The following is a 53,115-nucleotide window of genomic DNA, read 5'->3' as shown; positions in this document are numbered from 1 at the left end:
TTCCTTTCGGCAGAGGTACGCGCGGCGCGCACAGGTCAGGGGCGGCGCGCGGAGAACTCCCGCGCCACCCAATCGTCGATCAGCGTCTTTTCGTGGCGCAGCTTGTCGCCAGGATAGCGGTCCCCGCGCATCTGGAATGCCAAGCCCGGCAGCGTGCGACTGCCTTCGGCCAGGGTGCGGCCGTCTGGCGAGAGGCGCTTGAACTCCAGCGCGATGCGCGGCGGGTGCACGTCGCGCACCACGCGCACCGCCTGGGCGGTGGCACCCGCCGCGGGCTCGAATGCACCGGCGCGGCGCACGTCGGTGATGTGCACCTCCGCGCGCTCGCCCTCCGGCAAGGCTGCGGCCACGCGCTCGGCCAGGTGCTCGCACAGCGCATCCATCCAGGCACGCCGGGCCGCGGCGGGCTCGTGCGGGGTTTGCTCGCGCGCCTCGGCAAAGCCGGCCGGATCCGCGTAGGTGACACTGACCATGCCGGCCGGCACCCCGTGCGCGCGCGGCGTGGTTTCCGCGTGCCGGGCGGGCAAGGCGCAGCCGGCGACCAGGGCCAGCGCCATGACGGCCAGCATCCAGCGAGCGGCGGGCAACGCGGGGAGAACAGAAAGAATGGGAATGCGCATGAAAGCTCCTGTACGGTGGGCCGTGCGTACGGCCCCGGCATGATGGCGGCCCGGCGGGAGGAATGCCGCGGCATTGTGCCCCGCGTTCATGTCAGACAGAGGCGGGCCGTGCCCAGAATTCGGGCTGCGCGTAATGGTGCTTCAGGTACTCGATCCACAGCCGAACGCGCAGCGGCAGGTGCTTGCGTTGGGGAAAGACGACATAGATGCCGTTGGGCGGCGCGGCGAACTCCTCCAGCACCGCCACCAGGCGGCCGGCCGCGATCTCGGACTCCACCTCCCAGGTACTGCGCCAGGCGATGCCCCAGCCGCCCAGGCACCAGTCGTGCAGTACCTGGCCGTCGGAGCAATCGAGGGGCCCGCCGGGCTTGAAGTGCACGACCTCAGTGGCACCACCACCGCCGGCCACCGGCACGCGAAACGCCCAGCCGCGCGTCTGCGAGGCATCGCTGGAGAGGGTCAGGCAGTCGTGCTGCGCCAACTCGCCCGGGTGGGTGGGGGTGCCGCGCCGCTGCAGGTACTGGGGCGTGGCCACGCACAGGCGACGGTTGTCCGCCATGCGCACGCTGACCAGGGACGAGTCGGGCAGGTCGCCCACGCGCACGGCGCAGTCGTAGCCCTCGCCCGCCAGGTCCACCACGCGGTCGCTCAGGTTCAGCGAGAGGGTCACCTCGGGGTGCAGGTCATGAAAGCGCGGCACCAGGGGCGCCACATGGCGCCGGCCAAAGCCCGCGGGCGCAGTGACGCGCAGATGCCCCGTGGCCTTCACGCCGCCGGCGGATACGCTGGCCTCGGCGTTGGCCACATCGGACAGCAGGCGCTGGCAGTCCTCCAGAAAGGCGCTGCCCTCGTGCGTGAGCGAGATGCGCCGCGTGGTGCGCACCAGCAGCTTCACGCCCAGGTGCTCCTCCAGCGCGTCCAGGCGCCGCCCCATGATGGCCGGGGCCACGCCCTCGGCCTTGGCGGCGGCGGTGAGACTGCCCCGCGTGGCCACCGACACGAATGACTCGAACGCTTTGAGTTTGTCCATGAATACAAGCCAAATCAGGCTTCAAGCCTTATACAGCAAGCGCAAGCAGCTATCAATTTCATGAAAGCATGCACCGCATTCCCCATGCAGAGTGTGCCAATCTTTGCAAAAAAGTCATTGGTTAAGAGATATGTGCGCGATTTATTAATGGAAATATTTCCAATACAGTGGCATGCAAGGCTCCGCCATGGGCCACGGCTTTTCAATTACCGCTAGGGGGTTTCTCATGACCGCACGTACCCACGTCCACGGCCTGCAGGTGGCCAACGAACTGCACGCCTTCATCAACGAGCAGGTGCTGCCGGGCACCGGCGTCGAGCCGGCCGCCTTCTGGAAGGGCTTCGATGCCCTCGTGGCCGACCTGGCGCCCAAGAACGCGGCCCTGCTGGCCGAACGCGACCGCCTGCAAAAGGAACTGGACACCTGGCACAAGGCCAACCCGGGCCCCATCCAGGACATGGCAGGCTACCGCGCCTTCCTGAGCCAGATCGGCTACCTGGTCGAGCCCCCCAAGGGCGCGCAGGCCACCACCACCAACGTGGATGCCGAGCTGGCCATCCAGGCCGGCCCGCAGCTGGTGGTGCCCATCCTGAACGCACGCTACGCCCTGAACGCCGCCAACGCGCGCTGGGGCTCGCTGTATGACGCGCTGTACGGCACCGACGTGATCGGCGAAGAAGGCGGCGCAGAAAAGGGCAAGGGCTACAACCCCGTGCGCGGCGCCAAGGTCATCGCATTCGCACGCGACTTTCTGGACCAGGCGGCCCCGCTGGCCAGCGGCTCGCACAAGGACGCCACGGCCTACAGGGTAGAGGGCGGCACGCTGGCCGTCACGCTCCAGGGCGGTGCCACCACCGGCCTGAAGAACGCGGCCCAGTTCGTGGGCTACCAGGGCAATGCTGCCGAGCCATCGTCCGTGCTGCTGGTGAACAACGGCCTGCACATCGACATCCGCGTGGACCGCAACACCCCCATCGGCAAGGGCGACGCCGCCGGCGTGGCCGACGTGGTGGTGGAAGCTGCGCTGTCCACCATCCTGGACCTGGAAGACTCCGTGGCCGCCGTGGACGCCGAGGACAAGGTGCTGGGCTACAGCAACTGGCTGGGCATCCTCAAGGGCACGCTGACCGACACCTTCGACAAGGGCGGCAAGCAGGTCACGCGCGGCCTGAACCCCGACCGCGAATACACCGGCGCCGACGGCAAGCCCGTGAAGCTGCACGGCCGCTCGCTGATGTTCGTGCGCAACGTGGGCCATCTGATGACCAACCCTGCCATCCTGTGGGGTGCCGAGGGCAAGGAGATCCCCGAGGGCATCCTGGACGCCATGGTCACCACGGCCATCGCCATCCATGACCTCAAGGGTGGCGCGGGTGGCATCCGCAACAGCCGCACCGGCAGCGTCTACATCGTCAAGCCCAAGATGCACGGCCCGGCCGAAGTGGCGTTTGCCAACGAGCTGTTCGGCCGCGTGGAGCAGGTGCTGGGCCTGCCCGCCAACACCGTGAAGCTGGGCATCATGGACGAAGAGCGCCGCACCAGCGTGAACCTGAAGGCCTGCATTGCCGCCGCTCCGGCGCGCGTGGCCTTCATCAACACCGGCTTCCTGGACCGCACCGGCGACGAGATGCACACCGCCATGCAGGCCGGCCCCATGATCCGCAAGGGCGACATGAAGAGCAGCGCCTGGATCCAGGCCTACGAGCGCAACAACGTGCTGGTGGGCCTGTCCATGGGCCTGTCCGGCCGCGCGCAGATCGGCAAGGGCATGTGGGCCGCACCCGACCTGATGAAGGCCATGCTGGAGCAGAAGATCGCCCATCCCAAGGCCGGCGCCAACACCGCCTGGGTGCCCAACCCCACGGGCGCCACGCTGCATGCGCTGCACTACCACCAGGTCAACGTGGCCGCCGTGCAGGCCGAGCTGCTCAAGGTGGACGCCGACGCCGAGCGCGACAACCTGCTGACCGGCTTGCTCACCGTGCCCGTGAGCAGCAACCCGCACTGGAGCGAGACCGAAAAGCAGCAGGAGCTGGACAACAACATCCAGGGCATCCTGGGCTACGTGGTGCGCTGGATCGACCAGGGCGTGGGCTGCTCCAAGGTGCCGGACATCAACGACATCGGCTTGATGGAAGACCGCGCCACGCTGCGCATCTCCAGCCAGCACGTGGCCAACTGGCTGCTGCACGGCGTGGTGACCGAAGGGCAGGTACGCGCCACGTTCGAGCGCATGGCCGCCAAGGTGGACCAGCAAAACAGCGGCGACCCGCTGTACCAGCGCATGCACGGCCGCTTTGCCGAGTCCATGGCCTACCAGGCCGCCTGCGATCTGGTGTTCAAGGGCGTAGAGCAGCCCAGCGGCTACACCGAGCCGCTGCTGCACGCCTGGCGCCAGAAGGTGAAGGCCGCGCAGAAGAAGGCTTGATTGCTATTCAAACAATAGCTGCTAGCGCTTGATGGACGGGCGCCAGGGGCCATTTTGACCACAACGGCACCCGCGGGTGCCGTTGTGCTTTCGTACACTCTCCCCCATGCCCACCGCCGCTCCCACCACCATGCACTGCCCGCTGTGCGGCCAATCCAACGGTTGCGCCGTGGCCGCCGGGTTGCCGGCGCAGCAATGCTGGTGCATGCACGAGAGCGTTTCGCGCGACGCGCTGGCGCGCCTGCCCGCCGAGGCGCGCGGCCGCGCGTGCATCTGCCCGCTGTGTGCCCGCGAACAGCCCGCTGCGCCGCAGGCCCCGGCACCCGTCGTTCCCAACCCCTAAACCCCAACCGGAATCCCAACACCATGCCCACGTACCACATCGAGATGATGGAAGGCCGCACCGTCGAGCAAAAGCGCAAGCTGGTCGAGGAGATCACGCGCGTGTCCGTCGAAATCCTGGGGGGCTCCCCCGAATCGGTGGACATCCTGATCACGGACGTGGAGCGCGAGAACTGGGCCACGGGCGGCAAGCTCTGGCTGGACCGGCAGTAAGCCGCCCTCCAACGCACCACAGGCCGATCGCCCATGTGCCAGCTCCTTGGCATGAATGCCAACACGCCCACCGACGTGACCTTCAGCTTCACGGGGTTTGCGCAACGCGCCGGCAACACGGCCGACCACACGGACGGCTGGGGCATCGCCTTCTTCGAGGGGCGCGGGCTGCGCCACTTCGTGGACCATGAGCGTGCCACCGATTCACCCGTGGCGGAGCTGATCCGCCGCTACCCCATCAAGAGCCGCAACGTCATCGCCCACATCCGCAAGGCGACCCAGGGCGTGGTGAGCCTGGAAAACTGCCACCCCTTCGTGCGCGAGCTGTGGGGGCGCTACTGGGTGTTTGCGCACAACGGCGACCTCAAGGACTTCCGTCCGCGCCTGCACGCGCACTTCCACCCGGTCGGCACCACCGACAGCGAGCATGTGTTCTGCTGGCTGATGCAAGAGCTGAGCAAGTCCCACGCCGGCATGCCGAGCATCGAGGAGCTGACGCTGACGCTGCGCGAGCTGGCGGCGCGCATTGCGCCCCACGGCACCTTCAACTTCCTGCTGTCCAACGGGCAGGCGCTGTGGGCGCACGCGTCCACCCACCTGTACTACATCGAACGCCGCCACCCGTTCTCGCAAGCCCAGCTGTGCGATGAAGACCTGCGCGTGGACTTCTCCGCGCACACCACGCCCAACGACAAGGTGGCCGTGGTCGTCACGGCGCCGCTGACCTCCAACGAGCAATGGACTGCCTTCCAGTCGGGGGAGATGCGGGTGTTCGTGGACGGCCAGTGCCAGGCCGCCTGAGCGCCCCGGCCGGCGGAGCCGCCCCGCAGTGGCGGTAGGAGACGGCTGACCCACCCCTCCTGCACGGGCCGACAGCCCCTTCGCAGTGCCGTTTCGATACTGGCCCTTTTTTCAAGGGGGACAGCCATGCCAAAGATCTGCACCGCCAGGCTGGTGACCGCAGCCTGCGGGCTGGTGCTCGCCGCAGCGGCCCATGCCGATGCCAGCACGAAAGACCGCGAATTCCTGACGCAGGCCGCTACCGGCGGGCTCTACGAGGTCCAAGCCGGCAAGCTTGCCCAGAACCGCGCTACGGCCAACGAAGTGAAATCGTTTGGCGCCATGCTGGTGAAGGACCACACTGCCGCCAACGACGAACTCCGGGCCTTGGCAGCGCGCAAGGGCGTCGCGCTGCCCACCACCCTCCCTGGCGACAAGCAAAAGCAACTGGACCAGCTCGCCAAAGCCCAGAAATTCGACCAGGAATTCCTCTCGCAGGTGGGCCTTAACGACCACCGCCACGATATCGCGCTGTTCGAGGCGGCCGGCAAAGACGCAGACGATCCGGAGATCCAGACCTTCGCCCTCAAGGCGCTGCCGAAACTCAAGGCACACAAGGACCACGCCGAAGACCTGGCGGTTTCCATCAAGCGATGAAGGCCCGGCCCATGGGTGGCCGCATCGCCACCCGCGGGAGGGAGGCGATGACTGACTCCGGCGGCCGGTGGCCTGCCCAACCTGGCCCGGCCTCACCGCACGCGGGCAGCAGCACGCGCGGGTAGCAGCGCGCTAGGGCGTCAACACCACCTTGCGGCACTCCTCTTCCTTCTTCTCGAAGATTTCATAGCCGCGCGCGGCATCCGCAAGCTTCATGCGGTGGGAAATGATGACCTCCGGCCGCATGCGGCCGTTGGCGATGTGTTCCAGCAACTGGGGCATGTACTTTTGCGCGTGCGTCTGCCCCATGCGGAAGGTCAGCCCCTTCTCGAACGCATCGCCGAAGAGGAAGCCGTGGATGAAACCCGCATAGACCCCCGGCACGCTGAAGACGCCGCCCCGGCGCGTCGCGGCGATGCACTGGCGCAGCGCCTTGCCGCTGGAACCCTCCAGCCGCACGGCGGTGAGCGCCGTCTCCAGCGCGCTGCCCTTGGCCTCGAAACCCACGGCGTCGATCGTGGCATCCACGCCGTGCCCGCCCGTGGCCGAGAGAATGGTTTCGGCCGAGTCCTCGTCCTTGTCGAAGTTGATGGGCACCACGCCGTACGTGGCCTGGGCAAACTGCAACCGGTACTCGTTGTGGTCCACCATGAAGATCTGCTCCGCGCCCAGGAAGCGCGCCGCCAGGGCGCTCATCAGCCCCACCGGTCCCGCGCCGAAGATCGCCACAGAAGAGCCCGGACCGATCTGTGCATTGACCGCCGCCTGGGGTTCAGATTTCCATGCCTTCGGGTTCGCCGGCCTCGATCAATGCGCTGTTCAACAGCGTGACGTCCGTTGCCAACGCGTTGCGGCGACCATCGCCGCCGATGCGGAAATGGGCCATGGGACTGTTGACGAACTGGAGCGCGGAGCCAAAGCAGGGGGAAGGCAGGATCAGCGTTCCCACCGCCGCGTTGTCGACCAGTTGGAACGTCGGCAGCATGACGCGGTTGGACTCTGAAAACCCGATCTTCAGAAACGTGCGGAAGGACCCAGCGCGCATCCCCGTCAGCTCGATGAAGCCGGTGGCCATGGGCACGGTGAAGCCTTCCGCACTGAAGGTGTCGATGCCGGAAAGCAAGGCCGCCCGCACATGCTTGACCTTCGTGACGACGTAACTGTCCCAATCCGGTTGAAAGGTCTGGGCTTTTTGCAGATTCGTTCCCCAGGGATGGGGAGTTGATGTGGTCATGGGTAGTCCTATGGGTGCGGACCAGATGCGGTATCCACCAGAGTTCGATCACGTTTGAAACGTCTCATCCTGCGGACATGCCCTCGTACGGGATGTAGGAGCACGCTTATATGGCTGACAGCTTGGGGCTCAAGCGCGCGTGCCGATCCGCGCGGGGCACCGGCTGGATCGAAGGCCCTGCCTACTGCGGGCCTCCGATCCCGTGCCAGACTCAACGGTCGTTCTTGTGGCTCTGGCTGCCGGCGCGCGCCTGCTGCTCGCTGCTGCCGCCCCGGGTATTGCCCGAGCCGGAAGAGGCGTTGTTGCCCCCACCGCCATGGCTCTTGGCTCCCGCGGCGCGGGCTTCCTGCGATGTGAACTCGTGGGCGTTGCCCGAAGCGTGCGCTGCACGCCCCCCCTCTGCGGCGATCTCGCGCTGGCGGTCGGGGTCCATTGAGGCAAATCCGCGCCCCGAGCCCGACTGCCCTTGGTTGTTGTCCCGGCTCCCCTGGCTCTGATTGCGGTTGCCTTGGTTCTGGTTGCCCTGATTGGTGTTTGCCATTTCCATCTCCGGTAAGTTGAACAAGTCACACGGAAACTGCCGTGTGAAGTTCACTGTCGGGGGACTGCAAAGGGCCAACCGTAGGTTAGGGACTACCCGTCCGTAGGCGCGGCTTGACGAATGGACGGTGGGAACAAAAAAACCCTTGGGAACAAGGGCTGGGGAATGTGGCGCGGCTGGCGGGGATCGAACCCACGACCCTTGGCTTCGGAGGCCAATACTCTATCCACTGAGCTACAGCCGCTGGGAAAGTCCGCCCGATGGCGAACAAGCGGCGGATTATCGCACGTGGCTGTGGCTACAGACGAAAACCCAACCCCCGCAGATAGGCGTCGATGGCGCCTCGGCTGACGGTCACCAGATCGAAGCGTCCATGGGTCAGCAACCAGGACTGCAGCAGGCCATCGAACAGCGCCTGTACACCCATCGCGGCGGTGTGTGGCTCCATCGGCAATTGCAGGTTCTGGTCTTCTGCCGCCGAACGCAATTCACCCTCGATCAGCGCGCAAAAATCTGCACAGCCTTCGATATGGTTGTCGCGCACCGCCGCGAGGTCGTTGACGTATTCGACCCGGTACAACGCGATCTCGAACACCCGGCGCGTGCGCTCGTCCTGGACGATGGTGCGCTGGACGAAGTCCACCATGGAGCGCAGCCGCTCCAACGGGGGCAGAGTGGCCATGCTGGCGCTCTTGCTGCCCACCTGCTCCAGCGGGTGGGTCACCCGGTCCATCATGGCATTGAACAAGGCCACTTTGTCCTTGAAATGCCAGTAGATCGCGCCGCGCGTGGCGCCCGCAGCCTGGGCAATGTCGCTCAGCGAGGCGCGCGACACGCCTTTTTCGTAGAACACACGCTCGGCAGCATCCAAAAGGCTGTTGCGCGTAGCATCTGCATCTTCCTTGGTACGTCGTGCCATGGATGGGAACCTCCAAAACGTGGATACGGCAACGGCCGCGCTTTCCAAGTAATTATACATTCATGGATGTATGTATAATCATTCCCCTTTGCGCGTCTGTCATTTACCCGTGTCAGCATCACCCGCCGGTCTCAAACAACATCTAACGCATACCGCCGTCAAAGGATTTCCATGCCTCGCCTGAACAACGCAACAGCCCGTGCTATCCGCCCCTTCCAGCGCACCCCTGTCCCCGCAGCCCTCGCGGTTGCGCTGGCAGCGGCCCTTGCGCTCGGCGCCTGCAGCCAGAAAAGCGACGCCCCCACCGCGGGCGCATCACCCCGCGCACCGGAGGTGGGCGTGGTCACCGTGCAGCCAGGTGACATCGGGCTGGTCACCGAATTGCCCGGCCGGCTGGAAGCGTCGCGCGTTGCCGAAGTGCGCGCTCGGGCCGCGGGCATTCTGCAAAAGCGCCTCTTCAGGGAAGGCAGCGATGTGAAGGCCGGCCAGCAACTGTTCCTGATCGACAGCGCGCCCTACCAGGCCAGTGTGGCCCAGGCTGAAGCCAGCGTGGCCCAGGCCGAGGCGAGCCTGGCGCAAAGCCGGGCGCTGGCCGAGCGCTATCGCCCGCTGGTGGCCGTCAACGCCATCAGCAAGCAGGAATACGACAATGCGGTCGCCGCGCAGAAGACCGCCGAAGCCAATGTTGCCGCCGCCAAGGCCGCGCTGACCACGTCGCGCATCAACCTGGGCTATGCGACGGTCACCGCTCCGATTTCGGGCCGCATTGGCCGCGCCCTCGTCACGGAAGGCGCGCTGGTGGGCCAGGGCACACCCACCGAGCTGGCGGTGATCCAGCAGATCGACCCGCTGTATATCAACTTCACGCAGTCCGCCTCGGAGGCCCTCAAGCTGAAGGCCGCCATGGCCAGCGGCAAGTACAAGCAGTCCGGTGCCAATGCGGCCAACGTGCGCGTGGTGCTGGAAGACGGCAGCGTGTATCCGCAGACCGGCCGCCTGCTGTTCACCGACCTCACCGTGGACGCCACCAGCGGCCAGGTGACCCTGCGTGCCGAAGTCCCCAACCCCGAGCGCGCCCTGCTGCCCGGCCTGTACGTGCGCGTGCGTCTGGAGCAGGCCCAGGTGGACAACGGCATTCTGCTGCCCCAGCAGGCCGTCACCCGCTCCGGCAAGGCCGACACGGTGATGGTGGTGGGCCCCGACAACCACGTCACACCGCGCGTGGTCAAGCTCGGCCCGGCCCAAGGTTCTAACTGGGTGGTGCTCGACGGCCTGAAGTCGGGCGAACAGGTCATGGTGGACGGCTTCCAGAAGCTGCCCCGCGGCAAGCCGGGCGACCCGATCGTCGTCCAACCCGTGCCGTGGCAACCGCAAGGTGCCGCCAAGGCCCCAGCGGCGCCAGCGTCCGCCGCCAGCCAGCCCGCCGCAACGCCGGCCCAACAATAAGAACCAGGAGCGCGGCACATGGCCAAGTTCTTCATCGAGCGCCCCATTTTCGCGTGGGTGATCGCTATCTTCATCATGGTGGTCGGCGCGGTCTCGATCACCCAGCTACCCATTGCGCAGTACCCGGCGGTGGCGCCTCCGACCATCCAGGTATCGGTGGCCTATCCCGGCGCCACCGCCCAGACCCTGGAGGACAGCGTGCTCGCCGTCATCGAACGCGAGATGAACGGCGCCACCGGTCTGGCCTACATGGAAACCACCAGCCAGGCGAACGGCACGGGCTCGATCGTGCTGAGCTTCGAGCCAGGCACGAACGACGACCTGGCCCAGGTGGACGTGCAAAACCGCCTGTCGCGCGCCACCCCGCGCCTGCCAGCCGCGGTGACGCAGCAGGGCGTGCGCGTGGAAAAGTCGCGCTCCAACTTCCTGCTGTTCTCCATCCTCACGTCTGACAACCCCAACGTGAGCATCGAGGCACTCAACGACTATGCCGCGCGCAACGTGGTGCCTGAACTGCAGCGCCTGCCGGGTGTGGGCGGTGTGACGCAGTTCGGCTCCGAGCGTGCCATGCGCATCTGGATCGACCCGGTCAAGCTCAAGGGATTCAATCTCTCGCTCGACCAGGTCAATGCCGCGATCCGCGCCCAGAACGTGCAGGTGTCTGCCGGCAACCTGGGCGACCTGCCCGCCGCGGAAGGCCAGACCACCTCGGCCACCATCGTCGTCAAGGGGCAGCTGTCCACCGTGGAGCAGTTCGGCGACATCGTGCTGCGCGCCAACACCGACGGCTCCACCGTCCGCATGAAGGATGTGGCGCGCATCGAACTGGGCGCACAAAGCTACAGCACCAGCGCGCGGCTGAACGGGTCGCCCTCGGTGGGCATGGGCGTGCAGCTCACCTCCACCGCCAACGCACTGGCCACGGCCGAAGCCGTGAAGACCAAGCTGGCCGACCTGCAGAAGTACTTTCCCGAAGGCGTGAAGTACGCGATTCCCTACGACACCTCCACCTTCATCTCGGTGTCCATCGAGAAAGTGGTCCACACGCTGCTGGAAGCCGTGGCGCTGGTGTTCCTGGTGATGTTCCTGTTCCTGCAGAACTTCCGCTACACCATCATCCCCACCATCGTGGTGCCGGTGGCGCTGCTGGGCACCTTCGGCGCCCTGCTGGCCATGGGCTTCTCGATCAACGTGTTGACCATGTTCGGCATGGTGCTGGTGATCGGCATCGTGGTGGACGACGCCATCGTGGTGGTGGAGAACGTGGAGCGCATCATGGCCGAGGAGGGGCTGCCGCCGCTGCAGGCCACCCGCAAGGCCATGGGCCAGATTTCCGGCGCCATCGTGGGCGTGACCGTGGTGCTGATCTCGGTGTTCGTGCCGCTGGCGTTCTTCGCGGGCTCCACCGGCAACATCTACCGCCAGTTCGCAGTCACCATGGGCACGTCGATTGCGTTCTCGGCCTTCCTGGCACTGTCGCTGACGCCCGCGCTGTGCGGCACGCTGCTCAAGCCCGTCGCGGAAGACCACCACGAGAAGAAAGGCTTCTTCGGCTGGTTCAACCGTGTCTTCAAGAGCACCACGCACCGCTATGAGTCGGGCCTGTCCCGCCTCGTGCGGCGCGGCGGCCGCATGCTGATCATCTACGCTGCGCTGATCGGTGCCGTGGGCATCGTGTACATGCGCCTGCCCACCTCCTTCCTGCCCAATGAAGACCAGGGCTACCTGATCGCTAACGTGCAACTGCCCGCCGGGGCATCGCTGGAGCGCACGCAGAGCGCACTGAGCGCGGTGGAGGACTTCGCCCTGAAGCAGACCGAGGTGAATGACATCGTCACCGTGGCGGGCTTCTCGTTCTCCGGCCAGGGGCAGAACGCGGGCCTGGCGTTCATCACCCTCAAGGACTGGAGCGAGCGCCCCGGCGCCGCGCACTCCGCCGACGCCGTGGCCGGCCGCGCCATGGGCGCGCTGTCGGGCTTCCGCGATGCCTTCATCTTCGCGCTCAGCCCACCGCCGATTCCCGAGCTGGGCACGGCCTCGGGCTTCACGTTCCGACTGCAGGACCGCGGGTCCAAGGGCCACGACGCCCTGGTGGCGGCACGCAACCAGCTGCTGGGCATGGCGTCGCAGAGCAAGGTGCTCGCTGGCGTGCGCCCCGACGGCATGGAAGACGCACCCCAGATGCAGATCAACATCGACCGCGACAAGGCCAATGCCCTGGGCGTGTCGTTCGACAGCATCAGCAGCGCCCTGGGCACCGCGCTCGGCTCGTCTTATGTGAACGACTTCCCCAACCAGGGCCGGTTGCAGCGCGTGGTGGTGCAGGCCGATGCCTCGGCACGCATGCAGCCCGAGTCGGTGCTGGACCTGCCCGTGCTCAACAACAAGGGGCAGGTGGTGCCGCTGTCTACTTTCGCGTCCACGCAATGGATCAGCGGTGCCATGCAGACCGTGCGCTACAACGGCTATCCGGCGATGAAGATCGCCGGCAATGCGGCACCGGGCTTCAGTACCGGCGACGCCATGCAGGAGATGGAGCGCCTGTCCGCGCAGCTGCCCGAGGGCTTCGGCTTCGAATGGACGGGCCAGTCGCGCGAGGAAAAGCTCGCGGGCTCGCAGGCCATGGTGCTCTACGCGTTCTCGCTGCTGGCGGTGTTCCTCTGCCTGGCAGCGCTGTATGAGAGCTGGTCCATCCCGTTCTCGGTCCTGCTGGTGGTGCCGCTCGGCGTGCTGGGCGTGGTACTGGCAACGCTGCTGCGCGGCATGTCCAACGACGTGTACTTCCAGATCGGCCTGGTGACCATCATCGGCCTGTCGGCGAAGAACGCCATCCTGATCATCGAGTTTGCCAAGGACCTGCAGGCCTCGGGCAAGAGCGTGATCGAGGCAGCCCTGGAGGCGGCCCACCTGCGCTTTCGCCCCATCATCATGACGTCGCTGGCCTTCACGCTGGGCGTGGTGCCGCTGTTCCTCGCATCGGGCGCCAGCTCGGCGAGCCAGCGCGCCATCGGCACCGGGGTGATCGGCGGGATGATCACCGGCACGCTGCTGGCCGTGGTCTTCGTGCCCGTGTTCTTCGTGGTGGTGCGCAGCTTCTTCAAGGGCAGCCGCCGCCAGCAGGAGCATGACGCCCAGCAGGCACTCCAACACCGCGGCGAGGCCTGAGCCCCGCCGGCAGGAGAACAACCTATGCAATCGCACACCCTGAACCGCGCGCGCCCTGCGCGCGCCCTCTCCCCCCTGCTAGCCGCGGCGCTGGTGGCGGGCTGCAGCTTCATCCCCACCTACGAACGTCCTGCGGCCCCCGTGCCGCAGGCCTATCCGCTGGCGGGGGCCGAATCCACGACCTCCGCGCGGGCCGCGGCGGACATCGACTGGAAGGAATACTTCACCGACCCCCGCCTGCAGCGGCTGATCGGCATGGCCCTGGGCAACAACCGCGATCTGCGCGTGGCCATGCTCAATGTCGAGCAGGCGCGCGCGCAATTCCAGATCCAGCGCGCCAACCAGTTCCCCACGGTCAACGCCATCGCCAGCGGCACGCGCCAGCCCAGCGCGACCACGGGCAGCTACGCCAATCAGTTCCAGGTGGGTTTGGGCATCTCGGCCTGGGAGATCGACTTCTTCGGGCGCGTGGCGGCCCTCAAGGAGCAGGCCCTGGCCCAGTACCTGGCCACGGACGAGGCGCGCAAGTCGGCACAGATCAGCCTGGTGGCGGCCGTGGCCTCGGGCTGGCTCACACTGATGGCCGACGAGGAGCTGCTCGACATCTCGCGTCGCACGCTGGAAACGCGCGATGAGTCGGTCAAGCTCACACGCCTGCGCCTGGAGAACGGCGTGAGCTCCGAGCTCGACAACCGCCAGGCCGAGAGCCTGGCCCAGGCCGCGCGCGCCACCTATGCGCAGCAGCAGCGCCAGCGCATGCTCGATGAAAACGCGCTGGTCCTGCTGCTGGGCCAGCCGCTGCCCGACGACATCCGTGCCAGCCTGCCCTCCTCGCGCCTGGCCGACGCCACGCCCATGCAGGCGCTGCCCGCGGGCCTGCCTTCCGACCTGCTGGTGCGCCGCCCGGACGTGCGCATGGCCGAGCAGCAGTTGATCGGCGCCAACGCCAACATCGGCGCGGCGCGCGCGGCGTTTTTCCCGCGCATCTCGCTCACCGCCCAGTTCGGCACCGTGAGCGATGAGCTGTCGGGGCTGTTCAAGAGCGGCTCGTGGGCGTTCTCTCTGGCGCCGCAACTGGCCCTGCCGATCTTCGATGCCGGCCGCAACCAGGCGGGGTTGGAGTCCGCGCGCGCGGGCCGCGAAATCGCCGTGGCCCAGTATGAGAAATCCATCCAGACCGCGTTCCGCGAGGTGTCCGACGCCCTGGCCGGCCAGGCCACGCTGCAGGAGCAGGTCGACGCCCAGCGTGCCCAGGCGCAGGCGGATGCCAAACGCTTCGAGCTGTCGGACCTGCGCTATCGCAACGGCGTGGCCAGCTACCTGGACCTGCTGGATGCGCAGCGCTCGCTGTTCGCCACCGAGCAGTCGCTGGTGGTGACACGCCTGCAGCAACTGCAGAACCAAGTGACGCTCTACAAGGTGCTGGGCGGTGGCTGGACCGCTCCCGCCGAAGAGACGCCACGCTCCTGACATAGGTCACGACGCGCGCCTGCCCGTTTTTTCCCCAACGGGCGGGCGTGGAGCGCGCTCCTATAATCGAAAACTCTTTTCCCTTCAGCCCCCAGTACAACAGAATCACCAGAGGATCCCATGAGCGACACCCACGACGAAGCGCATACCGGACCGATCAAGAACCCCAAGCAACTCCTGGTCACCGTCATTTTTGCGTTTGTGCTCCCGGTGTTCGCCATCATCGGCCTGGTGCTGTTCGTCACTGCCGACAAGAAGCCGGCGGCCGGCTCCGCCAACCCCGAACTGGCCGTGGCCCAGCGCATCCAGAAGATTGGCAACGTCGAGGTGCGCGACGCCAACCGCCCGCTGCGCACAGGCGAAGCCGTCTTCCAGGGGCAGTGTGCCGCCTGCCACGCCACCGGTGCCGCGGGCGCACCCAAGCTGGGCGACGCCGCCGCCTGGGCGCCGCGCATTGCCACGGGCTTCGAAGCCCTGGTGCAATCGGCCCTCAAGGGCAAGGGCGCCATGGCACCGCAAGGTGGCGGCGACTTCGACGACACCGAGATCGCGCGCGGCGTGGCCTACATGGCCAATGCCGCCGGCGCCAAGTTCGAGGAGCCCAACCGTCCCGGCGCCGAAGGCGGCGCGGCCGCTGCGAGCGCACCAGCCTCCAACTAAGACACTTTTCGCCTCGTCACAAGCCGGCCGCGTGCCGGCTTGTTGTTTTCTGGACGGGGGTTTTCTGCAGTGCGGCGCGTTACGCAGGCAGTGGGCCCGCAGCCGCCTGCGGGCTCGGCACAAAGCCGTAGGCACCGGGCAGGTCGGCCGCCAGCACCTCGCGTGGCGTCCAGCGGCCCTGATCGATCTGGCGCGCCAACGCCTCCACATCCAGGCTGTGCACCAGGCCCAGGCCGGCGGTGCAGGCCAGGTACACGCGGCCGGCCTCGTCCACCAGGCACTCATTCACCCGACCGGCCGGCCGGCCGGTGTGCGCCACGGGCTCGCCGTCGGCGCCCAGACGCCAGATCAGCGGTGTGGCCTCCAGTTCCACATAGACACGCTGCGGTCCGTTCTGGAAGAACCAGCGGCCTTCACCATCCGCCTCATAGTTGCGGTGGATGAATTCGATCAGCTTGGCATGCTCCAGCCGCGTTCCGCGCGCCACGGCGAAGCCGCCCTGTAACTGCACGGCGTCATCGCGCAGGTACCAGTGGCCGCGCGCATCCAGCCCCAGCCAGCCGTAGCAGGCCGGCACGTTGGGCCATTTGGCGATGGCCTGCTTGACGATGTCATCCATGACCGCGATTGTGCGCCTCGTCCGCGCCCCCGCAGGCATTCACCCCAGCGCCGCATGGTCGGCCAGCCAGGCGGCCACGGCTTCGGGCAGGGCACGCACATGGCCGGGCCAGCCGCCCTGCGCAAAGCCGACGTGGCCGCCATGCGCCGGCTGCCAGAGCGTGACCGCGGGTGCCACATCACCGTCGCGCGGCAGGCTGGCGCCGGGCACGAAGGGATCGTTGCGCGCATTGACCAGCAGCGCCGGCACGCGCACCGCAGGCAGCAGCGGCTTGGCCGACGCGCGGCGCCAATAGTCGTCTGCATCACGAAAGCCGTGCAGCGGCGCGGTGAAGAGGTCGTCAAAAGCGTGCAGGTCGCGCGCGGCCAGCAGGGCCGCGCGGTCGAACAGGCCGGGGTACTGCGCCAGCTTGGCCAGCGCCTTGGGCACCATGGTGCGCAGGAACATGCGCGTGTACACCTGCCGGTTGAAGCCCCGCCCGATGGCGTGACCGCCGGCCGCCAGGTCCAGCGGAGCGCACACGCTGGCGATGGCGTCCGCGCAGGCGAGCGCGTGGCCGCCCTGCTCGCCGGCCCAGCGCATCAGCGCATTGCCGCCCAGCGACACCCCCACGGCCAGCAGCGGCGCCCGCGCGCCATCGCCGGTCCGCTGCAACCCGGCCAGGCGCTGGAGGATCCAGTCGATCTCTTCATGGTCGCCCGAATGGTAGGCGCGCGGCGCGCGGTTGATCTCGCCGCTGCAGCCGCGAAAGTGCGGCACGGCAAAACCCCAGCCGCGCTCGCGGGCTACGCCGGCGAAGGCCTGCGCATAGTGGCTGCGCGACGAGCCTTCCAGTCCATGGAACAGCACCAGCAGCGGCGCGGGGGCCGCGCCCGCCGCGGCACACGGCCGCAGGAAGTCCACATCCACGAAGTCGCCGTCGGGCGCCAGCCAGCGCTCGCGCACATAGGCCGGCGGCGGCCCCAGCGTGCGCCGCGCCCACAGCGCGGGCCAGATGGTCTGTGCATGGCCGCCGGGCAACCACCAGGGCGCTTCATATTTCATAGCTGACAGCGCTTGCTGGTATTGTGCTAGAGGCCCATTTGACCCATAAGCCAGCCGATCAAAGGCTCGGCATCAATGCAGCAGGTGCCCGGCGGGCGCAGCGCCCTCGGCCTCGTGCATGCCGGCGGCGCTGGCATGGTGTGCCACCAGGCGCCAGCCTTGCGGGGTCTTGTGGTAGACGTTGGTGGCCTGTACCACGGCCTTGCGCGGGCCGTCGGGCAGCATCACACGCACATGTTCCAGCACGCTGTGCACGGCACTCGCCAGGGCCTGCACGCGCATCACCTGCGCGGGATGCACGTTGAGGCCGCCCTGCTGCAGCAAGGTGGCGAACGCCGCGCGGATGGCGGCGGGCCCCACGTGGCGCGCGGCGCCGGGGTGCACGCAGACGATGTCGTCCTCGTCGGCCCAGCAGGCCATCACGCGCTCCACGTCGCCGGCTTGCAGGGCGTCGTAGAACGCGGCTTCCAGATCGTCGGGGGAACCGGCCAGGGCGGCCGCGCGCAGCGGGGTTCGGGGCATGGCGAAGTGTCGGTGGTTGCAACCCAGCCGCGTATTGTGCCGTTCGATGGCCCTGTCATGCGCCTGGCCGATGCATGCACAATGATCGGCATGCGCGGTGCCGTGCCGCCCGTCTTTCTTCTGCATTGCAAAGGCCTCTTCACCATGAAACGACTCATCGCCATGCTTTCCGCCGTGCTGGCCCTCTCGGGCTGCGGCTACAACGACTTCCAGCGCCTGGACGAGCAGTCCAAGGCCGCGTGGAGCGAAGTGCTCAACCAGTACCAGCGCCGCGCCGACCTGGTGCCCAACATCGTGGCCACCGTCAAGGGCGAGGCGGCGTTCGAGCAGGAGACGCTGACCAAGGTGATCGAGGCGCGCGCCAAGGCCACCTCGATCCAGGTGACGCCCGAAACCCTCAACAACCCCGAGGCGTTCAACAAGTTCCAGCAGGCGCAGGGCGAGCTGTCCAGCGCGCTGTCGCGCCTGATGGTGGTGGCCGAGCGTTACCCGCAGCTGCAGGCCAACCAGGCCTTCCGCGACCTGCGCGTGACGCTGGAGGGCACCGAGAACCGCATCACCGTGGCACGCAACCGCTACATCCAGACCGTGCAGGAGTACAACGTGCTCGCACGCAGCTTCCCCACCAACCTCACGGCCATGGTGTTCAGCTATGAACCCAAGCCCAGCTTCACGGTGGCGAACGAGGCCGAGATCTCTGCGCCGCCCAAGGTGGATTTCTCCAGCCCCGCACCCGCCTCCAAACCCTGACATCCGGGTTGTAAGCAAAATATGCCGCTAGCGCTTGCCCTTCAAGCGCTGATAGCTATATTTTTTGTAGCTATCGGAGCCCTCCCCGCCACCGCGCAGCCGCTGCGCGCGGTGCCTGCGCTGCAGGCGCGCGTGATCGACCAGACCGGCACGCTGAACGACGCGCAGCGCCAGGGGCTGGAGGCGCGCCTGGCCGCCATCGAGCAGCAGCACGGCTCGCAGGTGGTGGTGCTGATGGTGCCCACCACCGCGCCCGAGGACATCGCCGCCTTCGCCAACCGCGTGGGCAACGCCTGGAAGATCGGCCGCAAGGACGTGGGCGATGGCGTGCTGGTGGTCGTGGCCAAGGACGACCGGCGCATGCGCATCGAGGTGGCCAAGGCGCTGGAAGGCGCCATACCCGACATCGCCGCCGCGCGCATCATCGACGGCGCGATGAAGCCGCGCTTTCGCGAGGGCGACTTTGCCGGCGGGCTGGACGCCGCGGTGCAGCAAATCGGCGCGCGCATCGCGGGCGAAAACCTGCCCGCGCCGCAAAGCAGCCAGCAAGGCGACGGGCAGGGCCGCGGCGCGTCCGCGGGCTTTGACTGGACAGACCTGGCCGTCTTCCTCTTCTTCGGCGTGATGGTGGCGGGCCCCGTGGTGCGCCGGCTGTTCGGCCAGCGCCTGGGCGGCCTGGTGATGGGCGGCGGCGCTGGGTTCCTGGCCTTCATCGTCACCTCCAGCCTGCTGCTGGCGGGTGGCGCGGGGCTGCTGGCGCTGCTCTACACCTGGATCTTTGCGGGCCGCGGCGGCCCCGTGGTGTGGCACGGCGGCGGCGGCTGGGGAGGCGGTCACGGCGGTGGCTGGGGCGGTGGAGGCGGTGGTGGATTCGGCTCGGGCGGCGGCGGAGACTTCGGCGGCGGCGGTGCATCGGGCGACTGGTAGGGCGGCAAGCACAGAGCGAAACACCATGGTCACACCCTCTTCATCCCCACCTTCCGGCGTGCTGGCGCGCCTGGCGCGGCTGCTGCGGCACCGTTGGTCCGACGGCGGCCTGCACCAGGCCCTGCCACCCGAGGTGCTGGAGCGCCTGGGCCAGCGCGTGGCCGCCAGCGAGCGCCGCCACACCGGCCAGATCCGCATCTGCGTGGAAGGCGGCCTGCCGCTGTCGTACCTGTGGCGTGGCGCCACGGCGCGCGAGCGCGCGGTCACGCAGTTCGGCAAGCTGCGTGTGTGGGACACCGAACACAACAACGGCGTGCTCATCTACCTGATGCTGGCCGAGCATGCCATCGAGATCGTGGCCGACCGCGCTCTGGCGCGCCGCGTGCCCCCGGCGACATGGCGCAGCATGGTGTCGCACATGGCCGAGGCCTTCCGCCAAGGCCGGCACGAGGACGGTCTGACCCAGGCGCTGAGCGAGGTCTCGGCGCTGCTCGTGGAGCACTTCCCGGCCACCGAGGGCGTGGACCGGCCGAACGAGCTGCCCGACGCCCCCGTCATCCCGGGCACGGTGGACTGAGTACCAGAGCACGCCTTGCGAGGCGGAACTCCCTTTTCGATCACGCCTTCAGGGCAACGCCCAGACGCGCCCCGCCCCCACCGCGAAGCGCTGGCGCCCCGGCGCGGCGGGCACGGCATGGCCGCCGGTGAACTCGCCAAAAGCCGGCAACACCAGCAGGCCCGGCTCCGCCAAGAAACAGGGCATGCGCAGCGCATCGCGCCCGCCGCCGTACAGCACGGCCGTGGGGTGCAGGTGCCCGGCCAGCACCCACCGCCCCGCGCGGTGCTGTGGATGGTGGCAGCAGGCGAAGGGTCCCAGAGACCAGGGCTCGTCCACGATGCGTGCGCCCAGCCAGGCCGGTGGGTCGCCCGCGTGGCGGTCGTGGTTGCCGCGCACCAGCACCAGTTCCAGTGCCGCATGGTTCTCGCGCCAAGCGGCCAACGCGCGCAGCAGCGCGGGCGCGTGGGCCTCGGCCGCATGCAGGAAGTCGCCCAGCACCACCAGGCGCTGCACGCCGGGGTGGCGCGCCAGCAACTGCGCCAGCCGATCCAGGTTGCCCTGCGTGGTGCCCGCGGGCACGGGCAGGCCGCGCGCGCGGAAGGTGGCGGCCTTGCCCAGGTGCAGGTCGGCCAGGCACAGCATGGCGCCGTCCGGCCACCACAGCGCGCGCTCGGGCAGCAGCCACACGGTGGTGCCGGCCAGGTCCACGGCCAGGTCGGCGGGCAGATCAGGCGCGTGCATGGGTCACAGGCGCGGCAACGGGCGGGAAGGTTTGCGCGCGCGGCGTGGAGAACGGCCCCGCTCCGCGGCCGGCGCGGCGCCCGTGCCCTCGGAGGCATCGGCAAAGTCCAGCGTGCCGCGCAGTGCGTCGGTGGCGGCGGACGATGCTTCCTGCCGCGGTGGCGCGGCCGGGGAAGCGGCGCGCCGGCGGCGCGGCGGGTCAGGGGGCACGACGTCCTGCACCGGCGGGGCCGGTACGGGTTTGCGCGCGCTGGCGGCGGCTTCCATGTCGCCCAGCATGCGCGCGATGCGGTCGGCCAGCGCCTCGTTGCTGAGCTGCTCGCGAAAGCGCTCCACCATCAGCGGAAAGGCCAGCGGCCCGGGTCGCACGAGAGGCTGCACCATGAGCTGCTGCGCCTGCATGCGTGTGAGCGCCGCCAGCAGCTGTGCCACGTCCAGCTCCTGGCTCAGCACTTCCTGGTCGGCCTGGCGCAGCAGCAGGTTGCCCGCGTCATAACGCCGAAAGACCTCGAAGAACAACTGGGAAGACGCCTGCAGCTGGCGCGCGCTGCGCTGCTCGCCCGGGTGGCTTTGAAAGATGAGCCCCGCCACGCGCGCAATCTCGCGAAAGCGCCGGCGCGCCATCTCGGTGGCGTTGAGGCTGGCCAGCACCTCGTGCAGCAGCGCCGCGCGCGCGTCACGCTCTTGCGGCACCCCCTCGGGCGCCGTGGCGTTGGCAGTGTTGCGGATGGCCAGCGCCTCGTCAGGCGCCAGGCCGTGCGCCTGCCGGGCGGCCTGCGGCGCGGCGGCGTCGGTGCGCAGCAGGTCGGGCAGCAAGGCCGGCCAGTCGCGTTCTGTGGCGGACAGCAGCTCCAATCCATAGTCGTTCACCGCGATCGAGAAGGTGCCCGGCACCCCCTGGGCCGCGCGCCAGGCGAACAGGCTGGCCAGCCCGATGTGCGCATGCCGGCCGGCAAACGGGTAGAGGAACAGGTGCCAGCCCTCGCGCGTGCGCAGCGTCTCGGCCAGCAGCGTGCCCGGCGTGGGCAGGGCGGACCAGCGGCGCTGCACCTCCAGCAGCGGGCGCACGGCGCGCAGCTCGGGGCTGGCGTAGCGGCCCCGCCCCGCCTGCGCGAGCTGTTGCACCACGTAGTCGGCCAGCACGGTGGACAGCGGCATGCGCGAGCCGTTCCAGCGCGGCACCGTGGGCTGGCGCCCCGGCGCGCGCCGCACGAAGGCGGTCATCTCGCGCGTGCGCACCAGTTCCAGCACCTGCCCGGCGAACACGAAGCAGTCGCCCGGCGACAGCCGCGCGATGAAGCCCTCTTCCACCGCGCCCAGGCGAGCGCCCTGCAGAATCTGCACCTGCATGCTGGCATCGCTCACGATGGTGCCGATGTTGGCGCGGTGGCGGCGTGCCAGGCGCGCATCGGGCAGGCGCCACACACCGTTCTCGTCCGGCACGACACGGCGGTAGTCCGGATAGGCCGCCAGGGCGCTGCCGCCACGCGCAACGAAGTCCAGGCACCACTGCCACACGCCGCGCGGCAGCGTGCGGTACGCGGCCGTGCGGCGCACCTCGGCATACAGCGCCTCGGGCTCGAAGCCCCCGCCCAGCGCCACCGTGGCCAGGTGCTGCACCAGCACGTCGACGGGCTGGTGCGGCGAGACGCGCTTTTCCACCCGCCCGGCATGCACCGCGGCGCGCGCGGCGGCGGCCTCCACCAACTCCAGGCTGTGCGTGGGCACCAGCGTGATGCGCGAGGGCCGCCCTGGTGCGTGGCCCGAGCGGCCGGCGCGCTGCAGCAGGCGCGCCACGCCCTTGGCCGAGCCGATTTGCAGCACGCGCTGCACCGGCAGAAAGTCCACACCCAGGTCCAGGCTGCTGGTGCAGACCACGGCGCGCAGGCTGCCGCTCTTGAGCCCCGCCTCCACCCATTCGCGCACACCGCGGTCCAGCGAGCCGTGGTGGATGGCGATCTGCCCCGCCCAGTCCGGCCGCGCATCCAGCAGCGCCTGGTACCACTGCTCGGCCTGCGAGCGCACGTTGACGAACACCAGCGTGGTGCCGGGCGACTCCTCCAGCGCGCGCACCACCGCCGGCAGCATGGCGAGGCCCAGGTGGCCGGCCCAGGTGAAGCGCTCGGGCCGCTCGGGCAGCAGGGTGTCCACCACCAGGCGCTTTTCCACGCGGCCGCGCACCAGCGTGCCGCCCTCCCGGCCCACCAGCGTCTGCATGGCCTCGGGCAGGTTGCCCAGCGTGGCCGACATGCCCCAGACCAGGAGCCGCGGGTTCCAGCCCGCGAGCCGCGCCAGCGCCAACTGCACCTGCACGCCGCGTTTGTTGCCCAGCAGCTCGTGCCATTCATCCGCCACCACCAGACGCACGCGGGCCAGTTGCTCGCGCGCGTCCGCGCGCGCCAGCAGCAGCGACAGGCTTTCGGGGGTGGTCACGAGCACCGTGGGCAGACGCCGCGCCTGGGCGCTGCGTTCGGCGCTGCCGGTATCGCCCGTGCGGGCGCCCAGGCTCCAGCGCGCCAGGCCGGCATGCTGTGCGGCCAGGGCCTGCAGCGGCGCCGCCAGCGCACGCAGCGTGTCGGCGGCCAGCGCGCGCATGGGCGTGATCCACACCACGGTGAGTGGTGCGGTCCGCGGTGTCGCTTCGTTATTTATAGCATGTAGCGCCGGATGGACGGGCGCTGCAGGCCGTTTTGACTCCCGGTCAGCGAAGGCCTGCAGCGCCCCGAGCCACACCGCATAAGTCTTGCCGGCGCCCGTGGTGGCGTGCAGCAGGCCCGAGCGTCCCTGCGCGATGGCGCGCCACACCTGGCGCTGGAAGGCAAACGGCGCCCAGCCGCGCGTGGCCAGCCAGCCGGTTGCGAGGGGGAAGCGCGGGGCGGTCACGGCACCCCCCGTTGCACCGCGCGGCCAAGGCATTGCCGCCGCGCGGGCCATGGCATTTCGAGGGAAAATCGCCTGCAGCGCCCATCCATCCAGCGCCAACAGCTCTTGTATTCATAGCACCAGATCATGGCGTAGCAGGCAACAGCGCTGCCAGCGTATCCAGCGAATCAGCCTCGTCCACCGGCTTGTCCTCACGCCAGCGCAGCATGCGCGGGAAGCGCACGGCGATGCCGCTCTTGTGCCGCGCGCTGCGCGCTATGCCCTCAAAACCCAGCTCGAACACCAGCGTGGGCCGCACGCTGCGCACCGGGCCGAAGCTCTCCACCGTGGTCTTGCGGATGATGGCGTCCACCCGCGCCATCTCGGCATCGGTGAGGCCCGAATACGCCTTGGCAAACGGCACCAGCGTGCGCCCCTCGGTGCCCTGCGGCGCACTCCACACGGCGAACGTGTAGTCGCTGTACAGGCTGGCGCGGCGCCCGTGGCCGCGCTGCGCATAAATGAGCACGGCGTCCACGCTCATCGGGTCGATCTTCCACTTCCACCAGATACCCACGTCCCGGGTGCGGCCCACACCATAGTGCGCCGTGCGCCCTTTGAGCATCATGCCCTCCACGCCCAGGGCACGCGCGCTGTCCCGCAGGCGTGCCAGTTCGGCCCAGCTCTGTCCCTGCAGCACCGGGCTGGGCACCAGCGCCGGGTGGTCGGTGCGCGCCAGCAGCGCGTCCAGCCGCGCGCGCCGCGCCTGCAGCGGCAGGCCGCGCAGGTCCTGGCCGTGTTCCTCCAGCAGGTCGTAGGCCAGCAGCACCACGGGCACCTCGCGCAGCAGCTTGGCGCCCAGCGACTTGCGGCCGATGCGCTTTTGCAGGTCGGCAAACGGGCGCGGCTGCGCCGGCGCATCCGCTCGCGCGGGCTGCCAGACGACGATCTCGCCGTCGAGCACCGTGCCGTCGGGCAGGGCTTCGTCACCCAGCGCCTGCAGTTCGGGGAAGCGATCGGTCACCAACTCCTCCCCGCGCGACCACAGCCAAGTGGTGCCCCCGCGCCGCACGAGCTGGGCGCGGATGCCGTCCCACTTCCATTCCACGATCCAGTCCGCCGGCGGGCCGAGCGCGGCGTCAAACTGCGCCACCGGCAGCTGCAGCGGGTGCGCCAGAAAGAAGGGATAGGGATGGCCCTGGGCTTCCACAGCCTGCGCGCCCGCACCATCTCCCTGGGGCGCCACGAGGCGCTGGTAGTCGGCCGCCCCGGGCTGCGCGCCCACGTGGGTGTAGCCCATGAGGCGCTGGGCGATGCGCTTGGCGTCCACGCCGCTCACGGCCGCGAGCGCCTGCGTGACCTGCAAGCGCGACACGCCCACGCGGAAGGCCCCCGTGATGAGCTTGAAGTACACCAGCCGCTCCTCGGGCGCCAGCCGCGCCCATTGCGCACCCAGCCGTTCAGCCTGGGTGTCGGGCGCCAGGCCGCGCAGCGGCAAGAGGTGTTCGCGCATCCATGCGGCCAGCCCCAGGGCGTGCGCCTGCGTGGGCGGGGGCAGCAGCAGTGCGATGGTCTCGGCCAGATCGCCCACAGCCTCGTAGCTTTCGTCGAACAGCCATTCCGGCAACCCCGCCGCCTCGCGCGCCACCGCGCGCAGCAGCTTGGTGGGCACGAGTTGGCGTGGTTTGCCACCCGCGAGGAAGTAGACGGCCCAGGCGGCATCCTCGGGTGGCGCACCCCGCAGATAGTGGCGCAGTGCGGCCTGCTTGGCGAGGCTGGACGTGCTGGCATCCAACGCCTGGTAGAGCGCGGCAAAGGCCTGCATCAGGAGGTGCCTCCGGCCGCGTCACCTGTGTCGGCTTCCGGCGCAGTGGGCGATGCAGTTGGCGCATCGGTCGGCGCGGCCTCGTCCTCGTCGCCGTATTCGGTGGCGAAAGCCTGGGCATCCAGCCCTTGCTCGCGCAGCCAGCGGACCATGACGGCCACGCTGCCGTGGGTGACGAACACGCGCTCGGCCCCCGTGGCGGCAATCGCCTGCTGCAGGCCCGGCCAGTCTGCGTGATCGGAGAGCACGAAACCACGATCCACCCCGCGGCGGCGACGCGTGCCGCGCAGCTGCATCCAGCCGCTGGCAAAGGCATCGGCGTGGCGTGGGAAGCGGCGCATCCATGGAGTGCCTTGGGCCGAGGGCGGCGCCAGCACCAGCGCGGTCTCGCGTGTCGCGGCATCCAGTGACGCGTCGGTGGCCCCCTGCGTGGGCGGCAGGCGCACGCCGGCGGCGCGGTAAGCGGCATTGAGGGGCTCCACCGCGCCATGCATGAGCAGCGGACCAATGCTGGCATCTACGCCACGCAGGATGCGCTGCGCCTTGCCGAACGCGTAGCAAAACAGCACCGAAGGGCGGCGCATGGCCGCGTTGGAACGCCACCAGTCGTTGATCTGGGCTTGCAGGACGGCCTGAGCGGGCCAACGGTAGATGGGCAGGCCGAAGGTGGATTCGGTGATGAACGTGTCGCAGCGCACGGGCTCGAACGGCGCGCAGGTGCCGTCGGCCTCCAGCTTGTAATCACCCGAGGCCACCCACACGCGACCGCCGTGCTCCAGCCGCACCTGGGCCGAGCCCAGCACATGGCCCGCAGGGTGCAGTGAGATACGCACGCCGTTGTGGTGCAGGGGTTCGCCGTAGGCCAGCGTCTGCAAAGCGATGTCCGCCCCCAGCCGACCGCGCAGGATACCCGCGCTGTGCTCGTGCGCCAGGTAGTGTCCATGCCCGCGCCGCGCGTGGTCGCCATGGCCATGGGTGATGACGGCCCGGTCCACCGGCCGCCAGGGGTCGATGTAAAAGCCACCCGGTGGACAATACAGCCCTTCGGGGCGCGCTACCACCAGGTCGTCTGCCGCAGACTCTGCCAAAGGGTTGACCATGGCCCATGCTAGCGTCGCGTTGGGCCTGGCTGGCGTCGGACGGCGCCGATGGACGAGCGCCATAGCGGGCCCACCCATAACGACAAAAGCCGCCCGAAGGCGGCTTTTGCGATGGAAGGCGATCAGTCGATCAGCGCTTCTGGCGGAACTTGCGCAGCGCGGCAATCTGCGCTGCCATCACGGCCAGCTCGGACTGGGCGCGGGCCAGATCGATCTCGCTCTTGGCGTTCTTCAGTGCTTCCTCGGCCGCAGCCTTGGCTTCCTGCGCCTTCTGGTCGTCCAGGTCACGGCCACGGATGGCGGTGTCGGACAGCACGGTCACGCAGTCGGGCTGCACTTCCAGAATGCCACCGGCCACGAAAACGAACTCTTCATTGCCGTCAGGCAATTCGATGCGCACCGAACCCGGCTTGATGCGGGTGATGAGTGGCGTGTGGCGCGGATAGATGCCCAATTCGCCCGCTTCGCCGGGCAGCGCGACGAAGCGCGCCTCGCCGGAGAAGATGGACTCTTCGGCACTGACCACATCAACATGGATGGTGTTCATCTTTGCTCCTAGAAAAAGGGAATGGCAAGCCTGTAGGGCTCACGAGGGCCGGCCGCGGGGCCGGCCTTCGGACCATCAGGCCACCTTCTTCGCCTTTTCGAAGGCTTCGTCGATGGTGCCCACCATGTAGAAGGCCTGCTCGGGCAGGTGGTCGCATTCGCCAGCCACGATCATCTTGAAGCCGCGAATGGTCTCGGACAGCGGCACGTACTTGCCGGGCGAGCCTGTGAACACCTCGGCCACGTGGAACGGCTGCGACAGGAAACGCTGGATCTTGCGGGCACGGGCCACGACCAGCTTGTCCTCGGGGGCCAGCTCGTCCATACCCAGAATTGCGATGATGTCGCGCAGTTCCTTGTAGCGCTGCAGGGTACCCTGCACTTGGCGGGCCACTTGGTAGTGCTCTTCACCCACGACCTGCGGGTCCAACTGGCGGCTGGTGGAGTCCAGCGGGTCCACGGCAGGGTAGATACCCAGAGCGGCGATGTCACGCGACAGCACCACGGTGGAGTCCAGGTGGGCGAAGGTGGTGGCGGGCGAGGGGTCGGTCAAGTCGTCGGCAGGCACGTACACGGCCTGAATGGACGTGATGGACCCGACCTTGGTCGAGGTAATACGCTCTTGCAGACGGCCCATTTCCTCGGCCAGCGTCGGCTGGTAGCCCACGGCGGAAGGCATACGGCCCAGCAGAGCGGACACTTCGGTACCGGCCAGCGTGTAGCGGTAGATGTTGTCCACGAAGAACAGCACGTCACGGCCTTCGTCACGGAAGGACTCGGCGATGGTCAGGCCGGTCAGGGCCACGCGCAGACGGTTGCCCGGGGGCTCGTTCATCTGGCCGTAGACCATGGCCACCTTGGACTCGCCCAGGTTCTCCAGGTTCACGACGCCGGAGTCGGCCATTTCGTGATAGAAGTCATTGCCCTCGCGGGTACGCTCACCCACGCCGGCGAACACGGACAGACCCGAGTGTGCCTTGGCGATGTTGTTGATGAGTTCCATCATGTTCACGGTCTTGCCCACGCCGGCGCCACCGAACAGACCCACCTTGCCGCCCTTGGCGAACGGGCAGACCAGGTCGATCACCTTGATGCCGGTCTCGAGCAGTTCCTGCGAAGGGCTCAGCTCGTCATAAGCGGGGGCCTTGCGGTGGATGGAAGCCGTCAGGCTCTGGTCCACGGGGCCGCGCTCGTCGATGGGGTTGCCCAGCACGTCCATGATGCGGCCCAGCGTGGCCTTGCCCACGGGGACGGTGATGGGGTTGCCGGTGTTCGTGACCATCAGGCCACGCTTGAGGCCGTCCGAAGAACCGAGCGCAATGGTACGCACCACGCCGTCGCCCAGCTGCTGCTGCACTTCCAGCGTCAGGGGCGAGCCCTCGAGCTTCAGGGCGTCATACACCTTGGGCATCTGGTCGCGCGGGAACTCCACGTCCACCACGGCGCCGATACATTGAACAATCTTGCCTTGCACTTGAGCCATTTGATTTGCTCCAAAAATTTAAACCGAGACCCGAAGGCGGCGTCAGACTGCCGCGGCACCTGCAACGATCTCCGAAAGTTCTTTCGTGATCGCCGCTTGGCGCGTCTTGTTGTAGACCAGCTTGAGCTCGTTGATGACGTTACCGGCGTTGTCGGTGGCGGCCTTCATGGCCACCATGCGCGCGGACTGCTCCGAGGCCATGTTCTCTGCCACTGCCTGGTAGATCAGCGACTCGACATAGCGCACCAGCAGTTCGTCGATCACGCTCTGCGCATCAGGCTCGTAGATGTAATCCCAACCATGGCCGGTCTTCTGGGCCTGCATCTGCTCGGACGACAGGGGCAGTAACTGCTCCACCACCGATTCCTGCTTCATGGTGTTGATGAACTTGGTGTAGCTGAGGTACACCGCGTTGATCTTGCCTTCCGCGTAAGCATCCAGCAGCACCTTCACCGGTCCGATCAGCTTGTCCAGGTGCGGCGTATCGCCCAGCCCGGTGGCATGCGCCACGACCTTGGCACCCACGCGGTTGAGGAAGCCCAACCCCTTGTTGCCAATAGCCACCGACTGCACATCGACACCCGTAGACTGCAGTTCGCGCAGCTTGGTGGTGACGGCGCGCAGCACGTTGGTGTTCATGCCTCCGCACAGGCCCTTGTCGGTCGTGACGACAATAATGCCAGCTGCCTTCGCATCGTTCGCCTTCATGAAAGGGTGCACGTACTCAGGGTTGGCCTCGCCGAGGTGGGCGGCAATGTTGCGCACCTTCTCGGCATAGGGTCGGGCGGCACGCATGCGGTCTTGCGCCTTGCGCATCTTGGACGCGGCCACCATTTCCATGGCCTTGGTGATCTTCTTGGTGTTTTCCACCGACTTGATCTTGCCGCGTATTTCCTTACCTGCTGCCATGATGGTTCCTCGTCCGATTTAAACGAACGACTTCTTGAACGCCGTGATGGCTTGCGTCAGTTCGGCCTCGTCCTTGCCTTCCTTGTCGAACGCGCGGTTCTGCTGCAGGCGGTCCAGCAGCGCACCGTGGCTCGTCTTCAGGTACTGGTGCAGGCCGGCTTCGAAGGCCAGCACCTTCTTCACGTCCACGTCGTCCAGGAAGCCCTTGTTCACCGTGAAGAGCGTCGCGCCCATCAGGGCCGTGCTCAGCGGGCTGTACTGGGGCTGCTTGAGCAGTTCCGTCACGCGGGCGCCGCGGTCCAGCTGCTTGCGCGTGGCTTCGTCCAGGTCGGAGGCGAACTGCGCGAACGCCGCGAGTTCACGGTACTGGGCCAGGTCGGTACGGATACCGCCGGACAGGCCCTTGATCAGCTTGGTCTGGGCGGCACCACCCACGCGCGACACCGAGATACCGGCGTTGATGGCGGGACGAATACCAGCGTTGAACAGGCTGGTTTCCAGGAAGATCTGACCGTCGGTGATCGAGATCACGTTGGTTGGAACGAAGGCAGACACGTCGCCGGCCTGGGTTTCGATCACGGGCAGTGCGGTCAGCGAACCCGTCTTGCCCTTGACCTCGCCCTTGGTGAAGGCTTCCACATAGTCGGCATTCACACGTGCTGCACGCTCCAGCAGGCGGCTGTGGAGATAGAACACGTCGCCGGGGAAGGCTTCGCGGCCTGGCGGGCGGCGCAGCAGCAGCGAAACCTGTCGGTAGGCCACAGCTTGCTTGGACAGGTCGTCGTACACGATCAGCGCGTCTTCGCCACGGTCGCGGAAGTACTCGCCCATCGTGCAGCCGGAGTAGGCCGACACGTACTGCATAGCGGCGGACTCGGAAGCCGAAGCCGCCACGACGATGGTGTATTCCATGGCGCCGGCCTGTTCCAGGGCGCGCACCACGTTCTTGATCGACGATGCCTTCTGGCCGATGGCGACGTAGATACACGTCACGCCCTGGCCCTTCTGGTTGATGATGGCGTCGATGGCCACTGCCGTCTTGCCGGTCTGGCGGTCGCCGATGATCAGCTCACGCTGGCCACGGCCGATTGGCACCATGGAGTCGATGGACTTCAGGCCGGTTTGCAGCGGCTGGTCCACGGACTGGCGCGCGATCACGCCGGGAGCGACCTTCTCGATCACGTCCGTCATCTTGGCGTTGATCGGACCCTTGCCGTCGATCGGCTGGCCGAGAGCGTTCACCACGCGGCCGATCAGTTCCGGGCCCACCGGCACTTCCAGAATGCGGCCCGTGCACTTCACGGTATCGCCTTCAGAAATGTGTTCGTACTCGCCCAGAATCACAGCGCCAACGGAGTCGCGCTCGAGGTTCAGGGCCAGGCCGAAGGAGGGCTGACCGTCTGCCGCAGCAGGGAATTCGAGCATTTCGCCCTGCATCACGTCCGACAGGCCGTGGACGCGCACGATACCGTCGGTCACGGACACCACGGTGCCCTGGTTGCGGATGTCGCTGCTGGCTGCCAGACCTTCGATGCGGCTCTTGATCAGTTCAGAAATTTCTGCGGGATTGAGTTGCATGACTCTTTCCTTCTTTCTTGGGGGTATAGCCGAGACCTCACGCCCATCAGGCGGTGAGGGCAGCTTTCATTTGTTCCAGACGGGCTTTGACGGAAGTGTCGAGCACCTCGTCGCCCACCACCACGCGCACGCCGCCGATCAGGGTCTCATCCAACTGCACGGAGAGATTGAGCTTGCGACCGAAGCGCTTTTCAAGCGTGGCACCCACATCGGTCAGAGCCCCCGCATCCAGCGGGAAGGCGCTGTACACCACGGCATCCGAAGTGCCGTGGCTGCGATTGACCAGCGTACGGAACTGGGCCGCGATTTCAGGCAGCGCCTGCACGCGCCCGTTGTCGATCACGGTACGCAGGAAGTTCTTGGCCAGGTCAGGCAACGCCGAGCGGGCCACGCCCACGATGACGTCGAACACCTGCTCGCCCGTCACCTTGGGGTTGTCCGCCAGTTGGCGCAATTGGGGATTGGCGGCAATCGCCGCCAGCTCGTCCACCCAGGCTGTGGCGCCATTCAGGTCCACACCCGCTTGGTCGGTGCAGGCCTTGTACAGCGCCTCGGCGTAAGGGCGGGCAATGGTGGCGAGTTCAGCCATTGAATGCTCCCTTACAGCTCGGTCTTCAGACGGTTCAGCAGATCGGCATGAACGCCGGCATTGACTTCCTTGCGGAGAATCTGCTCAGCCCCCTTGACGGCCAGGGCCGCCACCTGCTCGCGCAGGGCTTCACGTGCCTGGATCGCTTGCTGCTCGGCCTCGGCACGGGCAGCAGCGACGATCTTGTTGCCTTCATCGTTGGCGCGCGCCTTGGCCTCTTCGATGATGGCCTGTGCGCGGCGCTCAGCGTCGGCCAAGCGTGTCGCGGTTTCGTTGCTGGCGGCAGCCAGTTCCTGCTTCACACGCTGGTCGGCAGCAGCAAGCTCGGTCTTGGCACGATCGGCAGCTGCGAGACCATCGGCGATTTTCTGGGCTCGCTCATCCAGCGCCTTCGCGATCGGGGGCCACACGAACTTCATCGTGAACAGCACCAGGATCAGGAAAACAATGGCCTGAACGAACAGGGTCGCGTTGATACTCACGGCAACACCTTTCTTTCTAGGGCGTTGACGGAGGCTTAGGCCAGAACGAAGGGGTTGGCGAAAGCGAACAGCAGAGCGATGGCCACGCCGATCAGGAAGGCGGCGTCGATCAGACCTGCCAAGATGAACATCTTGGTTTGCAGTTCGTTGATCAGCTCAGGCTGGCGTGCGGAGGATTCCAGGAACTTGCCACCCATCAGGGCAATACCGATCGAAGCGCCGATAGCGCCGAGGCCCACGATCAGACCACAAGCCAGAGCGACGAGACCGAGAATGTTTTCCATGATGACTCCTAGGATGAAAAGAAAGGAAGGTTGAGAAAGGAAACGAAAGGATCAGTGAGCTTCATGCGCCTGGCCGAGATAAATCAGCGTCAGCATCATGAAAATGAAGGCCTGCAGGGTGATGATCAGGATGTGGAAGATCGCCCAGATAGAGCCCGCAATGATGTGCCCCACGGGGAGCAACACACCAGAGAGCGACATAGCCGCTGCGCCACCCATCAGGGCAATCAGCATGAACACCAACTCACCAGCGTACATGTTGCCGAACAGTCGCATGCCATGCGACACGGTCTTGGCAACGTATTCAATGATCTGCATGAGCAGATTGACCACGCCCAGGATCAGGGCGAAAACGGGGTTCTTGCTGGTACCGAAGGGCGCGGTCACCAGTTCATGCGCCCAGCCGCCCATTCCCTTGATCTTGATGCTGTACACGAAGCACAGGATCAGCACGGCGCTGGACAGACCCAGGGTGGTGGACAGATCGGCGGTGGGCACGACGCGCAGGTAGGCATGCGAGTCACCTGTGGCGCCCTGCCAGAGCACGGGCAGCAGGTCCACCGGCAGCAGGTCCATAGCGTTCATCAGGAAAATCCAGACGAACACGGTGAGCGCCAGAGGTGCAATGAACTTACGGCTTTGCGCGTTGTGGATGTTGGCCTTGGCCTGGTTGTCCACCATCTCGACCAGCATCTCGACAGCCGCCTGGAAGCGGCCTGGCACACCGGAAGTGGCCGTGCGGGCAGCGAGCCACATGACGAACAGACCCAAAACACCCAAGATCACGCTGACGGCAACGGAATCGAGGTTGACAACCGAGAAGTCGATGATGGACTTCTGCTTGATGTTCTGGAGATGCTGCAGGTGGTGAACGATGTATTCACTTGCAGTCGGGGCGTGCGCATCTGCGGCCATCGGACAACTCTTCTCTCAAATATCAATCGGTTCGTCGGACACCAGGCCGCGCCAGCAGCGCGATCCAGTACGTTTTCATCGTTACCACCATGCCGACCAGCAACGCCAGCCAGCTGAGCCCCGGCACTACCCGGGGCGCCGCCGCCAACATGGCGACGGTCAATGCAATCTTGACCAACTCCCAACCCAGAAGCCCGACCATCGCAGCACCAGCCGTGGAGCGCCTGCGCGCCATGCCACGGGCAAACAGCGCCGCCGGCACCACGACGGACAGAGCCCCATACCCGGCGGACCATGCCACCGGCAGCCTGCCCGTCAGCCACCATGCCAGCAGGGCCACTACCGCCCCCACCGCCGCCTGGCCCCAGACAATGCGCCAGACCGACAGCGCCGGATGGCGTGACCGCCACTCCTGCGCCTCTTGTGCAGTCAGGGGCTTGAAGTCGGAATCCTCAACCTCAGATTCAGTCTCGGAGGCGATTTTTTTATCGTTGGAAGACGCCTGCGCCACAGACCAAAACTTTCACAAAGCCCTTGATTATAAGTAAAAACCCCGGCCGATCCACAATCGGTAACGGAGCGCGGGTGGATCACTGCACATAGCCGCACCATTGTGGCAACGCGCCAACGCCCATTGTGGTGCAGCGCGGCCACGGGGCCCGCCTAAAGCCACAGCGAACCGCGGGTATACCATCGCCACCCGCTTGGGGCACCCCTTCCCTTCGGCCCCTCCGGCCTTGAAAGAGCCTAATGACGACGCCCAGCCAGCCCTCTTCCGCCGATCCTCGCAAGGACTCGTTGATCGAATATCCGTCCCGCTTTCCCATCAAGGTCATGGGAGCAAACGTGAACGGGTTCGTGCATGCCGTCACCGAGGTTGCGCGCCGCTTCGACCCCGACTTCGACGCTTCCACCATCGAGTTGCGCGACAGCCGCGCGGGCAACTACCTGGGCGTGACCATCACCGTGACTGCCACCAGCCGGGAGCAGCTCGATGATCTGTACCGGGCCCTGACCTCGCACCCGATGGTCAAGGTCGTGCTCTGAACGTCCGCACCATGGAGTTGCGCATGCTGGGCCGGGTGGACTACCCGGCCACGGTGGCCGCCATGCAGCGCTTCACGGAGGAGCGCACTGACGAGACGCCCGACGAGCTGTGGATTTGTGAGCACCCCGCGGTGTACACACAGGGCCTGGCCGGCAAGAGCGACCACGTCCTCTCGCCCGGCGGCATCCCCGTCGTTGCCACCAACCGCGGCGGGCAGGTGACGCACCATGGCCCCGGCCAGGTCGTGGCCTATCCGCTCATCGATCTGCGCCGTGCGGGCTACTACGTCAAGGAATACGTGTACCGCATTGAGGAAGCCGTGATCCGCACGCTGGGCCACTACGGCGTGACGGGCCACCGCGTGGCCGGCGCGCCCGGCATCTACGTGCGCCTGGACGATCCGCGCGGCCACAGCATGCTGCCGCAGCGCCCGCAAAAAAGTGCCCACGCCGACGGCCCACCCCAGCCGGACTTCACCGGCTTGGGCAAGATCGCCGCGCTGGGCATCAAGGTCGCGCGCCACTGCACCTACCACGGTGTGGCGCTGAACGTCGCCATGGACCTGGAACCCTTCTCCCGCATCAACCCTTGCGGTTACGCAGGTTTGCAAACGGTGGACCTTTCTACAATCGGCGTCCACATCCCCTGGGACGATGCCGCGGCCATGCTGGGCCAACAGCTCGCACGCCGCCTCGCGCCCTGACCTCTCCCTCAGCAGCCATGAGCACTCCCGACGTCGTGCGCGAAGCGCAGTCCACCGAAGCCTACAACCCGCTGGCCAAGCAGAAGGCCGCGGCCAAGCTGTCGCGCATCCCGATCAAGGTCGAGCAGGGTGAGGTCCTCAAGAAGCCCGAGTGGATTCGCGTGAAAGCAGGCAGTCCCACCACGCGCTTTTACGAGATCAAGAACATCCTGCGCGAGCACAAGCTGCACACGGTGTGCGAGGAAGCCAGCTGCCCCAACATCGGCGAATGCTTTGGCAGGGGCACGGCCACGTTCATGATCATGGGCGACAAGTGCACGCGCCGCTGCCCGTTCTGCGACGTGGGCCACGGCCGCCCCGACCCGCTGGACAAAGACGAGCCGCTGAACCTCGCCAAGACGATTGCCGCGCTGCGCCTGAAGTACGTGGTCATCACCAGCGTGGACCGCGACGATCTGCGCGACGGCGGCTCGGGCCACTTCGTGGAGTGCATCCAGCGTACCCGCGAACTCTCGCCCAGCACGCAGATCGAGATCCTCACGCCCGACTTCCGCGGCCGCGACGACCGTGCGCTCGAAATCCTCAAGGCCGCGCCCCCGGACGTGATGAACCACAATCTGGAAACCGTGCCGCGCCTGTACAAGGAAGCGCGCCCCGGCTCCGACTACCAGTTCAGCCTCAACCTGCTCAAGAAGTTCAAGCAACTGCATCCCGGCGTGCCCACCAAGAGCGGCCTGATGGTAGGCCTGGGCGAGACGGACGAGGAGATCCTGGAAGTCATGCGCGACATGCGCACACATGGCATCGAGATGCTGACCATCGGCCAGTACCTCGCCCCCAGCAACAGCCACCTGCCGGTGCGCCGCTACGTGCACCCCGACACCTTCAAGATGTTCGAGGAAGAAGCCTACAAGATGGGCTTCAGCCATGCCGCAGTAGGTGCCATGGTGCGCTCCAGCTACCACGCCGACCAGCAGGCGCACGCCGCTGGCGTTTGACTCGGAATACAAGTCAAATCGGCCTCTAGGCCAATACTGACAAGCGCTAGCAGCTATTATTTAAATAGCGATCAGGGAGCTTGCAACGACGCAGCCGGATCGTCCGCATCCAACAGCTGCTGCGCCCACTCGCCCAGCTTGCGCGCGTCGGCGCGCAGCACCTCCTGCTTGACGGCCAGGATCTGCGCCGGCTGCATGGAGAAGCTGCGCAGGCCCAGGCCCAGCAGCAGCCGGGTCATGGCGACATCGCCCGCCATCTCGCCGCACACGCTCACGCTCTTGCCCTGGCGCGCGCCCTCCGCGATCACGTCGGCCACCAGCCGCAGCACGGCCGGGTGCAACGGGTCGTACAGGTGGGCCACGGCCTCGTCCGCGCGGTCGATGGCCAGCGCGTACTGGATCAGGTCGTTGGTGCCGATCGAGAGAAAGTCGAAGTAGCGCAGGAACTGGCGCACCATGAGCGCCGCAGCCGGCACTTCGATCATGGCGCCCAGCTGCACCGCACCGTAGGCAGCGCCGCGTGCGTCCAGCTCGGCGCGCGCCAGGTCCACCTGGGCCAGCGTCTGCCGGATCTCGCTCACATGCGCGAGCATGGGGAACAGCAGCCGCACCGGGCCGTGTGCCGCCGCGCGCAACACCGCGCGCAGCTGGGTGCGGAACATGGCCGGATCGGCCAGGCTCCAGCGGATGGCGCGCAGGCCCAGCGCCGGGTTGAGCGAACTGTCCTTGTACCCCTTGTCCAGCGGCTTGTCGGCGCCCACATCGACGGTGCGGATGGTCACGGGCAGGCCCTGCATGCCCTCCACCGCCTCGCGGTAGGCGCGGTACTGCTCCTCCTCGTCCGGCAGGCGGCCGCTGCGGCCCATGAACAAAAATTCGCTGCGAAACAACCCCACGCCCGCCGCGCCCGCGCGCAACGCGGCACCCGCATCACCGGGCTGCTCGATGTTGGCCAGCAGCTCAATGGCCTGCGCATCCAGCGTGACGGCCGGCGTGTGGCGCAGCCGCATGAGGCGCTCGCGCTCCAGCGTGATCTGGCGCTGGCGAAAGCCGTATTCCGCCAGGATGATCGGCGTGGGGTCGACGATGACCACGCCGGCATCGCCGTCGATGATGACCCAGTCGTCCTGTCGCACCAACTGGCTGGCGCTGCGCGCACCCACCACGGCGGGGATGTCCATGCTGCGCGCCACGATGGCCGTGTGGCTGGTCTTGCCCCCCACGTCGGTCACGAAGCCGGCGAACACGCTCTGCTTGAACTGCAGCATGTCGGCCGGCGACAAATCGTGCGCCACCAGCACCAGCGGCGCATCGGCCGCGCCGCCCAGCAGGAACTCCGCCTCCGCACCCGCCTCGGCCTGGCGGCGGGGGGCGGAGGGCGGCGGCGCGACGGGGCTGGCCACGCCGCGCATGTGGCGCAGGATGCGCTCCACCACCTGCTCCAGGTCGGCCTTGCGCTCGCGCAGGTAGTCGTCCTCCATTTCGTCAAACTGGCGACTGATGATCTCCAGCTGCGTGGTCAGCGCCCACTCGGCGTTGTAGAGGCGGTCGGTGATCCAGTGCTTGACGCCGTTGACCAGCATCTCGTCCTGCAGCAGCATCAGGTGCACGTCCAGCAGCGCGGCCAGCTCGGGCGGCGCGTCGTGCGGCATGTCGGTCTGCAGGCGCTGCAGCTCCTCGGCCACCGCGTCCCGTCCGCGGCGCGCACGCAGGATCTCGGCCTCGACCTGGCCGGGCTCGATGAAGTAGTGCACCACCTCCATGCGGCTGGATACCGCGAGCACCGCCCGCCCGATGGCGATGCCGCGCGCGACAGCCAGACCGTGGATGGAGAAGGTCATGCGTGCCTCGCCTGCGGTTTATTCGCCCTCGCCGAACTTGCCATCGATGAGCGCGACAAGCGCATCCATGGCTTCCTGCTCCTGCGCGCCATCGGTCTCGATCTCGACCTCGGACCCCATGCCCGCCGCCAGCATCATCACCCCCATGATGCTTTTGGCATTGATGCGGCGCTCTCCCTTGCTCATCCAGACGTCGCAGGGAAAACTGCCCGCCATCTTGGTGAGCTTGGCGGAGGCGCGGGCGTGCAGGCCCAGCTTATTGCTGATGGTGATGTTCTTCTTGATCATGAGACGGACGTCGGTTTTGATTCTGCGGCGCGGCCGCGCCCACCTGCATCACGCCCTGCGTGCCACCCACGAGGGCGCGTGCCACCAGCGCATCCAGCGGCTCGCTACGGTAGCTCACGGCGCGCAGCAGCATGGGCAGGTTCACGCCCGCCACCAGGCGGGACTGCAGGCCGTCCACCAGCCGCTGGGCCACGTTGCAGGGCGTGGCGCCGAACAGGTCGCTCAGCACCAGCACCGAGGCCTCGCCCTGCTGCTCCATCAGCGCGCGGGCGGCCGACAGCGTGGCCTCGGGGGCCTCATGGGGCGGCACGTCCAGCGCCAGCACCTCCTGCCAGCAGTCGGGGAACACGTGCAGCGCGCATTCACGCAGCGCATGGGCCAAAGGGGCGTGGGCGATGATGAGAAGGCGCGTATTCATGGGGTGCTGCAGTGCAGTGCATTATCACCGTGCCCGCGCCGCGCCATGAACCATGCATAGGCTCCCGCCGTGCAGGCCAGGTGTAGCGCCATGGCGGCCCGGTAGGCGCGCGCCATGTCCAGCCCGGCGGCCACGAACGCGTCCACCGCCAGGCCAATACCCCATTGCACGGCAAACACCCCCGCAAAGATCACCAGGTTGTACGCCGACAGCGCGCGCCCCGCCAGCGCCTGCGGGAACGCCAATGCCACCGCGGGCTGCGACAGCGCCACGCTGGTGCATGACACGCAATACAGCGCCCAGGCCGCGGCGCCCGCACGTCCGCCCGCCAACACAATGCCCGCCAGCACCAGCAGCGACAGCGGCAAACTCGCGGCCATCACCGGGTCGGCCCCGCCCACGCGGCGCAGCAACCACGGGCTGGCCATGCCCCAGGTCCAGAAGGTGAGCAGCATGCTCACATTGATCCAGAACAGCCCGGTGGCGGCCTGCAACGGCGTATGGCCGGCCACGTGCTGCATCCAGGGCGCGGCCCACAGCGTCTGCACCGCGACCATGCCGCCATAGCAGAAGAAGCCCAGCGGCGCCGTGCGCAGGAAGTACGGATGGCGCCACACCTGTGCATAGCCCGTTTCTACGCCTGCTCCCGACTCTGCCGGCGCCTGCGGCCAGCGCGGCACGCCCAGCGCCAGCAGCGCCATGGCCAGCACGATGAGCGCCGCCAGCCCCCAGAACAACGGGCGCCACCCTGCCAGTGGCAGCAGCCACTGCACCGGCAGAGTGGACGCCACCATGCCCAGCGAACCGGTCATCAGCATCCAGGAGTTGGCGCGCAGCTGCGCACCAGGCTCCAGCCAGCGCCGGAATCCCGTGAGCGGAGCCATCAGGCAGGCGCTGACGCCCGCGCCGCACAGCATGCGCCCCGCAAGCAGCCCCGAGAAGCCCGTGGCCCACGAGAACACCAGGCACCCCGCCACCGCCACGCCCAGAAAGCCGAGCAGCACCGTGCGCGGGCCGTGACGATCCAGCCACCGGCCCAGCGGCAGTTGCGTGAGCGAGAAACCCAGGAAGTAGCCACCCGCCAGCAGCCCCAGGTCGCGCGCGTGCAACTGGAACTCGGCCTCCAGTGTGGGCGCCAGAGTGGCGGTGATCGCGCGCAACAGCGCCGAGATGAAGTAGGTGAACGCAAAGGCCAGGAAGACGACCACGGCCGTGCGCCGCGTGAGCGCGCTCATGGCTGCAGCGCCAGGCTGGCGAAGAAGGTGTCAGCCGCCGTGGCCGTCGTGCGACGCGGCGCATAGACCGCCGCGTGGTACAGACGTGCCTGGCCGCCCTCCAGGCGCGCGAACCACACGGCATCGACGGTGACGGCCGAGCCGCCGGGCGCCTGGCCCTGCGCCTGCAGCCGCACCGACTGCGGCACAGCCAGCGCGCGCGTGGGCACGAAGGCGACAGGTGCAGCCGGCTGCGAAGCGCGCATGCCGGCCTGTACGGCCGCCTGCCAGCGCGCCAGCATCGCCCCGACCTGCGCCGCCTCGGCTAGCGGCATGTGGGATACGGCGAAGGTGGCGCCGTCGGCCTCACAGCCAACCATGGCGAGCGGCACGGCGCCCGTGCCCAGGTCCACGGGCCGGCTCGCATACTCAGGCTTGCAGGGCAGCGTCAGCGCCAGGCCGGCGTCGGGCAAGGTGACGCTGCGCCAATTCAGCGCAGGGCTGCAGGCGGCCAGCGCCAGCATGCTGGCCGCGAAGGCCAGGGTCAGGAGACGGCGCGCGCCGGCAGGAGCAAGGGTCATGTGCCTGATTATTCCCAGCGCCGCCCTGGCTGGCTGCTGGCGGTTGCCCCTCTAGACGGCGCACGGTATGGGCCCCAGGGCTTTGCGCTGGCGCAAACCGCGCGCTCGAGGCCGGCCGTCCGGTGAACTTACCGCCTTGCAGGCAATCCCATGGTGGCGAGTGCTGGAACGCCCCGCGCGGCACAATCCCGTACCTATCGCGTCAAACACACGAACGGCCGCCCGAACGGCGGCCCACACGGAGTACCTGGTTATGCAGATCAAGAAATGGCTGGCGGCGGGCGCCCTGGTGGCGGGCGCTGCCGTGGGCGCCGTGGTGGTGCTGGGCTCGGGCACATCCCAGGCACCCCAGTCCACGTTTGTTCTGCTCGACGGTTCGCAGCAGACCACCGCCGACCTCAAGGGCAAGGTGGCGCTGGTGAACTTCTGGGCCACCAGTTGCACCACCTGCGTGGCGGAGATGCCCGAGATCGTCGCGACCTACGACAAGTACAAAGGCCAGGGCTTCGAGACGCTGGCCGTGGCCATGAGCTACGACCCGCCGAGCTACGTGGTCAACTTCACCGAGACGCGCAAGCTGCCATTCAAGGTGGCCATCGACAACACCGGCGCCGTGGCCAAGGCCTGGGGCGACGTGAAGCTCACCCCCACCACGTACATCGTCAACAAGCGCGGAGAGATCGTGAAGAGCTACATCGGCGCACCCGATTTCGAGGAGCTGCACAAGCTCATCGAACGCCTGCTGGCCGAAGCCTGAGGCACCTTTCTTCAGAAAAAAGGCCGATTTCCTGAACGAAATCGGCCTTTCGCGCTTATGCAGCAAGCGCTAGCAGCTACTAGTTCAATAGCGCATCAACGTGCGCGGTAGGCGTCGTGGCACGCCTTGCAGGAATTGGCCGCAGGGCCGAACGCGGCCTTCAGGTTGTCCAGGCTGCCCGTCTTGGCGGCGGCGGCCAGCTTGGCGGCCTCGGCCTGGAACTTGTCGGCATACTCCTGGAACTTGGCCTGTTCGGTCCACACGCCGGGCTTGGCCTTGGTGGGAGCGCCCTTGTCCGTGCCGGGGCCGAAGCCGGCCCACGGCAAAGCGGCCAGGGCGGCAACGGTATCGGCATTCTCTTGCGCAGCCTTCGCGTCGAACGGCACGCGGCCATTGGCCATAGCGCCGATGCGGCCGAAATGCTGTCCCATCACGAACAGCGCACCCTGGCGGTACTTGATGGCATCTTCTGGCTTGGCGAACTGGGCAGCGGCGGGCAGCGACACCAGCGTGGCGGCTGCTGCGGTGGCGGCAAGAGCGAGGGCTTTGATTGGCATGGAATGCACCTTGTCGTGGGGAAGGGAATGGCTGCGGCGACGGCTGGACGCCCTGCGCCGGCGCGCAGTATGGCGCGGCCGCGTGACGCCATGGCCGCAAGCGCCCGAAGGGCAGTCGGATATAGCCCGCCGGGGGCACGCTGGGCACAATAGCCGCGTCCTCCGCTCCCCCGCTTCACCATGCCGCACACCGTACGCATCTGGGATTTGCCGACCCGGCTGTTCCACTGGTCGCTCGCCGTGACCACCGTCGCCCTGGTCGTCACCGCCAAGCTGGGCGGCAACGCCATGCAGTGGCATCTGCGGCTGGGCTACGTGATGCTGGCGCTGCTGGCCTTTCGCCTGGCCTGGGGCCTGGTGGGCGGACGCTGGTCGCGTTTTGCGAGCTTCCTGCCCACACCCGCGCGCCTGCGCAGCCACTTCGCCAACCAGGAAGGCAAGGTAACCAGCCCCGGCCATTCGCCGCTGGGCGCACTGTCGGTCTTTGCCCTGCTGGCGGTGCTGCTGGCCCAGGTAGGCACCGGCCTGCTGAGCGACGACGAGATCGCCTTCGCCGGTCCGCTCACGCGCTTCGTTTCTGGCGAGTGGGTATCGCAGGCCACTTGGTATCACAAGGACGTGGGCCAATTCCCGCTGTTGGGGCTCGTCGCGCTGCACCTGGCGGCGATTGTTTTCTACGCCCTGGTGCGCCGTCAGGCCCTGGTGGGCGCCATGGTGCACGGCGATCGTCAACTGCCCGGGGCCACACCCGCGTCGCGCGACGATGCGCTCAGCCGCGCAGGGGCGGCCCTTGTGGCGGCTCTGAGCGCGCTGCTGGCCTGGTGGGTCGCCAGCCTGGGGGCTTTTTGAGTGCCCACAGCGGTGCGGCTACACTGGCCCCTGCCTTTTTCATGCCGGATTCTTTCTGCACAGTGGACCATTCCCCTGACGTTACGCTGCTGAGCCCCGCCCTGCCCCACGAGATGCACGTGGTGCGCGACATCTTCCAGGAATATGCCGACACCCTGGACGTGGACCTGTCGTTCCAGAACTTTGCGCAGGAACTCGCCACCCTGCCGGGCGAATACGCGCCGCCGCGTGGCCATATCCTGCTGGCCGAGGTGGAGGGCAGCATTGCCGGGTGCTGCGCCCTGCGGCCGCTGGACACCGCCGACTACCCCAACGCCTGCGAGATGAAGCGCCTGTACGTGCGCAAGGCGTTCCGCGGCTTCGGCCTGGGGCGGCAGTTGGCCGAGGCCATGCTGGACCAGGCGCGGCAAGCCGGCTATGCCTGCGTGTTGCTGGACACGCTGGACGGCATGGAATCGGCGCGGGCGCTGTATTCCGAACTGGGCTTCGAGGAAATACCGCCGTACTACCACAACCCCCTGCCGGGTTCGCACTACCTGAAAGCGGAAATTTACTAGCCTTTTAGGCCTCTAGCGCTTATCTGGGAAGCGTTAACAGCTATCCAAATAATAGCAAAGCCGCCCACATCTCGCGACGGGGCGGCGTTTCGCCTGCGGCGTGGTGCCAGCACCGGAGCCCTCCGATACCAGCGCCAGCGGCGTCAGCCCTTGGCCTGGCCGAGCAGCGTAGCGGCGTCGCTCACCTCGAACTTGCCCGGCGCCTCGACGTTCAGGGCAACCACCTTGCCGTCCTTGACCAGCATGGAATAGCGGTTGCTGCGCAGGCCCAGGCCCTTGCCGTTCAAGTCCAGCGTCAGACCGGTGGCCTTGGCGAAGGCGGCGTCGCCGTCCGCCAGCATGCGCACCTTGCCATCGGTCTTCTGGTCGCGCGCCCACGCGCCCATCACGAAGGCATCGTTCACCGACAGGCACCAGATCTCGTCCACGCCGGCAGCCTTCAGGGCGCCCGCCTGCTCCACGTAGCCGGGAACGTGCTTGGCCGAGCAGGTGGGCGTGAAGGCGCCCGGCACCGCGAACAGCGCAATCGTCTTGCCCGCGGCGGCCTTTTGCACATCCACCGGGTTCGGGCCGAGGCTGCAGCCATTGCCCTCGACTTCCGAGTATTCCATCAGTGTGATGGCGGGCAGCGTGTCGCCGACTTGGATCATGAGAATCTCCTTGCTGGGTTGGAGGGCCCTGGCAGGATCTGCGGGCCCCAAAAAGAAAAACGACCCACATTGTGGGTCGTTTCTCGGAGGCGCGCAGACGGCGTCTGCGAAGGCTTAGAGCAGCCCGGCCTTTTGCACCAGGCGCGTGGCCACCCAGTTCTTGGTCTTGGAGAGCGGACGGCTCTCCGTGATCTCGATGGTGTCGCCCATCTTGTACTCGCCATTCTCATCATGGGCGTGGTACTTGCTCGACTTGATCATGATCTTGTCGTAGATGGGGTGCTTCACACGGCGCTCGACCAGCACGGTCACGGTCTTGGCGCGCTTGTCGCTGACCACCTTGCCAACCAAGGTGCGCTTGAGGGATTTTTTAGCTTCCGTCATGTCGGCTCCTTACTTGGCGGCTTGCTTTTCAGCAAGAATGGTCTTGGCGCGGGCGATATCGCGGCGCGTGGCCTTCAGCGTGGCAGTGTTGCCCAGCTGTTGCGTGGCCTTTTGCATGCGCAGGCCGAAATGGGCCTTTTGCAGCGACTTGATTTCGGCTTCCAGGCCGGCCACGTCTTTTTGGCGGAGTTCAGCAGATTTCGTCATGTTGATTTCTCCTTAGGCGCCAATCTGACGGGCAACGAACGTGGTGCGCAGCGGCAGCTTGGCAGCAGCCAGGCGGAACGCTTCACGGGCCAGCTCTTCGGGCACGCCAACGATCTCGAACACCACCTTGCCGGGCTGAATCTCAGCCACGTAGTACTCGGGGTTGCCCTTACCGTTACCCATACGCACTTCAGCGGGCTTGGTAGAGATCGGCTTGTCGGGGAACACGCGGATCCAGATACGGCCACCACGCTTGACGTGGCGGGAGATCGCACGGCGTGCGGCCTCGATCTGGCGGGCCGTCAGACGGCCACGGTCCGTGCACTTCAGACCGAAGTCACCGAAAGCCACCGAATTGCCACGCGTGGCAACGCCGGTGTTGCGGCCTTTTTGCTCCTTACGGAACTTGCGGCGAGCAGGTTGCAGCATGTTTATTCTCCTTTACCGTCCGCCGCTGCGGCAGCGGGCGCGCTCTTGACGCGCTTAACGGAATCGCCACCAGCGCCGGCAGGCTTGTCGCTACCGTCGGCAGGGGCTGCATTGGTGCCCATCGGGCGGCGGCCGCCACGGCCAGCACCGGCGCGGTCGCCTGGGCGGCCATCGCGGCGCGGACCACGGGGACGGCGCTCTTCTTCAGGACGCGGCGTCTCGGCGGCGGGCAGATCGTTGCGGCCCAGCGTGTCGCCCTTGTAGACCCACACCTTCACGCCGATCACACCATAGGTGGTCTTGGCTTCGGAGGTGCCGTAGTCGATGTCGGCGCGCAGGGTGTGCAGCGGCACACGGCCTTCGCGGTACCACTCGGTACGGGCGATTTCGATACCGTTCAGACGGCCCGAGGACATGATCTTGATGCCCTGGGCGCCCAGGCGCATCGCGTTCTGCATGGCGCGCTTCATAGCGCGGCGGAACATGATGCGCTTTTCCAGCTGCTGGGTGATCGAGTCGGCGATCAGCTTGGCATCGATTTCGGGCTTACGCACTTCTTCGATGTTCACGGCGACAGGCACGCCCAGGCGGGTCGCGAGTTCCTTCTTCAGGTTCTCGATGTCCTCGCCCTTCTTGCCGATCACAACGCCGGGACGTGCCGAGAAGATCGTGATACGGGCGTTCTTGGCAGGACGCTCGATCAGGATGCGCGACACGGCGGCGTTCTTCAGCTTGGCCTTCAGGTACTCGCGCACCTTGATGTCTTCGGCCAGCATGCCGGCGAAGTCACGGTTGCTGGCATACCAGCGGCTGGCCCAGTTGCGGCTTACAGCAAGGCGGAAGCCGGTAGGATGGATTTTCTGTCCCATATTCTTCCTTTAGGCCTCAGTTACCTACGGTCACGTAGATGTGGCACGTGGGCTTGCTGATGCGGTTGCCGCGACCCTTGGCGCGCGCGGTGAAGCGCTTGAGCGTGGTGCCTTGCTCGACGAAGATGGTCTTGACCTTCAGGTCGTCGATGTCGGCGCCGTCGTTGTGCTCGGCGTTGGCGATGGCGGACTCCAGCACCTTCTTGACGATCACGGCAGCTTTTTTCTGCGTGAAGGCCAGGATGTTCAGGGCTTGGTCCACTTTCTTGCCGCGGATCAGGTCAGCGACCAGGCGACCCTTGTCCACCGACAGACGGACGCCCCGGAGGACTGCACGTGTTTCAGACATGGTCGTTCCTTACTTCTTCTGGACTTTTTTGTCCGCGGGGTGACCCTTGAAGGTGCGCGTCAGGGCGAATTCGCCCAGCTTGTGGCCCACCATCTGGTCGGTGACATAAACCGGCACGTGCTGCTTGCCGTTGTGCACGGCAATGGTCAGACCGATGAACTCGGGCAGAACCATGGAGCGACGCGACCAGGTCTTGACTGGCTTCTTGTCCTTGGTAGCAATGGCCTTTTCGACCTTGGCGACCAGGTGATGGTCAACAAACGGACCCTTTTTGAGAGAACGAGTCATTTGCTACCCCTTACTTCTTGCGACGCGACACAATCATCACTTGTGTGCGCTTGTTGTTGCGGGTGCGGTAGCCCTTCGTCAGGTTGCCCCATGGGTCAACAGCATGACGGCCCTCGCCGGTACGGCCCTCACCACCACCGTGCGGGTGGTCGATCGGGTTCATGGCAACGCCACGCACCGTGGGACGGATACCCATCCAACGCTTCACACCGGCCTTGCCCAGTTGGCGCAGGCTGTGCTCTTCGTTGGCGACTTCGCCGATCGTGGCGCGGCACTCGATGTGGATCTTGCGCACTTCGCCCGAACGCATACGCACCTGGGCGTACACGCCTTCGCGGGCCAGCAGCGTGGCCGACGTACCAGCGGAGCGGGCGATCTGCGCACCGGCACCGGGCTTGAGCTCGATGCAGTGGATGGTCGAGCCCACGGGAATGTTGCGGATCGGCAGCGTGTTACCGACGCGGATCGGCGCCTCGGAGCCGCTGACGATCGTGGCGCCCACTTCCAGGTTGCGCGGAGCAATGATGTAGCGGCGCTCGCCGTCGGCGTAGCACACCAGGGCGATGTGGGCCGTGCGGTTCGGGTCGTACTCGATGCGCTCCACCTTGGCAGGGATGGCATCCTTGTTGCGACGGAAGTCCACCACGCGGTAGTGGTGCTTGTGGCCACCGCCCTTGTGACGGGTGGTGATGTGACCGTTGTTGTTGCGGCCGGCCTTCTGGAACTGGGGTTCCAGCAGACCTGCAAACGCTTCACCCTTGTACAGGTGGTCACGCGAGATCTTCACCGCGCCGCGCTGGCCCGGGGAAGTCGGTTTGATCTTGATAACGGCCATGGTTTACGCAGCCTCCCCGGACAGGTTCAGCTCTTGACCTTCCTTCAGCAGCACATAGGCCTTGCGCACGTTATCGCGGCGGCCCATGGTCTTGCCAAAGCGCTTGGTCTTGCCTTTGGTGTTCACCACAGAAACGCCCTTCACTTCCACCTTGAACATGAGTTCCACGGCGGCCTTGATCTCGGGCTTGGTTGCGTTCTGCAGCACCTTGAACGTCACAGCATTGGACTTCTCGGCAACCATGGTGGCCTTTTCGGACACGATGGGAGCGACCAACACTTGCATCAGACGACCTTCGTCAAACTTGAGCGTGCTCATGCGAACATCTCCTTGAGTTTGTCGATCGCGCCCTTGGTGACGAGCACTTTCTTGTAGTGCACCAGCGACACGGGATCTGCATAACGCGGCTCGGTCACGAACACGTTCTTCAGATTGCGGGATGCCAGGTACAGGTTTTCGTCCACTTCATCGGCGATCACCATCACCGATTGCAGGTTCATGGCCTTGAACTTGTCGGCCAGGACCTTGGTCTTGGGCGTATCAAGCTTCAGGGAGTCCACCACCGCCAGGCGGCCTTCACGGGCCAGCTGCGACAGGATGGAAGCCATGCCAGCGCGGTACATCTTCTTGTTGATCTTCTGCGAGAAGTTTTCTTCAGGCAGGTTCGGGAAGATGCGACCGCCCCCACGCCACAGAGGCGAGGAGGTCATACCGGCACGTGCATTGCCAGTACCCTTTTGCTTGAAAGGCTTCTTGGTCGAGTGCTTGACCTGCTCGCGGTCCTTCTGGGCGCGCGTGCCTTGACGGGCGTTGGCCTGGTAAGCGACGACGATCTGATGGATCAGGTCTTCGTTGTACTGACGGTCGAACACGGTCTCGGGCACATCCACCTTGGACGCCGCCTGGCCCTGTTCATTCAGGAGTTCGAGCTGCATTAGTTCGCTCCTTTGGAAGCTTGCGCCTTGACAGCCGGACGCACCGTGACGAACCCACCCTTGGAGCCCGGAACAGCGCCCTTAATCAAGAGCAGTTGGCGTGCTTCGTCGATGCGAACCACGTCGAGGTTTTGCGTCGTGACGGTGACATCACCGAGGTGACCCGTCATCTTCTTGCCAGGGAACACGCGACCCGGATCCTGCGCCATACCGATGGAGCCAGGAACGTTGTGCGAACGGCTGTTACCGTGCGAGGCGCGCTGCGAACCGAAGTTGTGGCGCTTGATCGTGCCGGCGAAGCCCTTACCGATCGAGGTGCCCTGCACGTCGACCTTCTGGCCCACGGCGAACACATCAGCCACGGGCACAGCAGCGCCAGCGGCGTACTTGCCTGCGACTTCGGGGGTCACGCGGAATTCACGGATGATTTCACCGGCTTCGACACCCGCCTTGGCGAGGTGGCCAGCTTCAGGCTTGGTCACGCGAGATGCCTTGCGCGAACCGAACGTGACCTGCAGGGACACGTAGCCATCGTTCTCTTGGGTTTTCACCTGGGTCACGCGGTTGTTGGACACATCCACCACCGTGACGGGCACTGCGTCCCCGTCATCGGTGAACAGACGCATCATGCCCACCTTGCGGCCCAGCAACCCGAGGGAGTTGCTCAGACTCATTGGTTGTTCTCCAAAACTTCCGCCGCCCCGACTTCAATTGGCCAGAACGTTTGCACGACGGGCGCTGGCCTCGACGGCTTGCACCTATGTGCGCGAAAGAAGGTTGATAAAACTCCGCATCACGCATCCAAAATTGGACGCAAAAACGCGAAGCCGCAAAGTATAACGCGGACTGCTTTTACAAGCAAGTCCGCGTTGGGGGTGCCCGGTCCTCAGCGAGGACCGGGACGAAGCAACAGGAAGGGATTACTGGAGCTTGATTTCGACGTCCACGCCAGCCGGCAAGTCCAGCTTCATCAGGGCGTCCACCGTCTTGTCCGTGGGATCGACGATGTCCATCAGGCGCTGGTGCGTGCGGATTTCGAACTGGTCGCGGCTGGTCTTGTTGACGTGCGGCGAGCGCAGGATGTCGAAGCGCTTCATGCGCGTCGGCAGGGGCACGGGGCCCTTGACGATGGCGCCGGTACGCTTGGCGGTGTCAACGATCTCGGCTGCAGACTGATCGATCAGCTTGTAGTCGAATGCCTTCAGGCGGATGCGGATCTTTTGCTTGGACATTGTGTATTCCTTCAGTGCTTTGCTGGATTACGCAATGATCTTGGCAACGACGCCGGCGCCCACGGTACGGCCGCCTTCGCGGATAGCGAAGCGCAGGCCTTCTTCCATGGCGATGGGGTTGATCAGCTTCACAGTGATCGACACGTTGTCGCCGGGCATCACCATTTCCTTGTCGGCCGGCAGCTCAATGGAGCCGGTCACGTCGGTGGTGCGGAAGTAGAACTGGGGGCGGTAGTTGTTGAAGAAGGGCGTGTGACGGCCGCCTTCGTCCTTGCTCAGCACGTACACCTCAGCCGTGAAGTGGGTGTGGGGCTTGATGGAGCCGGGCTTGCACAGCACTTGGCCGCGCTCGACGTCTTCGCGCTTGGTGCCGCGCAGCAGCAGGCCCACGTTGTCGCCAGCCTGACCCTGGTCCAGCAGCTTGCGGAACATTTCCACGCCGGTGACGGTGGTCTTTTGCGTGTCGCGGATACCGACGATTTCGATTTCTTCGCCGACCTTGATGATGCCGCGCTCGACGCGGCCGGTCACCACGGTGCCGCGGCCGGAGATGGAGAACACGTCTTCCACAGGCATCAGGAAGGCGCCGTCTACGGCGCGCTCAGGCGTGGGGATGTAGGTGTCCAGGGCTTCGGCCAGGCGCAGGATGGCGGGTTCGCCCTTGTCGGACTGGTCACCTTCCAGGGCCAGCTTGGCGGAGCCGCGGATGATGGGGGTGTCGTCGCCGGGGAAGTCGTACTTGTCCAGCAGTTCACGCACTTCCATCTCGACCAGCTCGAGCAGTTCCTCGTCGTCGACCATGTCGCACTTGTTCAGGAACACGATGATGTAGGGCACGCCCACCTGACGGGCCAGCAGGATGTGCTCGCGCGTCTGGGGCATCGGGCCGTCAGCGGCCGAGCACACCAGGATGGCGCCGTCCATCTGAGCGGCGCCGGTGATCATGTTCTTGACGTAGTCGGCGTGGCCGGGGCAGTCGACGTGGGCGTAGTGGCGGGTGGCCGTTTCGTATTCCACGTGCGAGGTGTTGATCGTGATGCCGCGCGCCTTTTCTTCAGGGGCGTTGTCGATCTGGTCGTAGCCCTTGGCTTCGCCGCCGAACTTCTTGGACAGCACCGTAGCGATGGCCGCCGTCAGCGTCGTCTTGCCATGGTCCACGTGACCGATCGTGCCCACGTTCACGTGGGGCTTGGTACGTTCAAACTTACCTTTTGCCATTTTCGAACTCCAAAAGAGCAATGCCTGTGTGAGGGTTTAACGTCTGCATCCGGTTGCTGGTTCGGCCCGCACAGTGCAACAGGACGGCACCGGATCGCAGATTGCAAGAAACTTGCTAGAGAAATAGGAGCTGCCTGCGCTTGATGGACAAGCGTTAGCAGCTCTTTTTGCTTATATGCCCGGCTTACTTGGCGCGAGCCGCAACGATGGCTTCGGACACGTTGCGCGGTGCTTCGGCGTAGTGCTTGAACTCCATCGTGTACGTCGCGCGACCTTGCGTCATGGAGCGCAGCTGCGTGGCGTAGCCGAACATCTCGGACAGCGGGACTTCGGCCTTGATGGCCTTGCCGCCGCCGACCATGTCGTCCATGCCCTGCACCATGCCACGACGGCTGGACAGGTCACCCATCACGGTGCCAGCGTAGTCCTCGGGCGTCTCGACTTCCACGGCCATCATGGGCTCGAGGATGACGGGGTTGGCCTTGCGAGCCGCTTCCTTGAAGCCGAAGATGGCGGCCATCTTGAACGCCTGCTCGGACGAGTCCACGTCGTGGTACGAACCGAAGGTCAGGCGCACCTTGACGTCCACCACGGGGTAACCCGCCAGCACGCCGGAGGTCAGCGCTTCGATCACGCCCTTCTCCACCGCAGGGATGTATTCGCGAGGAACCACACCGCCCTTGATTTCGTCGACGAACTCGAAGCCCTTGCCGGCTTCTTGCGGCTCCAGCGTGAACACCACGTGGCCGTACTGACCCTTACCACCGGATTGGCGCACGAACTTGCCATCCACATCGGTGACGGTCTTGCGCACGGTTTCGCGGTAGGCCACCTGGGGCTTGCCCACGTTGGCTTCCACGTTGAACTCGCGCTTCATGCGGTCCACGATGATTTCCAGGTGCAGCTCGCCCATGCCGGCGATGATGGTCTGGCCCGATTCTTCGTCGGTGCGCACGCGGAACGACGGGTCTTCGGAGGCCAGGCGCGACAGGGCAATACCCATCTTTTCCTGGTCAGCCTTGGACTTGGGCTCCACGGCCTGTGCGATCACAGGCTCGGGGAACACCATTTTTTCCAGCACGATGGGCGATTCGATATCGCACAGCGTGTCGCCGGTGGTCACGTCCTTCAGGCCCACGCAGGCAGCGATGTCGCCAGCGCGAATTTCCTCGATTTCCTGGCGTTCGTTGGCGTGCATCTGCACGATACGGCCGATACGCTCCTTCTTGCCCTTCACGGCGTTGAACACGGTGTCACCCTTGGTCAGGACGCCCGAGTACACGCGCACGAAAGTCAGCTGGCCCACGAACGGGTCAGTCATCAGCTTGAATGCCAGGGCCGAGAATTTCTCGTTGTCGTCGGCCTTGCGCGACAGCTTCTTCTCTTCGTCGTCGGGATCGGTGCCGGCCACGTCGGGGATGTCCACGGGCGAGGGCAGCAGATCCAGCACGGCGTCGAGCATGCGCTGCACGCCCTTGTTCTTGAACGCGGAGCCGCACAGCATGGGCTGGATTTCCGTGGCGATGGTGCGCTGGCGCAGGCCGCCGATGATCTCGGCCTCGGACAGGTCACCCTCTTCCAGGTACTTGTTCATCAGCTCTTCGCTGGCTTCGGCGGCGGCTTCCACCATGTTCTCGCGCCACTTCTTGCAGGTGTCGACGAGCTCGGCGGGGATCTCGCCGTATTCGAACTTCATGCCTTGCGAGGCCTCGTCCCAGATGATGGCCTTCATCTTCAGCAGGTCGACCACGCCCTGGAAGTTGTCTTCCGCACCGATCGGCACCACGATGGGCACAGGGTTGGCCTTCAGGCGCAGCTTCATCTGGTCATAGACCTTGAAGAAGTTGGCGCCGGTACGGTCCATCTTGTTCACGAAGGCCAGGCGGGGCACCTTGTGCTTATTGGCTTGGCGCCACACAGTCTCGGACTGGGGCTGCACGCCACCCACGGCGCAATACACCATAACGGCGCCGTCCAGCACGCGCATGGAACGCTCCACCTCGATGGTGAAGTCCACGTGGCCGGGGGTGTCGATGATGTTGATGCGGTGCTCGGGGCGGGACAGGTCCATGCCCTTCCAGAAGCAGGTCACGGCGGACGAGGTGATCGTGATGCCGCGCTCTTGCTCTTGCTCCATCCAGTCGGTGGTGGCTGCGCCGTCGTGCACTTCGCCCAGCTTGTGGGTCACGCCCGTGTAGAACAGGATACGCTCGGACGTCGTGGTTTTGCCAGCGTCGATGTGTGCGGAGATACCGATATTGCGGTAGCGCTCAAGGGGTGTTTTGCGAGCCATGATGAATCCTTGGTTGATCGCTTGGGTTTCGGAGCCGCACGCTGCGCGCGACTATTGTCTTAAGGGCCTCCATCAACACAAGGCCGCAGCGCGCTTGTGCACGCCTGCGGCCTTTATCGTGATCAGAGATGAACCCTTGATGACTTCCGTCTGGTTTAGAAGCGGAAGTGGCTGAAGGCCTTGTTGGCTTCGGCCATGCGGTGCACTTCGTCACGACGCTTCATGGCGCCACCACGGCCTTCGGTGGCTTCCATCAGCTCGTTGGCCAGGCGTTGGGCCATGGACTTCTCGCCACGCTTGCGGGCGGCTTCCTTGATCCAGCGCATCGACAGGGCCAGACGGCGCACGGGACGCACTTCCACGGGCACCTGGTAG

General features: G+C 66.4%; 60 protein-coding genes, 1 tRNA gene and 1 pseudogene (1 of these 62 only partly in view). 18 read left to right on the top strand and 44 right to left on the bottom strand.

Going from position 1 to position 53,115, the window contains the following annotated elements:
- Positions 1-35 precede the first annotated feature (35 nt).
- Both QY917_RS15535 and QY917_RS15530 read right to left on the bottom strand, forming a co-directional pair.
- Positions 36-620, bottom strand: a complete 585-nt coding sequence (locus QY917_RS15535) for a DUF3016 domain-containing protein (RefSeq protein ID WP_123675230.1) — start codon at positions 618-620, stop codon at positions 36-38.
- Between the two features lie 91 nt (positions 621-711).
- Positions 712-1,650 (bottom strand): LysR family transcriptional regulator, encoded by a 939-nt coding sequence (locus QY917_RS15530; RefSeq protein ID WP_011803802.1) that lies wholly within the window; start codon positions 1,648-1,650, stop codon positions 712-714.
- 226 nt (positions 1,651-1,876) lie between these two features.
- Here QY917_RS15530 and QY917_RS15525 point away from each other — a divergent pair, with 226 nt between their 5' ends.
- From QY917_RS15525 to QY917_RS15505, 5 genes are all read left to right on the top strand, one after another.
- Entirely contained in the window at positions 1,877-4,078 is a 2,202-nt protein-coding gene (locus tag QY917_RS15525; protein ID WP_123674833.1) for a malate synthase G, read from the top strand.
- A gap of 106 nt (positions 4,079-4,184) precedes the next feature.
- A complete protein-coding gene (locus QY917_RS15520) occupies positions 4,185-4,421 on the top strand; it encodes a cysteine-rich CWC family protein (protein WP_123674832.1) in 237 nt (78 codons plus the stop codon).
- 23 nt (positions 4,422-4,444) lie between these two features.
- A complete protein-coding gene (locus QY917_RS15515; protein ID WP_123674831.1) occupies positions 4,445-4,633 on the top strand; it encodes a 4-oxalocrotonate tautomerase in 189 nt (62 codons plus the stop codon).
- A gap of 33 nt (positions 4,634-4,666) precedes the next feature.
- Positions 4,667-5,434, top strand: a complete 768-nt coding sequence (locus QY917_RS15510; RefSeq protein ID WP_011803798.1) for a class II glutamine amidotransferase — start codon at positions 4,667-4,669, stop codon at positions 5,432-5,434.
- A gap of 126 nt (positions 5,435-5,560) precedes the next feature.
- Positions 5,561-6,070 carry a DUF4142 domain-containing protein gene (locus QY917_RS15505; RefSeq protein WP_123674830.1) on the top strand — a complete coding sequence of 170 codons (510 nt, stop codon included), beginning with the start codon at positions 5,561-5,563 and terminating at the stop codon, positions 6,068-6,070.
- A gap of 132 nt (positions 6,071-6,202) precedes the next feature.
- Here the strand turns inward: QY917_RS15505 and QY917_RS15500 are convergent.
- The 5 genes and pseudogenes from QY917_RS15500 to QY917_RS15480 all read right to left on the bottom strand — a co-directional run.
- A pseudogene (locus tag QY917_RS15500) lies at positions 6,203-6,838 on the bottom strand (zinc-binding dehydrogenase); the annotation flags it as partial.
- Positions 6,839-6,842: 4 nt separating this feature from the next.
- Positions 6,843-7,304 carry a hypothetical protein gene (locus tag QY917_RS15495; RefSeq protein WP_012655393.1) on the bottom strand — a complete coding sequence of 154 codons (462 nt, stop codon included), beginning with the start codon at positions 7,302-7,304 and terminating at the stop codon, positions 6,843-6,845.
- Between the two features lie 211 nt (positions 7,305-7,515).
- Positions 7,516-7,845: a KGG domain-containing protein gene (locus tag QY917_RS15490; protein ID WP_088888622.1), complete on the bottom strand. Its 330-nt coding sequence runs from the start codon at positions 7,843-7,845 to the stop codon at positions 7,516-7,518.
- Between the two features lie 168 nt (positions 7,846-8,013).
- Positions 8,014-8,089: transfer RNA gene (locus QY917_RS15485), tRNA-Arg, on the bottom strand.
- 54 nt (positions 8,090-8,143) lie between these two features.
- The gene (locus QY917_RS15480) at positions 8,144-8,764 is read right to left on the bottom strand and encodes a TetR family transcriptional regulator (RefSeq protein ID WP_012655391.1); all 621 of its coding nucleotides are present in this window, start codon (positions 8,762-8,764) and stop codon (positions 8,144-8,146) included.
- Between the two features lie 171 nt (positions 8,765-8,935).
- Here QY917_RS15480 and QY917_RS15475 point away from each other — a divergent pair, with 171 nt between their 5' ends.
- The 4 genes from QY917_RS15475 to QY917_RS15460 all read left to right on the top strand — a co-directional run bounded on the left by QY917_RS15475 (position 8,936) and on the right by QY917_RS15460 (position 15,505).
- On the top strand, positions 8,936-10,210 hold the full coding sequence (locus QY917_RS15475) for an efflux RND transporter periplasmic adaptor subunit (protein WP_123674829.1): 1,275 nt from the start codon (positions 8,936-8,938) through the stop codon (positions 10,208-10,210).
- An 18-nt stretch (positions 10,211-10,228) separates the two neighbouring features.
- Positions 10,229-13,375 (top strand): efflux RND transporter permease subunit, encoded by a 3,147-nt coding sequence (locus QY917_RS15470; protein WP_123674828.1) that lies wholly within the window; start codon positions 10,229-10,231, stop codon positions 13,373-13,375.
- A 24-nt stretch (positions 13,376-13,399) separates the two neighbouring features.
- A complete protein-coding gene (locus tag QY917_RS15465; RefSeq protein WP_123674827.1) occupies positions 13,400-14,845 on the top strand; it encodes an efflux transporter outer membrane subunit in 1,446 nt (481 codons plus the stop codon).
- Between the two features lie 120 nt (positions 14,846-14,965).
- Positions 14,966-15,505 carry a cytochrome c5 family protein gene (locus QY917_RS15460; protein WP_012655387.1) on the top strand — a complete coding sequence of 180 codons (540 nt, stop codon included), beginning with the start codon at positions 14,966-14,968 and terminating at the stop codon, positions 15,503-15,505.
- 79 nt (positions 15,506-15,584) lie between these two features.
- Here the strand turns inward: QY917_RS15460 and QY917_RS15455 are convergent, their stop codons facing one another.
- From QY917_RS15455 to QY917_RS15445, 3 genes are all read right to left on the bottom strand, one after another.
- Entirely contained in the window at positions 15,585-16,124 is a 540-nt protein-coding gene (locus QY917_RS15455; protein WP_011803783.1) for a DUF2946 family protein, read from the bottom strand.
- A 39-nt stretch (positions 16,125-16,163) separates the two neighbouring features.
- Entirely contained in the window at positions 16,164-17,168 is a 1,005-nt protein-coding gene (locus QY917_RS15450) for a YheT family hydrolase (RefSeq protein ID WP_123674826.1), read from the bottom strand.
- Positions 17,169-17,240: 72 nt separating this feature from the next.
- Positions 17,241-17,690 (bottom strand): nuclear transport factor 2 family protein, encoded by a 450-nt coding sequence (locus QY917_RS15445; RefSeq protein ID WP_123674825.1) that lies wholly within the window; start codon positions 17,688-17,690, stop codon positions 17,241-17,243.
- A 144-nt stretch (positions 17,691-17,834) separates the two neighbouring features.
- Here QY917_RS15445 and QY917_RS15440 point away from each other — a divergent pair, with 144 nt between their 5' ends.
- Genes QY917_RS15440 through QY917_RS15430 form a run of 3 tightly spaced genes read left to right on the top strand, consistent with a single transcriptional unit; the run spans position 17,835 to position 19,944 of the window.
- Complete coding sequence (locus QY917_RS15440) at positions 17,835-18,440, top strand: LemA family protein (protein ID WP_123675229.1); 606 nt, start codon at positions 17,835-17,837, stop codon at positions 18,438-18,440.
- Between the two features lie 21 nt (positions 18,441-18,461).
- Positions 18,462-19,367 (top strand): YgcG family protein, encoded by a 906-nt coding sequence (locus tag QY917_RS15435; protein WP_123674824.1) that lies wholly within the window; start codon positions 18,462-18,464, stop codon positions 19,365-19,367.
- Between the two features lie 25 nt (positions 19,368-19,392).
- Positions 19,393-19,944: a TPM domain-containing protein gene (locus QY917_RS15430; protein WP_012655382.1), complete on the top strand. Its 552-nt coding sequence runs from the start codon at positions 19,393-19,395 to the stop codon at positions 19,942-19,944.
- A 48-nt stretch (positions 19,945-19,992) separates the two neighbouring features.
- On the opposite strand, the gene pdeM is transcribed toward QY917_RS15430, so the two are convergent.
- The 13 genes from pdeM to QY917_RS15365 all read right to left on the bottom strand — a co-directional run bounded on the left by pdeM (position 19,993) and on the right by QY917_RS15365 (position 33,751).
- Complete coding sequence (gene pdeM, locus QY917_RS15425; protein WP_123674823.1) at positions 19,993-20,667, bottom strand: ligase-associated DNA damage response endonuclease PdeM; 675 nt, start codon at positions 20,665-20,667, stop codon at positions 19,993-19,995.
- 3 nt (positions 20,668-20,670) lie between these two features.
- A complete protein-coding gene (locus tag QY917_RS15420; RefSeq protein ID WP_123674822.1) occupies positions 20,671-23,583 on the bottom strand; it encodes a ligase-associated DNA damage response DEXH box helicase in 2,913 nt (970 codons plus the stop codon).
- A gap of 91 nt (positions 23,584-23,674) precedes the next feature.
- Positions 23,675-25,354, bottom strand: coding sequence for an ATP-dependent DNA ligase (locus QY917_RS15415; protein WP_123674821.1), 1,680 nt, complete (start codon positions 25,352-25,354; stop codon positions 23,675-23,677).
- Positions 25,354-26,454 (bottom strand): ligase-associated DNA damage response exonuclease, encoded by a 1,101-nt coding sequence (locus tag QY917_RS15410; RefSeq protein WP_123674820.1) that lies wholly within the window; start codon positions 26,452-26,454, stop codon positions 25,354-25,356. The genes QY917_RS15415 and QY917_RS15410 overlap by 1 nt, the downstream gene beginning before the upstream one ends.
- Positions 26,455-26,584: 130 nt before the next feature.
- Positions 26,585-27,001, bottom strand: coding sequence for a F0F1 ATP synthase subunit epsilon (locus QY917_RS15405; protein ID WP_011803773.1), 417 nt, complete (start codon positions 26,999-27,001; stop codon positions 26,585-26,587).
- A 75-nt stretch (positions 27,002-27,076) separates the two neighbouring features.
- On the bottom strand, positions 27,077-28,483 hold the full coding sequence (gene atpD, locus QY917_RS15400) for a F0F1 ATP synthase subunit beta (protein WP_012655377.1): 1,407 nt from the start codon (positions 28,481-28,483) through the stop codon (positions 27,077-27,079).
- A gap of 42 nt (positions 28,484-28,525) precedes the next feature.
- Positions 28,526-29,392, bottom strand: coding sequence for a F0F1 ATP synthase subunit gamma (gene atpG, locus QY917_RS15395; RefSeq protein WP_011803771.1), 867 nt, complete (start codon positions 29,390-29,392; stop codon positions 28,526-28,528).
- Positions 29,393-29,410: 18 nt separating this feature from the next.
- Positions 29,411-30,970, bottom strand: coding sequence for a F0F1 ATP synthase subunit alpha (gene atpA / locus QY917_RS15390; RefSeq protein WP_011803770.1), 1,560 nt, complete (start codon positions 30,968-30,970; stop codon positions 29,411-29,413).
- Between the two features lie 46 nt (positions 30,971-31,016).
- Positions 31,017-31,559: a F0F1 ATP synthase subunit delta gene (locus tag QY917_RS15385; RefSeq protein WP_011803769.1), complete on the bottom strand. Its 543-nt coding sequence runs from the start codon at positions 31,557-31,559 to the stop codon at positions 31,017-31,019.
- A gap of 11 nt (positions 31,560-31,570) precedes the next feature.
- Positions 31,571-32,041 (bottom strand): F0F1 ATP synthase subunit B, encoded by a 471-nt coding sequence (locus QY917_RS15380; protein WP_012655376.1) that lies wholly within the window; start codon positions 32,039-32,041, stop codon positions 31,571-31,573.
- A 35-nt stretch (positions 32,042-32,076) separates the two neighbouring features.
- Positions 32,077-32,325: a F0F1 ATP synthase subunit C gene (gene atpE / locus QY917_RS15375; RefSeq protein ID WP_011803767.1), complete on the bottom strand. Its 249-nt coding sequence runs from the start codon at positions 32,323-32,325 to the stop codon at positions 32,077-32,079.
- Positions 32,326-32,376: 51 nt separating this feature from the next.
- Entirely contained in the window at positions 32,377-33,240 is an 864-nt protein-coding gene (gene atpB, locus QY917_RS15370; protein WP_012655375.1) for a F0F1 ATP synthase subunit A, read from the bottom strand.
- A gap of 22 nt (positions 33,241-33,262) precedes the next feature.
- Complete coding sequence (locus QY917_RS15365; protein ID WP_123674819.1) at positions 33,263-33,751, bottom strand: ATP synthase subunit I; 489 nt, start codon at positions 33,749-33,751, stop codon at positions 33,263-33,265.
- Positions 33,752-33,990: 239 nt separating this feature from the next.
- Here QY917_RS15365 and QY917_RS15360 point away from each other — a divergent pair, with 239 nt between their 5' ends.
- The 3 genes from QY917_RS15360 to lipA are packed head-to-tail and all read left to right on the top strand — an operon-like array spanning position 33,991 to position 35,989.
- Positions 33,991-34,287, top strand: a complete 297-nt coding sequence (locus tag QY917_RS15360) for a YbeD family protein (RefSeq protein ID WP_012655374.1) — start codon at positions 33,991-33,993, stop codon at positions 34,285-34,287.
- Between the two features lie 11 nt (positions 34,288-34,298).
- On the top strand, positions 34,299-34,991 hold the full coding sequence (gene lipB, locus QY917_RS15355; protein ID WP_162844512.1) for a lipoyl(octanoyl) transferase LipB: 693 nt from the start codon (positions 34,299-34,301) through the stop codon (positions 34,989-34,991).
- Between the two features lie 17 nt (positions 34,992-35,008).
- Positions 35,009-35,989 carry a lipoyl synthase gene (lipA, locus tag QY917_RS15350; RefSeq protein WP_123674818.1) on the top strand — a complete coding sequence of 327 codons (981 nt, stop codon included), beginning with the start codon at positions 35,009-35,011 and terminating at the stop codon, positions 35,987-35,989.
- Between the two features lie 71 nt (positions 35,990-36,060).
- Here the strand turns inward: lipA and ptsP are convergent, their stop codons facing one another.
- Genes ptsP through QY917_RS15325 form a run of 5 tightly spaced genes read right to left on the bottom strand, consistent with a single transcriptional unit; the run spans position 36,061 to position 40,331 of the window.
- A complete protein-coding gene (gene ptsP, locus QY917_RS15345; RefSeq protein WP_123674817.1) occupies positions 36,061-37,830 on the bottom strand; it encodes a phosphoenolpyruvate--protein phosphotransferase in 1,770 nt (589 codons plus the stop codon).
- Between the two features lie 18 nt (positions 37,831-37,848).
- Positions 37,849-38,118, bottom strand: a complete 270-nt coding sequence (locus QY917_RS15340) for an HPr family phosphocarrier protein (RefSeq protein ID WP_012655371.1) — start codon at positions 38,116-38,118, stop codon at positions 37,849-37,851.
- Complete coding sequence (locus QY917_RS15335) at positions 38,087-38,536, bottom strand: PTS sugar transporter subunit IIA (protein WP_011803759.1); 450 nt, start codon at positions 38,534-38,536, stop codon at positions 38,087-38,089. The genes QY917_RS15340 and QY917_RS15335 overlap by 32 nt, the downstream gene beginning before the upstream one ends.
- Complete coding sequence (locus tag QY917_RS15330; RefSeq protein ID WP_123674816.1) at positions 38,533-39,771, bottom strand: MFS transporter; 1,239 nt, start codon at positions 39,769-39,771, stop codon at positions 38,533-38,535. Before QY917_RS15330 ends, QY917_RS15335 begins: the two co-directional genes overlap by 4 nt.
- A complete protein-coding gene (locus QY917_RS15325) occupies positions 39,768-40,331 on the bottom strand; it encodes a hypothetical protein (protein ID WP_123674815.1) in 564 nt (187 codons plus the stop codon). The genes QY917_RS15330 and QY917_RS15325 overlap by 4 nt, the downstream gene beginning before the upstream one ends.
- Before the next feature lie 253 nt (positions 40,332-40,584).
- Here QY917_RS15325 and QY917_RS15320 point away from each other — a divergent pair, with 253 nt between their 5' ends.
- Positions 40,585-41,088, top strand: a complete 504-nt coding sequence (locus QY917_RS15320; RefSeq protein WP_011803756.1) for a TlpA disulfide reductase family protein — start codon at positions 40,585-40,587, stop codon at positions 41,086-41,088.
- A gap of 95 nt (positions 41,089-41,183) precedes the next feature.
- Here QY917_RS15320 and QY917_RS15315 read toward each other — a convergent pair whose 3' ends face one another.
- The gene (locus tag QY917_RS15315; RefSeq protein WP_088887832.1) at positions 41,184-41,645 is read right to left on the bottom strand and encodes a cytochrome c; all 462 of its coding nucleotides are present in this window, start codon (positions 41,643-41,645) and stop codon (positions 41,184-41,186) included.
- Positions 41,646-41,825: 180 nt separating this feature from the next.
- Between QY917_RS15315 and QY917_RS15310 the strand changes: the two genes are divergently transcribed.
- Positions 41,826-42,494: a cytochrome b/b6 domain-containing protein gene (locus tag QY917_RS15310; protein ID WP_123674814.1), complete on the top strand. Its 669-nt coding sequence runs from the start codon at positions 41,826-41,828 to the stop codon at positions 42,492-42,494.
- Positions 42,495-42,535: 41 nt separating this feature from the next.
- Entirely contained in the window at positions 42,536-43,051 is a 516-nt protein-coding gene (locus QY917_RS15305) for a GNAT family N-acetyltransferase (RefSeq protein ID WP_088887834.1), read from the top strand.
- Between the two features lie 143 nt (positions 43,052-43,194).
- Here QY917_RS15305 and QY917_RS15300 read toward each other — a convergent pair whose 3' ends face one another.
- From QY917_RS15300 to rpsG, 15 genes are all read right to left on the bottom strand, one after another.
- Positions 43,195-43,701: a peroxiredoxin gene (locus QY917_RS15300; protein WP_041835851.1), complete on the bottom strand. Its 507-nt coding sequence runs from the start codon at positions 43,699-43,701 to the stop codon at positions 43,195-43,197.
- Between the two features lie 114 nt (positions 43,702-43,815).
- A complete protein-coding gene (gene rpsQ, locus QY917_RS15295; protein WP_011803751.1) occupies positions 43,816-44,085 on the bottom strand; it encodes a 30S ribosomal protein S17 in 270 nt (89 codons plus the stop codon).
- A gap of 9 nt (positions 44,086-44,094) precedes the next feature.
- Complete coding sequence (gene rpmC / locus QY917_RS15290; protein WP_011803750.1) at positions 44,095-44,292, bottom strand: 50S ribosomal protein L29; 198 nt, start codon at positions 44,290-44,292, stop codon at positions 44,095-44,097.
- 12 nt (positions 44,293-44,304) lie between these two features.
- On the bottom strand, positions 44,305-44,721 hold the full coding sequence (gene rplP / locus QY917_RS15285) for a 50S ribosomal protein L16 (RefSeq protein ID WP_011803749.1): 417 nt from the start codon (positions 44,719-44,721) through the stop codon (positions 44,305-44,307).
- Between the two features lie 2 nt (positions 44,722-44,723).
- Positions 44,724-45,590 carry a 30S ribosomal protein S3 gene (rpsC, locus tag QY917_RS15280; protein WP_012655363.1) on the bottom strand — a complete coding sequence of 289 codons (867 nt, stop codon included), beginning with the start codon at positions 45,588-45,590 and terminating at the stop codon, positions 44,724-44,726.
- A gap of 16 nt (positions 45,591-45,606) precedes the next feature.
- Positions 45,607-45,939, bottom strand: coding sequence for a 50S ribosomal protein L22 (rplV, locus tag QY917_RS15275; RefSeq protein WP_011803747.1), 333 nt, complete (start codon positions 45,937-45,939; stop codon positions 45,607-45,609).
- Between the two features lie 9 nt (positions 45,940-45,948).
- Positions 45,949-46,227: a 30S ribosomal protein S19 gene (gene rpsS / locus QY917_RS15270; protein WP_011803746.1), complete on the bottom strand. Its 279-nt coding sequence runs from the start codon at positions 46,225-46,227 to the stop codon at positions 45,949-45,951.
- A gap of 10 nt (positions 46,228-46,237) precedes the next feature.
- Positions 46,238-47,062 carry a 50S ribosomal protein L2 gene (gene rplB / locus QY917_RS15265; protein ID WP_011803745.1) on the bottom strand — a complete coding sequence of 275 codons (825 nt, stop codon included), beginning with the start codon at positions 47,060-47,062 and terminating at the stop codon, positions 46,238-46,240.
- A 3-nt stretch (positions 47,063-47,065) separates the two neighbouring features.
- Complete coding sequence (gene rplW / locus QY917_RS15260) at positions 47,066-47,380, bottom strand: 50S ribosomal protein L23 (protein ID WP_011803744.1); 315 nt, start codon at positions 47,378-47,380, stop codon at positions 47,066-47,068.
- Complete coding sequence (rplD, locus tag QY917_RS15255) at positions 47,377-47,997, bottom strand: 50S ribosomal protein L4 (RefSeq protein WP_011803743.1); 621 nt, start codon at positions 47,995-47,997, stop codon at positions 47,377-47,379. The genes rplW and rplD overlap by 4 nt, the downstream gene beginning before the upstream one ends.
- On the bottom strand, positions 47,997-48,671 hold the full coding sequence (gene rplC / locus QY917_RS15250) for a 50S ribosomal protein L3 (RefSeq protein ID WP_011803742.1): 675 nt from the start codon (positions 48,669-48,671) through the stop codon (positions 47,997-47,999). The genes rplD and rplC overlap by 1 nt, the downstream gene beginning before the upstream one ends.
- Positions 48,672-48,917: 246 nt before the next feature.
- Entirely contained in the window at positions 48,918-49,229 is a 312-nt protein-coding gene (gene rpsJ, locus QY917_RS15245; RefSeq protein ID WP_003059431.1) for a 30S ribosomal protein S10, read from the bottom strand.
- A 27-nt stretch (positions 49,230-49,256) separates the two neighbouring features.
- Complete coding sequence (gene tuf, locus QY917_RS15240) at positions 49,257-50,447, bottom strand: elongation factor Tu (protein WP_011806991.1); 1,191 nt, start codon at positions 50,445-50,447, stop codon at positions 49,257-49,259.
- Positions 50,448-50,631: 184 nt separating this feature from the next.
- Positions 50,632-52,740 (bottom strand): elongation factor G, encoded by a 2,109-nt coding sequence (gene fusA, locus QY917_RS15235; RefSeq protein ID WP_088887835.1) that lies wholly within the window; start codon positions 52,738-52,740, stop codon positions 50,632-50,634.
- Positions 52,741-52,895: 155 nt separating this feature from the next.
- Positions 52,896-53,115, bottom strand: the end of a protein-coding gene (rpsG, locus tag QY917_RS15230) for a 30S ribosomal protein S7 (protein WP_011803739.1). The gene runs 254 nt beyond the window's last position; only the last 220 of its 474 coding nucleotides appear in the window; its start codon lies beyond the right edge, outside the window; it ends in the stop codon at positions 52,896-52,898.

The organism is Diaphorobacter sp. C33, from assembly GCF_030503915.1.
Classification (GTDB): domain Bacteria; phylum Pseudomonadota; class Gammaproteobacteria; order Burkholderiales; family Burkholderiaceae_C; genus Diaphorobacter; species Diaphorobacter nitroreducens.
Note: the sequence above shows the minus strand (reverse complement) of the source record. Positions and strands in the feature narration are given on the sequence as shown.

Excerpts from the sequence above, each read along its gene's own strand:
- QY917_RS15460 (WP_012655387.1), top strand. The coding sequence starts at position 14,966 with ATGAGCGACACCCACGACGAAGCGCATACCGGACCGATCAAGAACCCC.
- QY917_RS15515 (WP_123674831.1), top strand. The coding sequence starts at position 4,445 with ATGCCCACGTACCACATCGAGATGATGGAAGGCCGCACCGTCGAGCAA.
- rplW (WP_011803744.1), bottom strand. The coding sequence starts at position 47,380 with ATGAGCACGCTCAAGTTTGACGAAGGTCGTCTGATGCAAGTGTTGGTC.
- QY917_RS15405 (WP_011803773.1), bottom strand. The coding sequence starts at position 27,001 with ATGAACACCATCCATGTTGATGTGGTCAGTGCCGAAGAGTCCATCTTC.
- QY917_RS15475 (WP_123674829.1), top strand. The coding sequence starts at position 8,936 with ATGCCTCGCCTGAACAACGCAACAGCCCGTGCTATCCGCCCCTTCCAG.
- QY917_RS15320 (WP_011803756.1), top strand. The coding sequence starts at position 40,585 with ATGCAGATCAAGAAATGGCTGGCGGCGGGCGCCCTGGTGGCGGGCGCT.
- QY917_RS15300 (WP_041835851.1), bottom strand. The coding sequence starts at position 43,701 with ATGATCCAAGTCGGCGACACGCTGCCCGCCATCACACTGATGGAATAC.
- tuf (WP_011806991.1), bottom strand. The coding sequence starts at position 50,447 with ATGGCAAAAGGTAAGTTTGAACGTACCAAGCCCCACGTGAACGTGGGC.
- QY917_RS15415 (WP_123674821.1), bottom strand. The coding sequence starts at position 25,354 with ATGCAGGCCTTTGCCGCGCTCTACCAGGCGTTGGATGCCAGCACGTCC.
- rplC (WP_011803742.1), bottom strand. The coding sequence starts at position 48,671 with ATGAGTCTGAGCAACTCCCTCGGGTTGCTGGGCCGCAAGGTGGGCATG.
- QY917_RS15330 (WP_123674816.1), bottom strand. The coding sequence starts at position 39,771 with ATGAGCGCGCTCACGCGGCGCACGGCCGTGGTCGTCTTCCTGGCCTTT.
- atpD (WP_012655377.1), bottom strand. The coding sequence starts at position 28,483 with ATGGCTCAAGTGCAAGGCAAGATTGTTCAATGTATCGGCGCCGTGGTG.
- rpsC (WP_012655363.1), bottom strand. The coding sequence starts at position 45,590 with ATGGGACAGAAAATCCATCCTACCGGCTTCCGCCTTGCTGTAAGCCGC.
- atpA (WP_011803770.1), bottom strand. The coding sequence starts at position 30,970 with ATGCAACTCAATCCCGCAGAAATTTCTGAACTGATCAAGAGCCGCATC.
- QY917_RS15445 (WP_123674825.1), bottom strand. The coding sequence starts at position 17,690 with ATGCCCCGAACCCCGCTGCGCGCGGCCGCCCTGGCCGGTTCCCCCGAC.
- QY917_RS15530 (WP_011803802.1), bottom strand. The coding sequence starts at position 1,650 with ATGGACAAACTCAAAGCGTTCGAGTCATTCGTGTCGGTGGCCACGCGG.
- QY917_RS15510 (WP_011803798.1), top strand. The coding sequence starts at position 4,667 with ATGTGCCAGCTCCTTGGCATGAATGCCAACACGCCCACCGACGTGACC.
- QY917_RS15305 (WP_088887834.1), top strand. The coding sequence starts at position 42,536 with ATGCCGGATTCTTTCTGCACAGTGGACCATTCCCCTGACGTTACGCTG.
- rplP (WP_011803749.1), bottom strand. The coding sequence starts at position 44,721 with ATGCTGCAACCTGCTCGCCGCAAGTTCCGTAAGGAGCAAAAAGGCCGC.
- QY917_RS15435 (WP_123674824.1), top strand. The coding sequence starts at position 18,462 with ATGCCGCTAGCGCTTGCCCTTCAAGCGCTGATAGCTATATTTTTTGTA.
- QY917_RS15480 (WP_012655391.1), bottom strand. The coding sequence starts at position 8,764 with ATGGCACGACGTACCAAGGAAGATGCAGATGCTACGCGCAACAGCCTT.
- QY917_RS15420 (WP_123674822.1), bottom strand. The coding sequence starts at position 23,583 with ATGCCTTGGCCGCGCGGTGCAACGGGGGGTGCCGTGACCGCCCCGCGC.
- rpsQ (WP_011803751.1), bottom strand. The coding sequence starts at position 44,085 with ATGACGGAAGCTAAAAAATCCCTCAAGCGCACCTTGGTTGGCAAGGTG.
- atpB (WP_012655375.1), bottom strand. The coding sequence starts at position 33,240 with ATGGCCGCAGATGCGCACGCCCCGACTGCAAGTGAATACATCGTTCAC.
- rplB (WP_011803745.1), bottom strand. The coding sequence starts at position 47,062 with ATGGCCGTTATCAAGATCAAACCGACTTCCCCGGGCCAGCGCGGCGCG.
- QY917_RS15385 (WP_011803769.1), bottom strand. The coding sequence starts at position 31,559 with ATGGCTGAACTCGCCACCATTGCCCGCCCTTACGCCGAGGCGCTGTAC.
- QY917_RS15310 (WP_123674814.1), top strand. The coding sequence starts at position 41,826 with ATGCCGCACACCGTACGCATCTGGGATTTGCCGACCCGGCTGTTCCAC.
- rpsJ (WP_003059431.1), bottom strand. The coding sequence starts at position 49,229 with ATGTCCAAGCAAAAGATCCGCATCCGCCTGAAGGCATTCGACTACAAG.
- QY917_RS15450 (WP_123674826.1), bottom strand. The coding sequence starts at position 17,168 with ATGAAATATGAAGCGCCCTGGTGGTTGCCCGGCGGCCATGCACAGACC.
- QY917_RS15440 (WP_123675229.1), top strand. The coding sequence starts at position 17,835 with ATGAAACGACTCATCGCCATGCTTTCCGCCGTGCTGGCCCTCTCGGGC.
- QY917_RS15325 (WP_123674815.1), bottom strand. The coding sequence starts at position 40,331 with ATGACCCTTGCTCCTGCCGGCGCGCGCCGTCTCCTGACCCTGGCCTTC.
- fusA (WP_088887835.1), bottom strand. The coding sequence starts at position 52,740 with ATGGCTCGCAAAACACCCCTTGAGCGCTACCGCAATATCGGTATCTCC.
- QY917_RS15535 (WP_123675230.1), bottom strand. The coding sequence starts at position 620 with ATGCGCATTCCCATTCTTTCTGTTCTCCCCGCGTTGCCCGCCGCTCGC.
- ptsP (WP_123674817.1), bottom strand. The coding sequence starts at position 37,830 with ATGACCTTCTCCATCCACGGTCTGGCTGTCGCGCGCGGCATCGCCATC.
- atpG (WP_011803771.1), bottom strand. The coding sequence starts at position 29,392 with ATGGCAGCAGGTAAGGAAATACGCGGCAAGATCAAGTCGGTGGAAAAC.
- QY917_RS15315 (WP_088887832.1), bottom strand. The coding sequence starts at position 41,645 with ATGCCAATCAAAGCCCTCGCTCTTGCCGCCACCGCAGCAGCCGCCACG.
- QY917_RS15410 (WP_123674820.1), bottom strand. The coding sequence starts at position 26,454 with ATGGTCAACCCTTTGGCAGAGTCTGCGGCAGACGACCTGGTGGTAGCG.
- pdeM (WP_123674823.1), bottom strand. The coding sequence starts at position 20,667 with ATGCACGCGCCTGATCTGCCCGCCGACCTGGCCGTGGACCTGGCCGGC.
- QY917_RS15490 (WP_088888622.1), bottom strand. The coding sequence starts at position 7,845 with ATGGCAAACACCAATCAGGGCAACCAGAACCAAGGCAACCGCAATCAG.
- QY917_RS15505 (WP_123674830.1), top strand. The coding sequence starts at position 5,561 with ATGCCAAAGATCTGCACCGCCAGGCTGGTGACCGCAGCCTGCGGGCTG.
- QY917_RS15335 (WP_011803759.1), bottom strand. The coding sequence starts at position 38,536 with ATGAATACGCGCCTTCTCATCATCGCCCACGCCCCTTTGGCCCATGCG.
- QY917_RS15340 (WP_012655371.1), bottom strand. The coding sequence starts at position 38,118 with ATGATCAAGAAGAACATCACCATCAGCAATAAGCTGGGCCTGCACGCC.
- lipB (WP_162844512.1), top strand. The coding sequence starts at position 34,299 with ATGGAGTTGCGCATGCTGGGCCGGGTGGACTACCCGGCCACGGTGGCC.
- rplD (WP_011803743.1), bottom strand. The coding sequence starts at position 47,997 with ATGCAGCTCGAACTCCTGAATGAACAGGGCCAGGCGGCGTCCAAGGTG.
- atpE (WP_011803767.1), bottom strand. The coding sequence starts at position 32,325 with ATGGAAAACATTCTCGGTCTCGTCGCTCTGGCTTGTGGTCTGATCGTG.
- QY917_RS15360 (WP_012655374.1), top strand. The coding sequence starts at position 33,991 with ATGACGACGCCCAGCCAGCCCTCTTCCGCCGATCCTCGCAAGGACTCG.
- QY917_RS15520 (WP_123674832.1), top strand. The coding sequence starts at position 4,185 with ATGCCCACCGCCGCTCCCACCACCATGCACTGCCCGCTGTGCGGCCAA.
- QY917_RS15465 (WP_123674827.1), top strand. The coding sequence starts at position 13,400 with ATGCAATCGCACACCCTGAACCGCGCGCGCCCTGCGCGCGCCCTCTCC.
- QY917_RS15430 (WP_012655382.1), top strand. The coding sequence starts at position 19,393 with ATGGTCACACCCTCTTCATCCCCACCTTCCGGCGTGCTGGCGCGCCTG.
- QY917_RS15455 (WP_011803783.1), bottom strand. The coding sequence starts at position 16,124 with ATGGATGACATCGTCAAGCAGGCCATCGCCAAATGGCCCAACGTGCCG.
- QY917_RS15525 (WP_123674833.1), top strand. The coding sequence starts at position 1,877 with ATGACCGCACGTACCCACGTCCACGGCCTGCAGGTGGCCAACGAACTG.
- QY917_RS15470 (WP_123674828.1), top strand. The coding sequence starts at position 10,229 with ATGGCCAAGTTCTTCATCGAGCGCCCCATTTTCGCGTGGGTGATCGCT.
- rplV (WP_011803747.1), bottom strand. The coding sequence starts at position 45,939 with ATGTCTGAAACACGTGCAGTCCTCCGGGGCGTCCGTCTGTCGGTGGAC.
- rpmC (WP_011803750.1), bottom strand. The coding sequence starts at position 44,292 with ATGACGAAATCTGCTGAACTCCGCCAAAAAGACGTGGCCGGCCTGGAA.
- QY917_RS15495 (WP_012655393.1), bottom strand. The coding sequence starts at position 7,304 with ATGACCACATCAACTCCCCATCCCTGGGGAACGAATCTGCAAAAAGCC.
- lipA (WP_123674818.1), top strand. The coding sequence starts at position 35,009 with ATGAGCACTCCCGACGTCGTGCGCGAAGCGCAGTCCACCGAAGCCTAC.
- rpsS (WP_011803746.1), bottom strand. The coding sequence starts at position 46,227 with ATGACTCGTTCTCTCAAAAAGGGTCCGTTTGTTGACCATCACCTGGTC.